General features: G+C 67.1%; 59 protein-coding genes, 1 rRNA gene and 1 riboswitch (1 of these 61 running past the window's edge). Of the genes, 25 read left to right on the top strand and 35 right to left on the bottom strand.

Annotation, left to right across the window (positions count from 1 at the left end; genetic code table 11):
- The 4 genes from NI1_RS06715 to NI1_RS06700 all read right to left on the bottom strand — a co-directional run.
- Positions 1-364, bottom strand: partial view of a molybdopterin-dependent oxidoreductase gene (locus NI1_RS06715; RefSeq protein ID WP_067815668.1) — the 5' end (the start) only. It extends 2285 nt beyond the left edge of the window; only the first 364 of its 2649 coding nucleotides appear in the window; it begins with the start codon at positions 362-364; the stop codon falls past the left edge of the window.
- Entirely contained in the window at positions 361-1179 is an 819-nt protein-coding gene (locus tag NI1_RS06710) for an FAD binding domain-containing protein (RefSeq protein ID WP_067815665.1), read from the bottom strand. Before NI1_RS06710 ends, NI1_RS06715 begins: the two co-directional genes overlap by 4 nt.
- A gap of 145 nt (positions 1180-1324) precedes the next feature.
- Positions 1325-1579, bottom strand: a complete 255-nt coding sequence (locus NI1_RS06705; protein ID WP_067815662.1) for a hypothetical protein — start codon at positions 1577-1579, stop codon at positions 1325-1327.
- Entirely contained in the window at positions 1579-1938 is a 360-nt protein-coding gene (locus tag NI1_RS06700; RefSeq protein ID WP_067815658.1) for a hypothetical protein, read from the bottom strand. The genes NI1_RS06705 and NI1_RS06700 overlap by 1 nt, the downstream gene beginning before the upstream one ends.
- Positions 1939-2393: 455 nt before the next feature.
- Between NI1_RS06700 and NI1_RS06695 the strand changes: the two genes are divergently transcribed.
- The 3 genes from NI1_RS06695 to NI1_RS06685 all read left to right on the top strand — a co-directional run bounded on the left by NI1_RS06695 (position 2394) and on the right by NI1_RS06685 (position 9526).
- Positions 2394-5075, top strand: coding sequence for an ATP-binding protein (locus NI1_RS06695; RefSeq protein ID WP_067815656.1), 2682 nt, complete (start codon positions 2394-2396; stop codon positions 5073-5075).
- A gap of 302 nt (positions 5076-5377) precedes the next feature.
- Positions 5378-6766 (top strand): alanine racemase, encoded by a 1389-nt coding sequence (locus tag NI1_RS06690; RefSeq protein WP_245663114.1) that lies wholly within the window; start codon positions 5378-5380, stop codon positions 6764-6766.
- A gap of 126 nt (positions 6767-6892) precedes the next feature.
- Positions 6893-9526, top strand: coding sequence for a tetratricopeptide repeat protein (locus NI1_RS06685; RefSeq protein WP_169815550.1), 2634 nt, complete (start codon positions 6893-6895; stop codon positions 9524-9526).
- Between the two features lie 51 nt (positions 9527-9577).
- Here NI1_RS06685 and uraH read toward each other — a convergent pair whose 3' ends face one another.
- Both uraH and uraD read right to left on the bottom strand, forming a co-directional pair.
- Positions 9578-9898 carry a hydroxyisourate hydrolase gene (gene uraH / locus NI1_RS06680; protein ID WP_067815647.1) on the bottom strand — a complete coding sequence of 107 codons (321 nt, stop codon included), beginning with the start codon at positions 9896-9898 and terminating at the stop codon, positions 9578-9580.
- Positions 9895-10398: a 2-oxo-4-hydroxy-4-carboxy-5-ureidoimidazoline decarboxylase gene (uraD, locus tag NI1_RS06675; RefSeq protein ID WP_067817796.1), complete on the bottom strand. Its 504-nt coding sequence runs from the start codon at positions 10396-10398 to the stop codon at positions 9895-9897. The genes uraH and uraD overlap by 4 nt, the downstream gene beginning before the upstream one ends.
- 154 nt (positions 10399-10552) lie before the next feature.
- Here uraD and NI1_RS06670 point away from each other — a divergent pair, with 154 nt between their 5' ends.
- Both NI1_RS06670 and NI1_RS06665 read left to right on the top strand, forming a co-directional pair.
- Complete coding sequence (locus NI1_RS06670; protein WP_067815644.1) at positions 10553-11350, top strand: nucleotidyltransferase family protein; 798 nt, start codon at positions 10553-10555, stop codon at positions 11348-11350.
- A 13-nt stretch (positions 11351-11363) separates the two neighbouring features.
- A complete protein-coding gene (locus tag NI1_RS06665) occupies positions 11364-12389 on the top strand; it encodes an XdhC family protein (protein ID WP_067815641.1) in 1026 nt (341 codons plus the stop codon).
- 26 nt (positions 12390-12415) lie between these two features.
- Here NI1_RS06665 and NI1_RS06660 read toward each other — a convergent pair whose 3' ends face one another.
- The 6 genes from NI1_RS06660 to NI1_RS06635 all read right to left on the bottom strand — a co-directional run bounded on the left by NI1_RS06660 (position 12416) and on the right by NI1_RS06635 (position 17684).
- Positions 12416-13516, bottom strand: a complete 1101-nt coding sequence (locus NI1_RS06660) for an ABC transporter substrate-binding protein (RefSeq protein WP_439957242.1) — start codon at positions 13514-13516, stop codon at positions 12416-12418.
- Positions 13517-13600: 84 nt separating this feature from the next.
- Positions 13601-14407, bottom strand: coding sequence for an ABC transporter permease (locus NI1_RS06655; RefSeq protein ID WP_067817793.1), 807 nt, complete (start codon positions 14405-14407; stop codon positions 13601-13603).
- Positions 14407-15174 carry an ABC transporter permease gene (locus NI1_RS06650; protein WP_067815635.1) on the bottom strand — a complete coding sequence of 256 codons (768 nt, stop codon included), beginning with the start codon at positions 15172-15174 and terminating at the stop codon, positions 14407-14409. The genes NI1_RS06655 and NI1_RS06650 overlap by 1 nt, the downstream gene beginning before the upstream one ends.
- On the bottom strand, positions 15171-15974 hold the full coding sequence (locus NI1_RS06645) for an ABC transporter ATP-binding protein (RefSeq protein WP_067815632.1): 804 nt from the start codon (positions 15972-15974) through the stop codon (positions 15171-15173). The genes NI1_RS06650 and NI1_RS06645 overlap by 4 nt, the downstream gene beginning before the upstream one ends.
- A 99-nt stretch (positions 15975-16073) precedes the next feature.
- Positions 16074-16424: a hypothetical protein gene (locus NI1_RS06640; protein WP_067815629.1), complete on the bottom strand. Its 351-nt coding sequence runs from the start codon at positions 16422-16424 to the stop codon at positions 16074-16076.
- Positions 16425-16727: 303 nt separating this feature from the next.
- On the bottom strand, positions 16728-17684 hold the full coding sequence (locus NI1_RS06635) for a hexose kinase (RefSeq protein ID WP_245663113.1): 957 nt from the start codon (positions 17682-17684) through the stop codon (positions 16728-16730).
- A 103-nt stretch (positions 17685-17787) separates the two neighbouring features.
- Between NI1_RS06635 and NI1_RS06630 the strand changes: the two genes are divergently transcribed.
- Entirely contained in the window at positions 17788-18231 is a 444-nt protein-coding gene (locus NI1_RS06630) for a DUF4254 domain-containing protein (RefSeq protein WP_067815625.1), read from the top strand.
- 255 nt (positions 18232-18486) lie between these two features.
- On the opposite strand, the gene NI1_RS06625 is transcribed toward NI1_RS06630, so the two are convergent.
- Positions 18487-20070, bottom strand: a complete 1584-nt coding sequence (locus NI1_RS06625; protein ID WP_067815622.1) for an ATP-dependent DNA ligase — start codon at positions 20068-20070, stop codon at positions 18487-18489.
- Positions 20071-20187: 117 nt separating this feature from the next.
- Between NI1_RS06625 and NI1_RS06620 the strand changes: the two genes are divergently transcribed.
- The 9 genes from NI1_RS06620 (at position 20188) to NI1_RS06580 (ending at position 28898) form a co-directional block, all read left to right on the top strand.
- Complete coding sequence (locus NI1_RS06620; RefSeq protein WP_067815619.1) at positions 20188-21072, top strand: LysR family transcriptional regulator; 885 nt, start codon at positions 20188-20190, stop codon at positions 21070-21072.
- 160 nt (positions 21073-21232) lie between these two features.
- The gene (dmpI, locus tag NI1_RS06615) at positions 21233-21418 is read left to right on the top strand and encodes a 4-oxalocrotonate tautomerase DmpI (protein WP_067815616.1); all 186 of its coding nucleotides are present in this window, start codon (positions 21233-21235) and stop codon (positions 21416-21418) included.
- 95 nt (positions 21419-21513) lie between these two features.
- A complete protein-coding gene (ramB, locus tag NI1_RS06610; protein WP_067815613.1) occupies positions 21514-22923 on the top strand; it encodes an acetate metabolism transcriptional regulator RamB in 1410 nt (469 codons plus the stop codon).
- Between the two features lie 269 nt (positions 22924-23192).
- Positions 23193-24428 carry an urea ABC transporter substrate-binding protein gene (gene urtA, locus NI1_RS06605; RefSeq protein ID WP_439957241.1) on the top strand — a complete coding sequence of 412 codons (1236 nt, stop codon included), beginning with the start codon at positions 23193-23195 and terminating at the stop codon, positions 24426-24428.
- A gap of 99 nt (positions 24429-24527) precedes the next feature.
- Complete coding sequence (urtB, locus tag NI1_RS06600; RefSeq protein WP_067815607.1) at positions 24528-25412, top strand: urea ABC transporter permease subunit UrtB; 885 nt, start codon at positions 24528-24530, stop codon at positions 25410-25412.
- A 70-nt stretch (positions 25413-25482) separates the two neighbouring features.
- Positions 25483-26658, top strand: a complete 1176-nt coding sequence (gene urtC, locus NI1_RS06595) for an urea ABC transporter permease subunit UrtC (protein ID WP_067815604.1) — start codon at positions 25483-25485, stop codon at positions 26656-26658.
- Positions 26655-27515, top strand: a complete 861-nt coding sequence (gene urtD / locus NI1_RS06590; RefSeq protein ID WP_067815601.1) for an urea ABC transporter ATP-binding protein UrtD — start codon at positions 26655-26657, stop codon at positions 27513-27515. Before urtC ends, urtD begins: the two co-directional genes overlap by 4 nt.
- The gene (gene urtE, locus NI1_RS06585; protein WP_067815598.1) at positions 27499-28191 is read left to right on the top strand and encodes an urea ABC transporter ATP-binding subunit UrtE; all 693 of its coding nucleotides are present in this window, start codon (positions 27499-27501) and stop codon (positions 28189-28191) included. The genes urtD and urtE overlap by 17 nt, the downstream gene beginning before the upstream one ends.
- 14 nt (positions 28192-28205) lie before the next feature.
- Positions 28206-28898, top strand: coding sequence for a GntR family transcriptional regulator (locus NI1_RS06580; RefSeq protein ID WP_067815595.1), 693 nt, complete (start codon positions 28206-28208; stop codon positions 28896-28898).
- A gap of 10 nt (positions 28899-28908) precedes the next feature.
- On the opposite strand, the gene NI1_RS06575 is transcribed toward NI1_RS06580, so the two are convergent.
- From NI1_RS06575 to NI1_RS06560, 4 genes are read right to left on the bottom strand one after another with little or no spacing between them, the layout of a single operon-like run.
- Positions 28909-29448: a carboxymuconolactone decarboxylase family protein gene (locus NI1_RS06575; protein WP_067815593.1), complete on the bottom strand. Its 540-nt coding sequence runs from the start codon at positions 29446-29448 to the stop codon at positions 28909-28911.
- A gap of 53 nt (positions 29449-29501) precedes the next feature.
- Positions 29502-30134 (bottom strand): GNAT family N-acetyltransferase, encoded by a 633-nt coding sequence (locus NI1_RS06570; protein ID WP_067815591.1) that lies wholly within the window; start codon positions 30132-30134, stop codon positions 29502-29504.
- Between the two features lie 59 nt (positions 30135-30193).
- On the bottom strand, positions 30194-30805 hold the full coding sequence (locus NI1_RS06565) for a hypothetical protein (protein ID WP_067815588.1): 612 nt from the start codon (positions 30803-30805) through the stop codon (positions 30194-30196).
- A 53-nt stretch (positions 30806-30858) separates the two neighbouring features.
- Positions 30859-31626 (bottom strand): TetR/AcrR family transcriptional regulator, encoded by a 768-nt coding sequence (locus NI1_RS06560; protein WP_067815585.1) that lies wholly within the window; start codon positions 31624-31626, stop codon positions 30859-30861.
- 118 nt (positions 31627-31744) lie between these two features.
- Here NI1_RS06560 and NI1_RS06555 point away from each other — a divergent pair, with 118 nt between their 5' ends.
- The 5 genes from NI1_RS06555 to NI1_RS06540 all read left to right on the top strand — a co-directional run bounded on the left by NI1_RS06555 (position 31745) and on the right by NI1_RS06540 (position 33644).
- Complete coding sequence (locus NI1_RS06555) at positions 31745-32122, top strand: VOC family protein (protein ID WP_067815582.1); 378 nt, start codon at positions 31745-31747, stop codon at positions 32120-32122.
- Between the two features lie 49 nt (positions 32123-32171).
- The gene (locus tag NI1_RS06550; RefSeq protein ID WP_067815579.1) at positions 32172-32372 is read left to right on the top strand and encodes a YciI family protein; all 201 of its coding nucleotides are present in this window, start codon (positions 32172-32174) and stop codon (positions 32370-32372) included.
- On the top strand, positions 32369-32503 hold the full coding sequence (locus NI1_RS39805; RefSeq protein ID WP_281179482.1) for a hypothetical protein: 135 nt from the start codon (positions 32369-32371) through the stop codon (positions 32501-32503). Before NI1_RS06550 ends, NI1_RS39805 begins: the two co-directional genes overlap by 4 nt.
- 29 nt (positions 32504-32532) lie before the next feature.
- Positions 32533-32904 carry an RNA polymerase sigma factor gene (locus NI1_RS06545; RefSeq protein WP_067815576.1) on the top strand — a complete coding sequence of 124 codons (372 nt, stop codon included), beginning with the start codon at positions 32533-32535 and terminating at the stop codon, positions 32902-32904.
- A 236-nt stretch (positions 32905-33140) separates the two neighbouring features.
- Positions 33141-33644, top strand: coding sequence for an aggregation-promoting factor C-terminal-like domain-containing protein (locus NI1_RS06540; RefSeq protein ID WP_067815572.1), 504 nt, complete (start codon positions 33141-33143; stop codon positions 33642-33644).
- A 1-nt stretch (position 33645) separates the two neighbouring features.
- On the opposite strand, the gene NI1_RS06535 is transcribed toward NI1_RS06540, so the two are convergent.
- Positions 33646-34500 (bottom strand): SDR family oxidoreductase, encoded by an 855-nt coding sequence (locus tag NI1_RS06535; protein ID WP_067815569.1) that lies wholly within the window; start codon positions 34498-34500, stop codon positions 33646-33648.
- Positions 34501-34610: 110 nt separating this feature from the next.
- Here NI1_RS06535 and NI1_RS06530 point away from each other — a divergent pair, with 110 nt between their 5' ends.
- From NI1_RS06530 to NI1_RS06520, 3 genes are read left to right on the top strand one after another with little or no spacing between them, the layout of a single operon-like run.
- Positions 34611-35009: a winged helix-turn-helix transcriptional regulator gene (locus tag NI1_RS06530; RefSeq protein WP_067815566.1), complete on the top strand. Its 399-nt coding sequence runs from the start codon at positions 34611-34613 to the stop codon at positions 35007-35009.
- Positions 35010-35069: 60 nt separating this feature from the next.
- On the top strand, positions 35070-35549 hold the full coding sequence (locus tag NI1_RS06525) for a nucleoside deaminase (RefSeq protein WP_067815562.1): 480 nt from the start codon (positions 35070-35072) through the stop codon (positions 35547-35549).
- A gap of 50 nt (positions 35550-35599) precedes the next feature.
- Entirely contained in the window at positions 35600-36136 is a 537-nt protein-coding gene (locus tag NI1_RS06520; protein WP_067815559.1) for a hypothetical protein, read from the top strand.
- 74 nt (positions 36137-36210) lie between these two features.
- On the opposite strand, the gene lpdA is transcribed toward NI1_RS06520, so the two are convergent.
- Positions 36211-37614 (bottom strand): dihydrolipoyl dehydrogenase, encoded by a 1404-nt coding sequence (gene lpdA, locus NI1_RS06515; protein WP_067815556.1) that lies wholly within the window; start codon positions 37612-37614, stop codon positions 36211-36213.
- A gap of 136 nt (positions 37615-37750) precedes the next feature.
- On the bottom strand, positions 37751-38740 hold the full coding sequence (locus tag NI1_RS06510) for a dipeptidase (RefSeq protein WP_067817787.1): 990 nt from the start codon (positions 38738-38740) through the stop codon (positions 37751-37753).
- A gap of 145 nt (positions 38741-38885) precedes the next feature.
- Here NI1_RS06510 and NI1_RS06505 point away from each other — a divergent pair, with 145 nt between their 5' ends.
- A complete protein-coding gene (locus NI1_RS06505) occupies positions 38886-40946 on the top strand; it encodes a prolyl oligopeptidase family serine peptidase (RefSeq protein ID WP_067817783.1) in 2061 nt (686 codons plus the stop codon).
- Positions 40947-40983: 37 nt separating this feature from the next.
- Here the strand turns inward: NI1_RS06505 and NI1_RS06500 are convergent, their stop codons facing one another.
- The 10 genes from NI1_RS06500 to NI1_RS06455 form a co-directional block, all read right to left on the bottom strand.
- Positions 40984-41838 (bottom strand): alpha/beta fold hydrolase, encoded by an 855-nt coding sequence (locus NI1_RS06500; protein ID WP_067815553.1) that lies wholly within the window; start codon positions 41836-41838, stop codon positions 40984-40986.
- A 98-nt stretch (positions 41839-41936) separates the two neighbouring features.
- Positions 41937-42569, bottom strand: a complete 633-nt coding sequence (locus NI1_RS06495; RefSeq protein WP_245663112.1) for a TetR/AcrR family transcriptional regulator — start codon at positions 42567-42569, stop codon at positions 41937-41939.
- Positions 42570-43138: 569 nt separating this feature from the next.
- On the bottom strand, positions 43139-43744 hold the full coding sequence (locus NI1_RS06490; RefSeq protein ID WP_067815547.1) for a peroxidase-related enzyme: 606 nt from the start codon (positions 43742-43744) through the stop codon (positions 43139-43141).
- Complete coding sequence (locus tag NI1_RS06485; RefSeq protein ID WP_084522743.1) at positions 43737-44267, bottom strand: hypothetical protein; 531 nt, start codon at positions 44265-44267, stop codon at positions 43737-43739. Before NI1_RS06485 ends, NI1_RS06490 begins: the two co-directional genes overlap by 8 nt.
- Positions 44264-45295: a putative FMN-dependent luciferase-like monooxygenase gene (locus NI1_RS06480; RefSeq protein ID WP_067815544.1), complete on the bottom strand. Its 1032-nt coding sequence runs from the start codon at positions 45293-45295 to the stop codon at positions 44264-44266. The genes NI1_RS06485 and NI1_RS06480 overlap by 4 nt, the downstream gene beginning before the upstream one ends.
- Positions 45292-46035, bottom strand: coding sequence for an ABC transporter ATP-binding protein (locus NI1_RS06475; protein WP_067815541.1), 744 nt, complete (start codon positions 46033-46035; stop codon positions 45292-45294). Before NI1_RS06475 ends, NI1_RS06480 begins: the two co-directional genes overlap by 4 nt.
- Positions 46028-47074: an ABC transporter ATP-binding protein gene (locus tag NI1_RS06470; RefSeq protein WP_084522741.1), complete on the bottom strand. Its 1047-nt coding sequence runs from the start codon at positions 47072-47074 to the stop codon at positions 46028-46030. The genes NI1_RS06475 and NI1_RS06470 overlap by 8 nt, the downstream gene beginning before the upstream one ends.
- Complete coding sequence (locus NI1_RS06465; protein WP_067815538.1) at positions 47055-48890, bottom strand: ABC transporter permease; 1836 nt, start codon at positions 48888-48890, stop codon at positions 47055-47057. The genes NI1_RS06470 and NI1_RS06465 overlap by 20 nt, the downstream gene beginning before the upstream one ends.
- Positions 48891-50045 (bottom strand): ABC transporter substrate-binding protein, encoded by a 1155-nt coding sequence (locus tag NI1_RS06460; protein ID WP_067815534.1) that lies wholly within the window; start codon positions 50043-50045, stop codon positions 48891-48893.
- A gap of 38 nt (positions 50046-50083) precedes the next feature.
- A riboswitch (SAM riboswitch) is annotated at positions 50084-50200 on the bottom strand.
- 104 nt (positions 50201-50304) lie between these two features.
- Entirely contained in the window at positions 50305-50931 is a 627-nt protein-coding gene (locus NI1_RS06455) for an HAD family hydrolase (RefSeq protein WP_245663111.1), read from the bottom strand.
- A gap of 87 nt (positions 50932-51018) precedes the next feature.
- Between NI1_RS06455 and NI1_RS06450 the strand changes: the two genes are divergently transcribed.
- A complete protein-coding gene (locus NI1_RS06450) occupies positions 51019-51846 on the top strand; it encodes a GNAT family N-acetyltransferase (protein WP_067817773.1) in 828 nt (275 codons plus the stop codon).
- Here the strand turns inward: NI1_RS06450 and NI1_RS06445 are convergent, their stop codons facing one another.
- The 5 genes from NI1_RS06445 to rrf form a co-directional block, all read right to left on the bottom strand.
- Entirely contained in the window at positions 51847-52296 is a 450-nt protein-coding gene (locus tag NI1_RS06445; RefSeq protein ID WP_157534987.1) for a MarR family winged helix-turn-helix transcriptional regulator, read from the bottom strand.
- Positions 52289-52711, bottom strand: coding sequence for an SRPBCC family protein (locus NI1_RS06440; protein ID WP_169815549.1), 423 nt, complete (start codon positions 52709-52711; stop codon positions 52289-52291). Before NI1_RS06440 ends, NI1_RS06445 begins: the two co-directional genes overlap by 8 nt.
- A gap of 153 nt (positions 52712-52864) precedes the next feature.
- Positions 52865-55132, bottom strand: a complete 2268-nt coding sequence (locus NI1_RS06435) for an elongation factor G (protein WP_067817770.1) — start codon at positions 55130-55132, stop codon at positions 52865-52867.
- Between the two features lie 276 nt (positions 55133-55408).
- Positions 55409-56089 (bottom strand): rhomboid-like protein, encoded by a 681-nt coding sequence (locus tag NI1_RS06430; protein WP_245663110.1) that lies wholly within the window; start codon positions 56087-56089, stop codon positions 55409-55411.
- Positions 56090-56207: 118 nt separating this feature from the next.
- Positions 56208-56324: ribosomal RNA gene (rrf, locus tag NI1_RS06425) — 5S ribosomal RNA — on the bottom strand.
- Between the last annotated feature and the right edge of the window lie 57 nt (positions 56325-56381).

The following is a 56381-nucleotide window of genomic DNA, read 5'->3' as shown; positions in this document are numbered from 1 at the left end:
CCGGCAGGGTCGCCGCGTTCAGCCGGCCCGCGCTGTCGAGATCGGTTGCGGTGACCAGCATTCCGGCGGTGCAGAAGCCACATTGAAATGCCGCGCGATCGACGAATTCGCGTTGCAGGCGACTCGGTGCGGCCGGTGTGCCGAGCCCGGTCGCGGTGGTGACGGCACGTCCTTCGACGCGATGGGCCGGATAGACGCAGGAGTGCACGGCCGCCCCGTCGACCAGCACCGTGCAGGCTCCGCAGTCCCCCGCATCGCACCCCTTCTTCGGTGCCAGCCGGCCGTTGTCACGCAGCAATGTGCGCAGGCACTGCCCCGGCCGCGGCTCGGTTTCCACGGTTACGCCGTCCACCCGAAATTTCACAACCGGCCCCCGTCCAGCTCGGCCACGACTTCGGCCGCCAGCAGACCGGTGACATGCCGCCGCCAGTCGGGAGCGCCGTGCGGATCGTCGAACCAGAGCGCCGGATCCAATCCCGCAATAGTTGCCGACAGTTCGCTCATCCCCGGCAACTCCGGAAACGACAGAACGACGGGCCGCGTGGTGGCGGCGCTGAGCGTGAGATGGCAACTGCCGTCCGAATCGTGCCGCCCCATCACCACCGCCCCCGAGCGCCCCAGCGAACTCAACGCGATCTTCCGAAACGCCGTGCGCGCCCGCAGATTCGCCTCCGGAACCCGAATCGACCGCACCACCTCCCCCGGTGTCAGCACGTGCCGCCCGGCCCCGACCACGAACCGCGACAGGGGAATTCGCCGATCCCCGCCCGGCCCCCAGACCTGAGCGGAACCCCCGAGCGCCACCAGCGCCGCCAGCACCGCCCCCGCCGGCAACGCCAAGCAGACATTCCCGCCCACCGTCGCCATCCGCCGAATCTTGTACGAGGCCACCAACGCCGAACACCCCTGCTCGAACAACGCGACCCCGCTCCACCGAGCCGGATAAACACCCCCGGCAAGCTCGGCGAGCGTGCAGGTCGCGGCGATCTCCAGCCCCGCATCATCGATACTCAGCGCGGTCCACCCCAGCCCCGTGATATCCACCAGCCGCTCCACCCCGGCCTGCGGCTCCGAGTACAGCCAGGTCCCACCCGCCAGCACCGCCGTACCCGCCCCGATCCGGCCCAGATCGGCCCGATCACGCGCCACCACCACTTCACGGACCGTATCCAGATCCATAACCGTCACCCGCTCTCACCCACGTTCCGCACCTCCCGGGCTTCGGGACCGACGCCCCGATAGCCCCGAGAGATGGGATGTTTCCAGCCTAGAAGGGCTGGGTTGCGCGGGGATTGCGGAAATCCCCGCACCTGTTTCAAACCCGTTACTCTTCCGAAGAAAGTAGCCGGGTCGGGGTCGTCCCGCAGAACGGGTAGCACTCCCCGGCTACCCGTGTCTGCGAGACGCCGCGCTGCTCGAGATCCGCGGTGCTGCCCCCTCCGCAACCCGTCGCCACGACCAGCAAGACCAGCACCCCGAATCCGAGCACCGCCGCGAACAATCCGAAGAACCAGGCGGCGCTCACCCGACGGAACGGCAGGACGAAAATGACAGGGCCGATATCGAAGAATTCGAACATCAGCTGCTCGCTTCTCCGACGTAAACGGTAGGCAGCAAAGCCGTCTCCTCGTCGTCGGTGTCGGCGACCCGGCAGCGCAGCGCGAGCAAACACATGACGTCGGTGAGCGACATGCCGAGGACTCCGGCGTGCAGCACCGCCATCTCGCTGTCGAATCCGCCTTCCGGCCCGAGCAATTCGAGCATGATGAGCTCGGCCAGCACCACGCCGGCCAAGGCCTGCTCCCGGGAGAGTCGTATGCCGGTCGGCAGATAGGACAGCACCCACCGACCCCGCTCCGGTTCGGGTACGTCGACGCGATACGCCGCCTCGCACGCTATGTCACTGGTTATCAACCATTCCGAGATTGTGATTGCCATCTGCTCGATCTTTCGTCTTCTCGTGAACCTGTCTCTGTACTAGGTGCACGAGTTATGAGGGTTTGCTTCGTTCGCGGCGCACCCGCTGTAGTCAATGAAACACGATTCTGCGGTCACGATTCTTCCTGCTGCACAAGCGATTTCTTGGCGCGTCACACCTGCCCTGACCTGCGAGTACATCCGACATGCGGCCGGTTTCTTAGCCCATTGGCGCAGGATCTACATGCCCGATCCAGGACGGACGACGAACCAGGTCACGGCACGGTCAACGCCGCACTGAATACCCTCTGGCCGCAGTCGTTCCCGGCAACGATTCGCTCCCGTTCCGGTCCCGGGTTCAAATCGGACAAGACACTTCGCGATCTGGCCTTGCGATCTCAAATTCCAGTGTCTACCAATGAGATACATGGTCCGGGGTCGAGGTCACGTATGGCGGGACGGAGCGGGAGGTCCCCATGCCAGAACGCGGCGTCCGGACGGAACTGGCCGGTTCCGGTGATGTCACCGCACGTGAGATCCGTCGACTCGAGGACTCGTTGCAGGCCCTCGGTCTCAACGACCAGGCATCGAAGTGGCCCTTGGCATTCGAGCTGATCCGTCGTGGCTGCCGGCCCCGTACGGCTTGGCGTAAGGCCTTCCGGCTGAGTCAGGTCGAGGCCGCCGAGCAATACAATTCTGCGCTCGACATGTTCGATTCGTCTGCGGTTCAGGGCAACCCGCGAATGAAAGGGCCACGGCTATCGGAGATCGAGACGTGGCCCGCGCGCACTGCGGGCGGCAAGTGCAATCCTGAGCCATCCGTCCGCGAGTGGCAGTTGCTCGCGCACATATACGGCACCACCTGGGATCATCTCGTCGATTTCGACGATCTACAACACATGTCGGCCCCGGTGCGGGACGCGTATCTCGCAGCGGCCGGCCGAGCCCGCACTCCTACTGTCATCACCGGACCGGTCGAGAACGTAGTGATCGGCGGGGCGCCCTTTGTCGGTCGACGTGAGGCGCTGGCGGCGGTCCGCCGGCATCTCGCGACCGCGTCGGGCGATGCCCCGCAAATCATTCTGATCAGTGGGCTAGCCGGAGTCGGCAAAACTACGTTGGCGCGCCGCCTGGTCCGGGACTTCGCCGACAACTTCGAGGGTGGCGTCATCTGGCAAGACCTGCACGGCCACGATCCCGACCGCGAGCCGAGCCATCCAGTCCAAGCCTTGGAAGAACTTCTAGTGCACCGAGGTCTGACACCACCTATTCCTGCGGATCAGGCGCGGTATTCCGAACGCTGGCGCAAGGAAACCGCTGACCGGCGGATGCTGATCGTTTTCGACAACGCTCTCGACAGCAAACAGGTGCGTCCCTTGCTTCCCGATACGTCGGGAAGCGTCGTGGTAGTCACCAGCCGCCATCGCCTGACGAATCTAGCGGGCCGGGTCGGTGTGAAGCCGCTGCATCTCGAGCCCCTGGACTACGACGAAGCCGAGGAATTGTTGCGCACCCTCGGCCGTCTGGGGCCGGACTCGGATCACGAAGCAGTGCAGCGGATCCTGCGGATCGCGGATGGCCTGCCGCTGCCGATACGCCTGCTGGCAGGCCAGCTGGCACATTACGGACCCCATATGCTGACTGCGATTTCGGCGGAATTCGCCGAGAAAATCGAGCAACTGGCGCGCCCGATCAGCGAGCTACCAGCCGGAGAGAGCACCGCCAACCTCATTCTCGACAGATTCTCATCGGAACACGAGACCGTTTGCGCCGCATTCGATCTGTCATATCAACGTCTGCCTAATGAGGATTCACGACGGATCCTAAGACTGGTGGGTTGGTTCCCAAGTCCGGTGATCACACTCGATGCGTTCGCCGCCATGGCGCAGCAGCCACCCAAAGTCGTCGCAGGGTTGATGCAGCAATTGCGGGACGCCGGTCTCCTGGACGAGGTAGACAGTCGTCCAGGCCAGCCCCAGCGTTATCGCATTCACGATCTGCCGCAGCTCTATGCACGTGGTCGTGCCGATGCCTCCAACACGGGTGAGCGCACCGCCGCAATCGATAGGCTCCGTCAGCACTACCTCACGGTGGCCCGGAAGATCGGAAAGCCCCGGCCGTTCGATACGCACCGTGACTCGCCAACCCAATCGCCGGTGAATCCGAATGCCGCCGTGTTTCGCATGCAGCATTGGTTCGACGAGGAACGCCACACTTTGTTGAGCTGTGTCAGCGTCGCAGATCAAGACTCCGACACGGCCGAACTGGCTGATCTGCTGGCCGCGCAGTTCTCGATGCTAGGCAAATGGACCGACGCACAGGACTTGGCGGAGCGTGCATGCCGGATCAACGCGGCTCTGGGTGATCGGGAAGCAGAGTGCGATGCCCTGCACTGCCTGGGCCATGTGTGGAAGCTGGTCCGCGAATACGATCGCGCCGCTGACTGTTTCGACCGCGCATACAAGGTCGCGGTCGCGTTGCGCGATCGAGCGCGAGCCGCCTCCGCGCTCCTCGGCAAAGCGGTGATCGCGCGCCATCAAGGCCAGTACGAGCTCTCACGCTCCGAGTCACAGGAAGTGCTCGACATCGCCCGCACCTTGGATCATCCACTGTGTCTGTGCGATACGCTGCGGGAACTCGGGCATCTGGATCGCATTACGCGGCAGTTCGACTCCAGCCGCGACCGCTATGCCGAGTCCTACTCGCTATCGCTACAGCTCCACGATCCGTACAGCCAGGGCTGGGCAATGTGGGGTCTGGCCGGCAATGCCCGTGGTCGCGGGGAATTCATTACCGCACAACGCAATCTCGAAGAAGCGCTGGGAATTGCGCGAGACATCTGCGACACCCTCCTGAACGTGGATGTGCTGCGTGGCTTCGGACATGTACGGCGAGACCTCTTGATGTTCGAGGAGGCCAGGCTTCGATACCTGGAGTCCCTCGGGCTGGCGGAGAAGACCTCCGATATCGAGGGTGAGGCCGACGCTTACCGTGCACTCGGCATGCTTGCAATCAGAGCTCGGGACAAATCTGGCGCATTGCTGTACCTGAATAGAGCTCTGGCGCTGCATGAAGGAGTGGACGCAGTATCTTACGACGCGATACGACGGATCTTGAACGAGCTGGATGTACGGCTCGCGGCGGGCCGGACTAGCTAGACAGATACCCAGAAATTCGAACTTAGGCAAGACTGGCATAACCTGCTACAACATGCCATACTCATGGTCGCCCGAAGCCGATTTGGGCACTAAATCGGTTGCGGTACAACACTTCTCAACGGATACGCGAGTTCGATCTTGGCCGGAAAGGCCTACCTGCAAGATCATTGAGCCGAAGTGACACGACATCGTCGATTGCCAGTTAGTCTTCGGCTACAAAATCTCGGCCTGTACGACGGACCACAAAAAGACAAATTCGGACAATTAACGCACGCGCAAGCGTGGAGAGGAATCCGCCCCCCGTGCAGTCACCGGTCGCTACCGCCAACCCTGTGGCAAAAACTCCCATCACCGCTCGACAGATGCGGGCTCTCCGCACCGACTGGGAAGACCAGCTACTGCGCGACAACGATCTATTGCGGGCTATCGCCGATAAGGTCGGCGGGCCATTCCACATCATGTTCCCGGAACAGATCGCCGACAATATTCGCGGGTTTCAGAAGGTGTTCGCAGACAAGGGCGTTACCGGTCTCATACGCTACGGAAAGAAGGCAAACAAGGCCGCGTGCGCGGTGACTGCCTGCGCGCAAACCGATGCGGGCGTCGACGTTTCCAGCGTAGGTGAGCTGAAGGCTGCTCTGGCAGGCGGTGTACTCGGCGAGAACCTCATGGTTACCGGACCCGCCAAGTCCCATGAGTTGCTCGAACTCGCCGCCCACCATGGCGCAGTGATCGCCATCGACCACCTCGACGAAATCTCGCACCTGGCCCAGCGCGAACGTGCGGATGACGCTTCGAGCCCAACGCGGATCGTGCTTCGTGTCCTCCCGCCGGAATCCAACAGCCGATTCGGAATGACCAACCATGAAATCGCAGTGGCACTCGAAAAAATCGATAACGAGTCGGTGCAGCTGAACGGGTTCAGCTTCCATCTTCCGGGTTACGACCCTGCGCCCCGAGCCGAACTGGCACACAACCTCATCGATCGCTGCCTGCGCGCACGTGAGCAGGGACATCCAGCCAGCGTCATCTCTATCGGCGGCGGCTTCAGTGTCGGCTACGTTTCCAAGGACGACTGGTCTGAGTTCTCGACGAACTACAGCCGGTTGTGGTTTCACGGCGACCGCGGACCTACGTTGGATTCCTACTACCCCTACCATTGCGAGACACCCGGCCCGGACATGCTGCGGGCCATCCTCGAACACAACGATCTCGAGCATCGACTCCGCATGGAACAGATCCACCTGGTGATCGAACCCGGCCGTGCCTTGCTGGCAGGCGCGGGTAGCACTGTGTTTCAGGTTCAGGGCAGGAAAACACGTCAGGCCCATGACTTTCCGTACGACATACTCACTGTGAACGGCACCAGCCTCAGCCTCTCCGAGCAGTGGTTCGAGAGTGAGTTCTTGCCTGATCCGGTCCTGTGGCCATTATCGATCGAATCTGCAGCTGCCGTGCCCACCTGCGTCGGTGGTGCGACCTGCCTGGAGTCCGACATGCTCAGCCGTCGGCGTATTCCGCTCGGCCGTCGTGCCGAAACGGGTGATCTCCTCATGTACCTGAACACGGCCGGCTACCAGATGGACAGCAATGAATCAGCCTTCCACGAACTCCAGACCCCACCGAAAGTGGTCGTGTGGCGGACCGAGGGCAACAAACTGACCTACCGCTTCGACGACAGCACTTCGTAAGGCGGCCTCCCACAGCTATATCACCCCCGAACCGCCTTGAACTGCTGAAACATGCGCGGTACCAAGGAAATATTCACATCGGGGGGCGACCGATTCCGTACGGCCGCCGGGCTCGGGAGGCGCACCGTGGCAGTGAATGGTGATTCCGACGTTCATGGCGCGGACGCACGCAAGGAGTTGCGGCGGATTCTGGTGGCGACGGGGCTGCGGGAGAACGAGTTGCTGGAGCCGTTGGCGACGGAGCTGCGGGCGCGGGGGTGCCGGCCGCGGAAGGCGTGGCGGCTGGCGAACGAGTTGACGCAGCAGGAGGTGGCGGATGAGTTCAATCGGCTGACCGGGAAACCGAGTGCGCCGATGAAGGCCAGCCGGATCTCGGAGTACGAGTCGTGGCCGGGGGTGCGGGGGGCGGCGCGGAATCGGCCGCGGCCGACGGTGGAGGTGCTGCGGTATCTGGCCACGATCTATCGGACCAGCTGGGATCAGTTGGTGGACACCATGGATCTGGTCGCGATGCCCAGCGGGGAGGTGCTGTCGTATCGGGATGCGGTGGCCGAGCGGTGCACGGCTTCGCCGCGGGGGCACGGGATGCCTTCCGCCGCCATGATTTTCATCGGGCGGCAACATGAGCTGGCGGTGCTGGGGCAGCGGGTGCGGGAACAGCTGGCGTCGAATCGGCCGGTGGTGCAGGTGGTGAACGGGCTGGCCGGGACGGGCAAGACCGCGCTGGTTCGCAGGTTGATCGAGGAGTTCGCGGGCGCGTATCCGGACGGGTGCATCTGGGAGGATCTGCGCGGGCATTCCGAGGGGCGCGCGCCCCGGACGCCGACGGGGGTGCTGGAGCAGTTGTTGCTGCGGCGCGGCGTGCACCCGGAGACCATCGAAGCCGATCTCACCCGGCGTGCGGAGCGCTGGCAGGAGGAGATGCGCGACAAGCGGATGCTGATCGTTTTCGACAATGTGCTGGAGAGCAAGCAGATTCGCGATCTGATCCCGAACGCGCCGGGCTGTTTCGTGCTGATCACCAGCCGGCACAAGCTGACCGGGCTCACCGGCGCCGCACCGCCGCTGCAATTGGATGCCATGCCGCGCGCCGAGGCGGAGGAGCTGCTGGTGACGCTGAGCCACCTGCCGCCGGATTACGACGTGCAGGCGGTGCGGCGGATTCTGGAGACGGCGGGGCGGCTGCCGCTGGCCTTGCGTTTGATCGCCGGTCAGCTCGCGCACGGTGGCGCGGATATGCTCGCGGCCGCCGACCAGGATTTCCAGGAGCTCTCCGATCGGCTGCGGCGGGCGTCGGCCGCGGAGGAATCACCGGCGGCGGATATTCTGGCGCGTTTCTCGGCCGAGGGCGAAACCCTGCGTGCCGCTTTCGAATTGTCGTATCAGCGGCTGCCGGACGCCGAGCTGCGCCGGGCGGTGCGGTTGCTGGGCTGGTTCCCCGGTTCGGAGATCAGCGCGGAAACCCTGGCCGCCATCGGCGATATGTCGGTGGCGAACGCGAATGTGCTGATCCGCCGCATCTTCGAGGTCGGACTGCTGGATCCGGCCGAATCCGGGCCGCGCGGGCCGCGCTATCGCATCCACGATGTGACGAGGCTGTTCGCGCGCACCCAGGCGGCGCTGGAGGATCTGCCCGGCGATCATGCCGCGGCGATCGGGCGACTGATTCGCTACAGCCTGCGAATAGCCGGAATGGTGGGCGCACCACGACCTTTCGACCTGGCCGGCACCTTCCCCAATCCATTGAACGCGGACGACGACGCCAAGCTGCGGGAGGCGCGCACCTGGCTCACCCGCGAGCGGGAGATGCTGCTCGGCTGCGTACGGGCCGCGGGTTCCGGAGCCGAAACCGGGAAGCTGGCAAGGCTTTTGGCCTCCCACCTGTCCGGGCTGGGGCACTGGACCGACGCCCGCTGGTTGTTCGTGCGCGCACTGGACATCACGCGCGGCACCGGCGACCGGGTCGAGCAGTGCGATGTGCTGTACGGCCTGGGCACGGTGCACCGCCTGGCCTGCGATTACGACATCGCCTCACGCTGTTTCAAGGAAGCGCACGCCATCGCCTCGGCCACCTCGGACCCACTGCGCATGGCCTCCGCGCTGTGGGGATACGCCGAAGTGACCCGGCACATCGGCGACTACCCGCACGCCCGCGACGCCTACGCCGATGTGCTCGCCATCGCCCGCCAATTGGAGAACCCGAAATTCGAGGGCGATGCCCTGCGCGGTCTCGGCCATCTGGAGCGGACCGGCGGCGACAAGGACACCGCGCGCATCTACTACGACGCGGCGCTGGCCATCGCACTAGAGATCGACGACTCCTACAGCCGCGGCTGGTCACTCTGGGGCATCGGCGACATCCACCGCAAACTGGCCGACTTCGACACGGCGCGTGCGCAATTCGATGAAGCGCTCGAAATCGCCCGGGAGATCCAGGACAGCCTGCTGCAAGCCGACGCGCTGCGCGGCATGGGGCATATCGAACGCGATCGCAAGGACCTGGACGCCGCCCAGGGCTTCTACTCCGAATCCCTGGCCGTCGCCCGCCGCTACGGTGACCCGCACGGTGAGGCCGATGCCTGGCGAGCGCTGGCGCACAACGCTCTGGCCTTCGGCCGCAAACACCATCCCCGGGCCCGCGATTTCCTGCAACGCGCCCTGACGCTCTACGAGGGCATGGGCGTCAAGGTCGCCGAGCAGGTCCGGAGGGAACTCGACGAACTCGATGCCGAGGGCGCGGCCACGAGTCCCACCGGGTAAGCCCCCCCGGCGCAGCCTTCGATAACCAGGGCGATGCCGTCGCCCATGGGATCAGCTGCCCCGGTAGGTGGAGTACGCGAAGGGGGACAACAGCAATGGCACGTGATAGTGCCGCTCCGAGCCCACCGTGAACGCGATGCTCACTTCCGGATAGAAGGCGTCTACGCCCTGTGCCGCGAAGTAGTCGGCGGTGCCGAAGACCAGCCGATGGATGCCCGGCGACAGGTCGGGTCCCAGTGCTCCGACGCGGCCGTCCGCGTCGGTGCTGCCGGAGGCCAATTCGTTTCCGCCCGAATCGAACAGCGTCACCGCGACCCCAGTCGCCGGTGCGCCCCGGACCGCGTCCAGCACGTGGGTGCTGAGCGAGCTCATGCGTCCGCGCCGATCATGCGGCCCAGCCGGATCCGGTTGATCTTCGCCAATTCCGTTCGCACGATTCGCCTTTCGTCAGCAGCGGTGTTCCCGAGCCGCTCGGTGAGAATTGCCAGCAGCCGTTCCGGGGTCAGCCCGGTGGCACACACCAGGTAGACATGCCCGAACTTGGCCTCGTACTCTCGATTCCCGTCCGCGATGGCCGCGCGCACCGCGTCCCCGGCGCTCGCCATCCCGGCCTGCTCACGAGCCGAGTTCGCATTGTCCGGCCGCTCGCCGATTCGGGGATGCCCGGCCATGGCCAGTTCGATCTGTGCCTCGTCCACCCCGGCCAGAGCCGCGTCGGCCGCTTCGAACAGTGCTTCCGCGGTTCCGTACGGACGTTTCGCCGCCACCGCCCGCGCCCAGTCCGGCGCTGCGCAGCAAGTGAGCAACTGTGCGACGGCCGCGGGTTCCGGCAGCGCGTCGAATTCCGATATCCCGATTCCTGTGTCAGCCATCCTCTCCAGCATCGGCCATGGCAACCGCCGCCGCCAGCCGACGCGACCGGATCGCCTCGGCGAACGCGCAGCATTTCGCGGCCGGAGCTGTGAGTCCGCACAGTCTCGGCGGGCTCGGTAAGCGAACTGTCCGGCACGGAGTTACCCTGCCCGCATGACCCCCCTACGCTGCGACGGAATCGTGCTCGCGGCCGGTGCGGGCACCCGCTACGGGATGCCGAAAGTGCTGGCCGAAGACGGCGCGTGGGTGGAGTCGGCGGTGCGTGCCCTACGCGACGGCGGCTGCGGACGGGTCTTCGTGGTGCTCGGCGCGACCGGCCCCGCCCAGCCCGCCGAAGCCGGGTCCGAACCACGCTGGGTGGTCTCCCGAAACCCGCGTATCGCGCTCCCGGACGGCGTGATTCCGGTCTGGGCGGCGGACTGGGCAACCGGCCTCAGCGCCTCGATGCGCGCGGGCCTCGCCGCCGTCGCCGCCGCGAATGCGGCCGCCACCGGGCGGAAGCCATCATTTGCGGCACGGAAAGACACCGAGCGGAATACTGACCCGGGGATTGCTGCCACGCGGAATGCTGCGGCCGGTAGTTCCAGTTCGCAACGCGAACAACTGTCATCGACCCCGCGGCTCGCAATACCGGAAGTGAACGATTCGGCCATCGCGGAGTTCGTGGCGATCATGCCGGTGGATACGCCGGACGTGGGCGGCGATGTGGTCGCGCGGGTGATCGCGGCCGCGCGGGAGGCCGAGAGCGGGCTGGCGCGAGCGGTCTTCGGGGGCATGCCGGGGCATCCGGTGGTACTCGGCCGGGGGCACTGGGCGGGGGTTTCGGCTGCGGCTCATGGAAATTCAGGGGCCGGTAGTTATTTGCGGCAACGAGCGGATATGGTGTGCGTCACGTGCGACGACCTCGCGACGGGGTTGGATCAGGACTATCCGCGCAGCGGCGCACGATGATCTGGAGCTGGTGATGCGGGAAATCGTCGACGACCTTTTGCGGATTTGGCACAGCGGGCGCACGGCCGGATTGGCCACGCTGGTGCGGACGCAAGGGTCGGCGCCCGTTCCGATCGGGGCCGCCATGGTGGTGGACGCCGACGGGCGGGCATTCGGTTCGGTGTCGGCGGGCTGCGCGGAGGCCGCGGCCTACGAGGCGGCGGTGGAGGCGGCGCGCACCGGCCGGCGCGGCTTGCAGCGCTTCGGTCCGGGCAGCGGGCTCGACGCGGGCATGGACTGCGGCGGCATGCTGGACGTGTTCGCGGAACCGTTCTCGCGGCGGCATTTCCCGGAATTCCCGAATGTGGCGGCCGATATCGCGGCACAGCGTCAGGTCACCGTTTTCACGGTGGTGTGGCATTCGGATCCGGAGGTGATCGGGCAGCATCTCGTCACCGATCGCAAGCACGGCACCGAATTGGTGTCACTGCCGGATTCGGATGTGTTCGTGGCGTCCTTCACCCGCCCGCCGCGGGTAATCCTGGTGGGCGCCAATGCTTTCGCGTCCGCGCTCGCCACCCAATTGCTGCTGCTGGGCTACCGGGTGACGGTCGTCGACGCCCGCCCCACCTTCGCCAATCCCGAGGCGTACCCGGGCTGCGAGGTGGTGGTCGACTGGCCGCACCGCTACCTGAACACTCTCGCCTCCGCCGGTGAGATCGGTTCCGACACTTCGCTGGTGGTGCTCTCGCACGACGCCAAGTTCGAGATACCGCTGCTCACCATCGCACTGCGACTACCCGAGCTGGGTTACCTGGCCGCCTTCGGCTCGGGCTCAGCGCATACGCATCGGCTGGAAGCCTTGCAGGCCGGCGGTTTCGACGCCGCCACCCTGTCCCGCCTGCACTCCCCCGCCGGTCTCGACCTGGGCGCCCGCACCCCGGCCGAGACCGCGCTCGCCATCGCGGCGGAACTGGTGGCGGTGCGCAATGACGCATCCGGCGTATCCCATTCGGCCGCAATGCATTCCGCTATCCGCCGCCCCACCCTCGTCCGCTAGGCGAGCCGCGGGCACCCCCGCCGTGACTATGCCGCGGGCTGTTTCAGCTCCGGATGCTCGGCGTACACCTCTTTCAGCACCGACAAATCGAACAACCGCTCGGCCTTGATATCGATCTTCGCTTTGGCCAGCGCCGAAATATTCGCGGCGACGAGTTCGTCGGTCATGGTGAACAACCCGTTGACAACGGTGTCCGGGGAAACCACCAGCCCGTTCTGCGCGGCGGCCTCCTTCTTCTGCTCCTCCAAGTCGAGCCGCTGATCCTTGCCGTAGACCTCCACCGCCAGCCGCGCCGCTTCCGCCGGATTCGCCACCGCGTCCCGCCAGCCCTTGATCTCGGCGGCCAGGAACGCCTTCAGCTTGTCCCGCTCCTTGTCGATGGTCTGCTGGCTCACCGTCATGGTCTCCGCCACCAGCGGCAGCCCGTAATCGGCGAACAGGAAATTGGTATTGGCGAATCCCTTGGCGCTCAAGGTGATCGGCTCATTGGTCAGATAGCTGACCCACCCGTCCACCTCACCGTTGGCCAGCGGCGTCGGATCGTACTGCGCGGGCACGATGGTGACGTCCTTCGGCGTCATATTGTTGGCCGCGAGCAGGGCATTGAAGATCAGCTGATTGGTGTCCTGCACGCCGATCTTGCGGCCCTTCATATCCGCCGGGCTGGTGATCGGCTTGCCCGCGGAGCTGACGATGCAGAACGGGTTCTTCTGATACGTGGTGCCGACGATCTTGGCGTTCAACCCCTCCAGCACGGCGGGCGCGGTGGTCTGCGGCGCGGACAGCCCGATCCAGATCTTGCCGGTGCCCAGCCCGGCCTCCACCGAGGTGCTGGCGGCACCGCCCGCGATGAGATTCACCGAGCCGAAGCCGGCTTCCTTGAAATATCCCCGGGCGTCGGCGAAGTACTCACCCGCGAATTCGATGTTCTTGAGCCAGGACAGCTGCACCGCGACGGTGCCGAACTTCGAACCGTCCTGGGTGGTGCCGTTGCCGGAACCCGAGGAATCCTTGCCGCAGGCGGCGAGCACCCCGGCCCCGCCGACCACCGCGCCGGTGAGCCCGGCGTAGCGGAGGAAGGATCGGCGATCCATGGAAAACTGCGTGGCCGGGCGCGGCCTGGACATACGACTCATGCGCCGAATCTAGGAGGTTTCCGTTTCGGATATTTTGCTTTCGCGGAGCGAATTGTGTGCGAGGCGTTAACTAATTCAGCGATCCCGGCCCCGTTCGGGTGCGAAGCGGGCCAGGACCAGGTTCTCCAGCACGCCGACTATCGCGTAGGCGAGCACGGATACCACGGTGACCAGCGCGATCGAGGCCCACAGCCGGTTGTATTGGAAAGTGGGGATGGCGCGGATGAGGCCGGCGCCCAATCCGGTGCCGCTGCCCAGCCATTCGCCGAGCAATGCGCCGATCAGCGCGCCGGGGACCGACACGCGGGCGGCGGCGAACACCGAGGGCAGGGCGGCGGGGACGGCGACCATGCGCAGGCCGGTCCAGCGCGAACCGCCGTACGCGGCAACCAGTTCCATGGCCTGCCGGGGTGCGGTCTGCAAACCGGTCATGATCATGACGAGGGCGGGGAAGAACACCACGATCGCCGCCATCACGGCCACGCCCAGGGTGCCGCGGCCGAAGACCAGCACGATGATCGGCGTCAGCACCACCAGCGGCACCGAGCGCAGCAGCGTGGCCACCGGCATGAAGGCCGCCGAGACCGCGGGTACGCCGACGAACAGGGCGGCGACCAGCAGCGCCGCACCCATACCCGCGCCGAAGCCGACGGTGGCGTCGCGCAGGGTGATTCGCATTTCGTCGAAGATGACCCGGCGCGCGCCGTCGGCATCGGGCCCCGTCACCAGATAGGTCCAGACCTCGCCGGGCGTCTTGCCCACCAATCCGACCTGGGGATACAGCTGGAGGAAGCCGTACCAGATGGCGACCAGCAGGATCAGCGAAATCGCAAGCGGCAAAAGGAATTTGCCGATGGGTCGCAATACGTCGAGGGTTCTCATCACGCCTCCGCCCGGGTCCACGGCACCGCGAACCGCGCCACCGCGGCCACCAGCGCGTACCCGAGCCCGGCGAGCGCGGCGGCGGCCAGGGCCATGCCCCAGGTGCGCGGCACGTTGTAGGCGGTCTGCGCGGCGGTCAGCGCGACGCCGATACCGCTGTCCACGCCGCCCAGATACTCGCCGATGATCGCGCCCAGCACCGCCGAGGGCGCGGCGATCTTCAACGCCGCCAAGGTATTCGGCAGCGCCGCGATCAACTGGACCCGGCGTAATTGCTGCCAGCGCCCGCCACCGTAGGCCCGGACCAGATCGAGGCTGGTGCCATCGGCCGAACGCAGTCCGGACACCACGCCGACCATGGTCGGGAAGAAGCAGTACATGGCGGCCAGGAACACGGTGGGCATGCGGCCGCCGAAGACCACCAGGATGATCGGGCCGAGCGCCAGCAGCGGGGTGCAGTAGCTGAGAATGGCCAGCTGGGTGACCAGCATTTCGATGGGCGGGATCAGCACCACCAGCAGCGCCAGCGCGATGGCCAGCGCATTCCCCCACAGAAAGCCTTGCAGCGCACCCCAGGCCGTGATCCGGAAGTTGGGGCCGTACAGCGCCCAGCCGTCGGTGTACATGGTGTGCAGTACCGTCCACGGGCCCGGCACGGTGCCGCCCGCGACATGCAGGGCGGCCAGTAGTTCCCAGACCGCCAGCAGGGCGAGAATTCCGGCCAGGCCGCCCAATCGTGGTAGCGAGAATTGCGCGCGCAGGTTCATTCCGCCGTCACCCCGCCCTGTCCGCTGCGGCCGAAGAGCAGCTCCGAGAGATAGTCGTGCAGTTTGTGGAATTCGCTGGTGCGCATCATTTCCGGGGTGCGCGGGCGGGGCAGATCGATATCGACCAGCTCCACCACCCGGCCGGGGCGCGGGCTCATGACGGCCACCACGTCGGAGAGGAAGACGGCCTCGGCGATGCCGTGCGTGACCATCAGGGTGGTGGCGGGTTTCTCGGTCCAGATGCGCAGCAGCTCGAGGTTGAGGCGCTGGCGGGTCATATCGTCGAGCGCGCCGAAGGGTTCGTCCAGCAGCAGCACCTTGGGCTTCACCACCAGGGCGCGGGCGATCGAAACCCGTTGCCGCATACCGCCGGAGAGCTGCGCGGGTTTGGCCTTCTCGAAACCCTCCAGGCCGACCAGCTCGATCAGATCGGCGATCAGCTTCGAGTCCACCGGCAGGCCCGCCACCTGCAATGGCAGTTTGATATTGGATTCCACACTGCGCCAGGGCAGCAGCGCCGAATCCTGGAAGGCGATGCCGAACTCGTGCCGGCGGCGCAGTTCCGCCGGGCTTTCGCCATTGATCGAGGCCGTGCCCGTGGTGGGGGTGTCCAATCCCGCGAGGATGCGCAGAATGGTGGATTTCCCGCAGCCGGAGGGACCCAGCAGCGAAAGGAACGCCCCCTCCTTGGTGTGCAGATCGACCGTGTCCAGTGCCTGCACCGTGCGCCGGCCGGAACGGAAGGTCTTGCTCAATCCGCTGATGTGAATGCCCGTGCCCGCCGCGACTTCCGAACTCATAGGGTCACGGTAAGCGCCCGGAATTGCACGCAGATTGCGAATCGGCAGACGAGGTTTCGCGTTCGTTACTTCGAGGGGACCGATCCGGCTACCGAATGCTCACCACGGGTCGGGTTCGAACCAGTCCCGCGCCTCGGGGCGGAACAGCAGGACGATCACGATCAGCGACACGATCGGCCCCAGCGGGCCGGGTGGATGCCCGTCGGTGATCGACGGCACGGTCCACAACATGTTCATGGCGGCCAGCAGAATCGCGCCGATCCGGATGGACTGCCCGACCGAGCCGAACGTCAGCGCCACCAGACCCAGCAACCACGCGGGCACGAACGGCACCGCCGTCCAGATCGCCGCCTCGGTCCCCAGCAGCCACCCCGAGGAACCCGTGCACACCACGCCCACCAGGGCCAACCCCACCGCGAAGAACTGTGCCGCGCGCACCGTGCGCGGCATCCGATAACTGTCGTCTACCCCCGACCCTGGATCGGGCGGCATCCGTAGCTCCGACATCTCCCCGACCATACGCGGGCGAACGGTCGGTTCGATGCCACCACGCCGCCGTCACAACACGGACATTTCAGGCACGCACCGTCCCGCCTACCACGCACGCCCGCTCCACCGGCAGCCGCAATGCCGTCATTCCGGCGTGCTTTCGGCCGGAATCTCACGGCTACCGGTGAGATCCCAGCCGAAAGCACGCCGGGATGACGAGGACCGAGCGCGGGCTGACGAGAGATGGACGGTGGCCGACCGGTCTCAGCCCAGGCCCGCCGGGCGGGCCGCGACCAACTCGAGTTCTCGCACTCGCACGGTCGGTGACAGGCGGTCACGCAGCACCCGGTCGATCTCGCCCGCGACCGGAATCACCACGGCCGCAGCGGAAGTCGCGACGGCATCGACCAGGAGGGCGGGCCAGTCCGGGACCGGCTCGACGGCCAGCGCCGCGATGATCGCCGCCACGGCGGCGTCGCCCGCACCGGTCGGATTGCCCGCCAGCGGTTGCGGCAATGCCGCCGACCAGGCTCGCGTCGGCGTCACCGCGATCATGCCCGCGCCGCCCCGGGTGACGATGACGGCCGCCACGCCCTCGGCGATGAGGGGTTCCACGGCCGCCAGGATCTCCGGGACGGTTTCCGTGGGACGACCGGTGAGCCGCTCCAGTTCCTCGTCGTTCGGGGTGAGCACGATGCCGGGCACCCGGGCCGCCAACTCCAGCGCGGGGCCGTCGAGATCGCAGATGGTCGGCACCCCGGCGGCAATCGCGGTGCGGGCCAGCTCGGCTGGAATGTCCGGTCCCACTCCGCCGGGCAGCGAGCCGGCGATGACCATGCCGCTCATGGCCGAGAGCATCCCGCGCACCCGCACCCGCAGCTGGTCGACGGCGTGCGGTTCACTGATCCGCGGGCCCGGCTCCCACAGCGCGGTCGCCGTCCCGTCATCGGATTCGCTGATCACCACGGTGCGCCGGACCCACGGCAGCGCGTGCACGAAATCCACCGGCATCTCGAGCTCCGCCGCGGCGGCGAAGGAGTGATCGGCGAAGCCGGTGGCGCGCGCGTACTTGCCCAGCTGGTTCAGCACCCGGGTCACATTGATGCCGCGCCCGCCCAGCCGCTGATCCACCGACCGCACCCGATGCGCCCGGCCGCGCTCGAAATGCTCGACCCGATAGGTCATGTCGTAGGCCGGGTTCATGGTCACGGTGAGGATCACCAGTACCACTCTGCACGGCGCGGCACCGGATGCAAGCCCCAGTTGCTCCGGCGGCCTCGAATAACGTTGCCGTTTAGATATATTGGCGTAGCAGGATGACCGCGTGCATCCGCTCCCACCGAAACACCTGCTGTTGCAGGCTTGCCGTGGCCTGCCCCCTGACGACCATCCGCTCTTGCGCAGAGCGGGACTACTCGCGGACCTGCACGAGCGCCGATTGACGGCGGTGAGCGGCGCCACCGGCCCCATCGACCACGATCGCGCCCGGCTGGTCCTGGATATCGACCGCTGGGTGGCGGCGGAGCTGCCGCGCGCCGATCGGGACGCGCATCTGCACACCGAAACCGTGGGCACCGTGGTGGATCGGCTCGCCCAGTTCTCGGCGCTGGCCTATCTGACCTTGGCCACCGCGCCCGACGACGCGGTAGACGAAGCGGCGCAGCGGCTCACCGAATTGGCGGTCGCCTACGAACATCTGGCCGGGGATCTGGCCAAGGGCCGGCGGCGGCTACCCAATCTGACCGGAAACCGCGAATACGAATACTGAATAGGGAAGGGTCGGCGGCACGCCCGGCGAGGGGGCGGGGCGTGCCGTCGACAGCACAGATGGACCATGCGCAGTCCACCGCCGACTTACCGGCCCCGCGACTCGGCGTCCGGGAAAATCCGCGTGTGGAGGCGGGGCAGTACCCGAACACCGTCACCTGACAACCGCTGGTTCCGATGCATCGACACTTGAATACTGCCCGGTAATACTCGAGGAGTGCGTCCGCTCAGCTGTGAGTCTGCTGTGAGTCTCGAGCTAGCTGTGCACAGTATCGGCCCCGAGTTGTATTGCGACGCCGCCCGGTAGCAGTTCCCGCACCCGATCGATGGTGTCGGCCTGCGCGGCTTCCTTGTCCGGCCGGTACCGCACCACGCGCGCGAACCGCAACGCCACGCCGCCCGGATAACGCGGGCTGACCTGCACGCCGTCGATGGCGATCTCCACCACCAGCTCGGGGCGCAGGTACACGGTATTGCCGTCCTGCCGGATCTCGTGGCGCGGGAATTCCACTGTCTGCCAATGCAGTAGCGCGTCGGTGAGGCCCTTGAAGGTCTTCCCGACCATCACCGGATCACCGCCCTCGGGGTCCCGGGCTCCCAGGTGCAGATTGGACAGGTACCCGGTGCGCCGCCCGTATCCCCACTCCGCGCCGAGCACCACCAGATCGAGGGTGTGCGTGGGTTTGATCTTCTGCCAGGCTCGCCCGCGCCGGCCGGCCGCATAGGGCGCGTCGAGGGACTTGATCATGATGCCCTCGTGCCCGGAAGCCAGTGCGCCGTCGAAGTATTCGGCCGCGATCTCCGGGTCGGGCGCGATGAGGGCCGGAATGCTGTGCGACCCAGCGACTCTGGTGAGCGCCACCCGCCGCTCCCGCAACGGTGCGTCGAGCAGATCCACGCCGTCCAGGTGCAGGCAATCGAAGAAGTACGGCCGCAGCAGCAGGTCCCGGGTGGAACTCGCGGCGGCCACCGTCTCCACCAGCGCCGGATCGGCCGCGAACCGGCTCATGGTCTCCTGGAACGGTCGCGGCCGCCCGGAATCGTCGAGCGCCAGGGTCTCCCCGTCCAGCACCACGCTGGTGCACTCCAATTGCCTGACCAGTTCCACCAATTCGGGTACGCCGGAGGTGATGTCGCGCAATGTGCGCGTGAAAACCCACACCCGGTCCCCGTCGCGATGCACCTGGATCCGAGCGCCGTCCATCTTGTGCTCGACGGTCACCTCGCCGTCGAACTCGGCCATCACCTCGTCCAAGGCACCGCCCGGCGAGGCCAGCATGGGCTGAATCGGCCGTCCGATCTCCAGCCGGAAAGCGGCCAGGGCAGCGACCCCGCCCGTGCGCGCGGCCAGGGCCGTCACCGGCAGCCGCCCGGACAACATGTGCGCCCGCCGCACCGTATCGATCGGCACCTCGAACGCCACCGCGACCGCTTCGGCCACGATCGCGGTCAGCGCCCCCTGCCGCATCTCCCCCGTGAGCAGCCGCAACAGAAAATCGTGCTCCGCATTGGTCGCCGCCCCGAGCAATCCGCCCAGCAGCTCCCGCCGCCGCTCGGCCGACCCCTTCCCACTCACCGCGGCGAGCTCGGTGAACACCCCGTCCACCGCATCCACGCTCAGCGTCTCCGTGGCGGCGGGCACCACGTCCATGTTCGTCAGCGTCCGCCACCCCGTACCGATCCGCCCCTGCGGTAGCTCCCCCGATATCCAAGCCACCACCTGCGCCAGCTCCCCCGGCGCGGCCCGCCCCAGCAGCTCGGCGAAAATCTGGATCTTGTTCTTCCGCGCGGAAGTCTCACGCACGGCCTGCGACGCTCGCACCACATCCGACAAGAGCACGCCTAAGACGGTAACCCCGCAGACCGACAAACCGGCGCCATCCGCACGGAAGCGACCGCCCGGCAGCCGATACGGTGAGCTGCGAGTCGCCTGTTCGCCGTACCGAGGAGCACCACCGTGGAGCTGCGCCAATTGCGCTATTTCGTCACGGTCGCCGAGGAATTGCACTTCGGGCGGGCGGCGGAGCGCTTGCATATCGCCCAGCCGGCCGTCAGTCAGCAGGTGCTCCGGCTCGAACGGGAACTGAAGGTCCGATTGCTGGACCGGACGCCGCGCCGGGTGCGGCTCACCGAGGCCGGATTGCGCTTCCTGCCCGCCGCGCGAAAGGTACTGGCGGCCACGGAGGAGGCGCGCGCGACCGTGGCCGAGCTGGCCGGGGAGCGGGCCGAGGTATTCCGGCTCGGCACCGTCACCGGCCTGGGTGAGCGCTTGGACGCGGTACTGGACGCGTTCGCCGAGCAGCTGCCACAGGTACAGGTCGAGTTGGTGGCCCTGCCGGTGCGGGAGCGCATGGCACGAGTCGGCGACGGGCGGCTCGACGCGGCCTTCGTGCGCGCGCCCGAACCCCAGGAGAGCCCGGACCTGGATTTCCTGCCCGCTTGGGAGGACCCACTGGTAGCAGCCCTCCCAGCCAAACATCCCCTGGCACAGCAGGATTCGGTCCAGCTCGCGGACCTGGCAGCAATACCGTTGCGATTGACCGAACGGCGGAACCATCCGGCCCTGGTCGACCTGGTGCTGTCGGCCTGCGTCCGGGCAGGATTCGAACCGGTCCCCGCACCGACATCGACGACCCTGCAAGACACCCTCGCGGCGGTCGGTTCGGGATCGCCCATGTGGACGGTGGTCTACGGCTCCAACGCCCTCCAGGTGAACAACCGGCGGGTGGCCTTCCGCCCCTTCGCCGACCCGGGCATGGCCTTACCGATCGCCCTGGCGGTTCGAGCGGATGCCGCCTCACCGACCCTGCGCCTGCTCGCCGCCCTACTCAGCGCCGCCTGACCGACGATAAGCATTCGTTATCGCTGCGAGCACAACCTGCCCATTGGCCACACCTCACATCTCCGGTGAACTGTTCTCAGGCCGCCGAACAACCCGGAACCGAACTCCGGATTGCTCGACAAGGCTTGTAACCCAACCACTTTCACCTCAGGAGAAGGCAATGCCCATCGTCACCGTCCAGCAGGGCCCCCGCACCATCGAACTCAAGCGGGAACTCGTCCGCCGCATCACCGACGCCTTCGTGGATGCCTACCAACTCCCCGCCGAAACCGTCCAGGTCTGGATCCACGAAACCCCCGCCGACAGCTGGGGCACCGCCGGCCGCCTGACCGCCGACGGCAAGTAATGAGCCGCCCCTTTCGCAGCCGTGTGACGCAAGACTCAGCAAGGGTTGCTAATTTTTCGTTGGCAGGGTTGCGAAAGGGCTCTTAAACTGGGCGAATGGCCAAGACATTTGTCGGCGCGCGGCTGCGGCAGTTGCGTACCGAGCGCGGGCTGAGTCAGGTGTCGCTGGCCAAGAAGCTGGAGATATCGGCCAGCTATTTGAATCAGATCGAGCATGACGTGCGCCCGCTCACCGTACCGGTGTTGCTGCGGATCAGCGAAGTGTTCGGGGTGGATACGGGGTTCTTCTCGTCGCAGGACGACACGCGGTTGATCGCGGAGCTGCAAGAGGTCGTGATGGACCAGGAGCTCGGGATCGAGGCGGATGCGCAGGAGATCGCCGAGATGGTTTCGGCGCATCCCGGTTTGGCGCGGGCGATGGTGAACATGCATCGGCGCTACCGGAATACGACGGCGCAGCTGGCGGCGGCGACCGAGGACCGGTTCTCCGACGGGAGCGGGTCGGGGGCTATTTCGAAGCCGCACGAAGAGGTTCGGGACTACTTCTATCAGCGGCAGAACTACATTCACGAATTGGATACCGCGGCCGAGGAACTCGCCAATCGAATGCGATTCCACGGCGGGGATTTGAAGCGGGAGATTCCGCGGCGGCTCACCGCGACGCACGGTGTGCAGATCGTGGAGCGCATCGATCTGGGTGACGGGTTGCTGCACCGATTCGATCCGGAGCAGATGCGCTTGGAGATCGCCCCGCATCTCTCGGGCGGGCAGCGGGTCTTCAAATTGGCCGCCGAGCTGGCCTATCTGGAGTGCGGTGAGCTGATCGAGAAGCTGGTCGCCGAGGGGAACTTCTCCTCGCCGGAGTCGCGCGTGCTGGCGAAACTCGGCCTGGCGAACTACTTCGCCGCCGCTACCGTATTGCCCTACACGCACTTTCACGAAGTGGCCGAGACCTTCCGCTACGACATCGAGCGGCTGTCGGCCTTCTTCGCGCAGAGCTACGAAACCATCTGCCACCGCCTGTCCACCCTGCAACGCACCGAACTGCGGGGCGTGCCGTTCTCCTTCGTCCGCGTGGACCGTGCCGGAAATATGTCGAAACGCCAGTCCGCCACGGGTTTTCACTTCTCCTCCAGCGGCGGCACCTGCCCGCTGTGGAACGTCTACGAGACCTTCGCCTACCCGGCCAAGATCATGACGCAGATCGCCCAGATGCCCGACGGCCGCAAGTACCTGTGGATCGCCCGCACCGTGGAACGCCGCGCCACCCGCTACGGCGAACCCTCCAAGATCTTCGCCATCGGCCTCGGCTGCGAACTGCGCCACGCCGGCCGCGTCGTCTACGCCGACGGCCTGGACCTCAACGACCCCAAGGCGACACCGATCGGCGCGGGCTGCCGGGTGTGCGAACGCTCCAACTGCCCGCAGCGCGCCTTCCCGCCCCTGGGCAAGTCGCTCGACATCAGCGAGCATCGAAGCTCCATCTCGCCCTATGTGATTCAGTAAATACGTTCTCACCTGCGCAGACACCGAGACCGATCAACTTCGGTCCCGGTGCGGTGAGCTGAAATTCACGTTGCGGCAACATACGAAATCGGACATTCATCGAGAGTCATTCCGGCGCAATACTTCCCGTTTACCGTTCTGCCCACGAATACAGGCGCTGTATACGCACCGGTATTCGCAAGCGACGCAGTGGCGTCGCGGGTAGACCGTGAGTGAGAAGGGCCCGCCCCATGCAAGATTCCCACCGCCGAGATCGCAATCGGCGTCTGATGAAGGCGATCACCATTCCGACCGCGCTGGCGCTATCCGCCGTGCTGGTCGCCGGTTGCGGTTCGCGTGACAGCGATACGGCCGGGGGATCGAACGCCAAGTCCTGCCTGGACACCTCCAAGGACACCATCAAGATCGGGTCGTTGCACTCGCTCACCGGCACCATGGCGATCTCGGAGGTGACCGTCGCCAACGCCACCAAGCTGGCGGTCGATCAGATCAACGCCGCGGGCGGCGTGAACGGCAAGAAGCTCGAAATCGTGCTGGAGGACGGCGCTTCCGACCCGAAGACGTTCGCGGAGAAGGCCGAGAAGCTGATCTCCTCGGACTGCGTCGCAGCGGTGTTCGGCGGCTGGACCTCCTCCTCGCGCAAGGCCATGAAGCCGAAGTTCGAATCGCTGAACTCGCTGCTCTACTACCCCGTTCAGTACGAGGGCCTGGAAGATTCCAAGAACATCTTCTACACGGGTGCGACCACCAACCAGCAGATCGTGCCGGCGCTGGACTACCTGAAGCAGAAGGGCGTCAAGTCCCTCTACCTGGTCGGTTCGGACTACGTCTTCCCGCAGACCGCCAACCGCGAGATCAAGGCGTACGCCGCCGCCAACGGCATCGAGATCAAGGGCGAGGACCTGGCTCCGCTGGGCTCCACCGATTTCTCCACAATCGTCAACAAGGTGCGTAATTCCAAGGCGGGCGCGGTCTTCAACACCCTGAACGGCGACTCCAACGTCGCGTTCTTCCGCGAGTACGCCAACGCGGGCCTGAAGGCCGCCGATATGCCGGTGGTCTCGGTCTCCATCGCCGAAGAGGAGGTCGGCGGCATCGGCGTGCAGAACATCACCGGCCAGCTGACCGCCTGGAACTACTACCAGACCGTCGATTCCCCGGCCAACAAGGCGTTCGTCGCCGCGTACAAGGCCGCCTTCGGCGCGGACAAGCCCACCTCCGACCCGATGGAGGCCGCCTACGCCTCGGTCTTCCTGTGGAAGAACACCGTCGAGAAGGCGAAGTCGTTCGCGGTGGCCGATATTCAGGCCGCGGCCGACGGCGTCAGCTTCGACGCGCCGGAGGGCACCGTCGTCGTCAACGGCGCGAACCACCACATCACCAAGACCGCGCGCATCGGTGAGATCCGGCCGGACGGACTCATCTACACCGTGTGGGATTCGGGCAAGCCGGTCAACCCGGACCCGTACCTGAACTCCTACGACTGGGCCAAGGGCCTGAAGTAAGTCGGTAACCGCCGAATGAGGGGCGGCCGGTGTGGGCAACCGCACCGGCCGCATCGGCAGTCATCCACCGACGCGAGAGAACTACAGAGGTAATTCACAATGGAAGTCGCAGTCGGACAGCTGTTCGCGGGCCTGAGTCTGGGTTCGATTCTGCTGCTCGCCGCGCTGGGCCTGGCCCTGACCTTCGGTCAGATGGGCGTCATCAATATGGCTCACGGCGAGTTCATCATGGCCGGTTGTTACACCACATTCGTTGTGCAGCAGCTTATTTCCGCGACGGGGGTGGCGCTGATCGTCTCCTTGTTCGCCGGGTTCATCGTCGGCGGACTGCTCGGCGCGGCATTGGAAGCCGGGCTGATCCGCTGGATGTACGACCGGCCGCTCGACACCCTGCTGGTCACCTTCGGCGTCGGCCTGGTGTTGCAGCAGGCCGCGCGCAATATCTTCGGCGCGCCCGCCAAGAACGTGGTCGCGCCGGAGTGGCTGACCGGCGGCATCAGCATTGCCGGGGCGGTGGTGCCCAAGACCCGCATCTTCATCATGGTGCTGGCCATCTCCGCGGTGATCGCGCTGGCCACCGCGCTCAAGGTCACCCCGCTGGGCCGCCGCATCCGCGCCGTGGTGCAGAACCGCAGCCTGGCCGAAACCTCCGGCGTCTCTTCGCGTCTCACCGATATCAGCACCTTCTTCATCGGCTCCGGATTGGCCGCGGTCGCCGGGGTGGCGCTCACCCTGATCGGCTCCACCTCACCCACCATCGGGCAGTCCTATCTCGTGGACGCCTTCCTGGTGGTGGTGATCGGCGGCCTCGGCCAGATCAAGGGCACCGTCATCGCGGCCTTCGCCATGGGGCTGCTGAACTCCTTCATCGAGTACTCGACCACGGCCTCGGTCGCCAAGGTGATCGTCTTCGTCGTGATCGTGATCTTCCTGCAAGTGCGCCCGCAGGGTCTGTTCACCGTTCGCACGAGGAGCCTCGCATGATCGGTCAAGCCCGGAGGCGGCAGCGCAGCGTAACCACGCAGGGCTCCGATCATGCGCGAAAGGACACAGCATGAGCCTCGTCCAGCGTCTCGACGCACACTCATCCTTGAAAGCCTTGGGCGGCTTCGCGTTCGGCGCGGTGCTGTTGTTCGCGGTCGCGCCCGCCATGCTCAGCGATTTCCGGCTCGGCCTGCTCGCCAAGTTCCTGTGCTTCGCCATCGTGGCGGTCGGCATCGGCCTGGCCTGGGGGCGCGGCGGCATGCTCACCCTCGGGCAGGGCGTGTTCTTCGGCATCGGCGCCTACATCATGGGCATGCATCTCCAGATGGCCGACGCCGCCAAACGGCACGAGGATGTGCCGGAGTTCATGACGATCTCCGGCATCAACGAATTGCCTTCGTACTGGCAGCCTTTCGCCTCCGCGCCGGTGGCGATCATCGGCATTCTGGTGTTGCCCGCCGCCATGGCCGCCGTGCTCGGCTTCGGGGTGTTCAAGCGCCGGGTCAAGGGCGCGTACTTCGCCATCCTGAGCCAGGCGCTCGCGGCCGCGCTCGCCATTCTGCTCATCGGGCAGCAATCCATCGGCGGCTTCACCGGGCTCTCGGATTTCAAGTCCTTCTTCGGTTTCCGGCTCTCGGATCCGGTGAACCGGCGCATGCTGTTCTTCATCGCGGCCGCCACCCTGCTCATCGTGATGGCCATCGCGCGGCAGCTGATGCATTCGCGGTACGGGGAACTCCTTGTCGCCGTGCGTGATCAGGAAGAGCGGGTGCGGTTCCTGGGTTACGACCCGGCCAATATCAAGATCGTCGCCTATGTGGTGGCGGCCTTCTTCGCCGGTATCGCCGGGGCGCTGTTCACGCCCATCGTCGGCATCATCTCGCCCGCGGATATCGGCGTGGTGCCCTCCATCGCCTTCCTGATCGGGGTGGCCATCGGCGGGCGCACCACGCTGCTGGGCCCGGCGCTCGGCGCGATCGGCGTGGCCTGGGCGCAGACCTCGTTCTCCGAGGAGTTCCCGTCCGGGTGGACGTACCTGCAAGGCGCGCTCTTCATCGTGGTGGTCGGATTCCTCCCCGCCGGCCTGGCCGGATTCGGGCCGCTGGCAAAGCAATTGCTGGAACGCGTCCGGCCCGCGAAATCCGCGAACCAGGCGCTCCCGGTCACCCCGGCGTCGGAGGCCATCGTCGCCTCGGTGCTGTCCACCGGAGCCCCGGCCGACGAAGACAAGGTGGAAGCGCGATGAGCAGCGAATACCTCGAAATCCGGGGCCTGTCGGTGAGTTTCGACGGCTTCAAGGCCGTCACCGACGTGGATCTCACCGTCCTGCAAGGGGATCTGCGCTTCTTGATCGGGCCCAACGGGGCGGGCAAGACCACGCTCATCGACGCCATCACCGGCCTGGCCGCCGCCACCGGCTCGGCCCAGAAGTCCGGCAGTGAACTGATCGGCAAGAAGGTGCATCAGATCGCCCGGCTGGGCGTCGGCCGCACCTTCCAGACCGCGAGCGTCTTCGAGCAGCTCACCGTCTTGCAGAACCTCGATATCGCCGCCGGCGCGGGGCGTTCCGCGCTCACCCTGCTGCGCAGGCGCAAATCGGTGCTGCCCGCCATCGAGGAGGCCCTGGAGACCATCGGCCTCACCGAGTTGCGCGACAAGCCCGCCGGAGTGCTCGCGCACGGCCAGAAGCAATGGCTGGAGATCGGCATGCTGCTGGTGCAGAACGCCTCGGTGCTGTTGCTCGACGAACCCGTCGCGGGCATGAGCGCCGAGGAGCGCGAGGAGACCGGAAACCTGTTGCGCCGCATCGGCGGCAACCGGGTCGTCATCGTGGTCGAACACGATATGGACTTCATGCGCGCCTTCGCCAACTCGGTGACGGTGCTGGCCGGTGGGCGGGTGCTCAGCGAGGGCAGCGTCGAAGAAGTCCAGGCCGACCCGAAGGTGCAGCAGGTCTACCTGGGCACCGCGGCGGCCGGTGACCTGCCGCCGGTCGAAACAGGCAGTACAGCAGCCGAACCCGATCAGCCGGTCGGCGAAACAGCCGGCGCTACCGGGGGATCCGACAAGAAGGAGGAGGCCGCCGATGCTGGAGCTCGTTGACCTGCACACGGCCTACGGCCGCACCCAGGTGATTCACGGTGTGTCCCTGACGGTTCCGGATGACGGCGTGGTCGCGGTCATGGGCCACAACGGGGCCGGGAAGACCTCGCTGCTGCGCGCCGCGGTGGGGCTGCTGCCCGCCAAATCCGGCAAGATCCGCTTCGACGGCGAGGACATCACCAAGCTGGCCCCGTCGCGGCGAGTCAAGCGCGGCATCGCCTATGTGCCGCAGGGACAGCAGTCGTTCCCGCAGCTGTCCGCCATGGAGAACCTCCAGGTGGTGGCGGACGGGCGCAAGCGCGGCAAGGAACTGATCGCCGAATCCCTGGATCTGTTCCCGGCATTGAAGGAACTGCTGACCCGCAAGGCCGGACTGCTCTCCGGCGGTCAACGCCAGCAGCTGGCCATCGCGCGGGCGCTCATCACCGAACCGAAGCTGCTGATCCTGGACGAGCCGACCGAGGGCATCCAGCCGTCGGTGGTGGCCGAGATCGAACGCACCATCATCGATCTCACCAATCGCGGTGGATTGAGCGTGCTGCTGGTCGAACAGCACATCGGCTTCGCGCTGCAAGCCGCCGGCCAGTACTACGTGCTGCAATCGGGCCGCGTCACCTCCTCGGGCGCGGGCGGGCGGGGCGCGGAATCCGCGGTACGCCTGGCGATGGCGATCTGAGCGGACGTTCCGTCATGGCGCGCAGGGGGCGAATCCCGTTGTCGGAGCGGGTGTACCGGGAACTACAGCGGGATCTCGCGACGGGGGTGCTGGTATCGACCGAGCGGCTGGGCGAGGAACGCCTGGCCGAGAATTACGGGGTATCGCGCACCCCCGTCCGCGAGGCGCTGGCCCGGCTCTACGCGGACGGGCTGCTGGAGCGGCATCCCGACGGGCTGTACCCGTACCGGCCGCGGGTCGAGGAGCTGGGTGACCTGTACGAACTGCGGATCGTGCTGGAATCCAGGGGGATTCAACGCCAAGCCGACCGCTCGCATCGGCACGATACGGCAGCGGTGGAGAAGGAGCTCGACAGCTGGCGGCTCCTGCGCGACGACCCGCCGGAGCCGGGAGCCGAACTGATCGCCGTCGACGAGCGATTCCATCTGACGCTGCTGACGGCGGCCGGGAACACCGCCCTCGCCGATGCGCTGGCGACCGTCTACGCCCGGGTCCGGCCGGTCCGTTCGCTGGATCTGCCGACCCCGGAACGCATCGCGGCCATGACCGAGGATCACATCGCCATCGCCGAACTGCTGCTGGCCGACGACCTCGACGCCGCGCTGCGCCTGCTGCTCGCCCACCTCACCAGCTCCCGCGCCCACGTCCTCACCCGCGCCCGGCGGGCATTGGAACTCACCAAACTCGGTCAAGCTGTGCGCGAATGACCCCCTGGGGTCAGTGGTCGGTTTGGATGCGCAGGGCGGTGATCGTGCTGGCCAGGCCCTCGTATTGGTTGGTGAGCAGGACGATTTCGATGAGGCGGCGCTCGTCGTAGTGGACGGCGAGTTCCCGCCAGGCGGCATCGTCGAGGTCCCGGGTGCCGACCAGTTGGTCCACGGCGGTGAGGAGCGCGCGCTCCTTGTCCGTCCAGCCCGGCGCGGCAGGCCCTTCCCGCAACCACTCCAGCACCTGCTGGTTCACGCCCGCCCGCTTGCCCAATCGGATGTGATGGTCCATCTCGTACGCACAGCCCCGCAGGTGGGCGACCCGGATGATCACCAGCTCGGTCTCGTAGCGCGGCAGCTTCCCGCCCGGCATCAACCGCCCCGAGAAGTGCAGCCAGCCCCGGAACAGCCCGCCCGTGCGCCCGAGCGTGCTGAACAGATGCGCGTCATCGGTCCCCGCGGCCCGGGAGAGCACCTGCCAGACAACCCAATTGACCGGTCCGAGCTCCCGCAAACGGCCGGGGGCGATACGTGGCTGCGTTGACACCATGTGGTCACGCTAACAAGCCCGGGTGTTCCGTGGGAGCCCCTAGCCGCGCCCCGTCAGCGGCGGAACACGCGGGCGGTGGGGATCTCACTCGTCGCGGCGTCCACCTCGTCGCCGTGCACGCGGGCGTGCAGATGCATGTCGTGCCAGCCGTCGGCATGCAGTCCGGCGCTGCGGTTCACCCCCTCCAACCCGAACCCGGCCTTCACCGCCACCCGGCAGGACGGCGAATTATGTACGGAATGCCGTAATTCCAGGCGATGGAATCCGGCGCCCTCGAACGCCCACCCGGTGAGCGCCTCCACCGCCCGCGGCGCCACCCCGCGCCCGCGCGCCTGCGGCACCACCCAGTACGCCACCGCCGCCATCCCCTGCGACAACACCATGTGCTGCAACGATGCCCGCCCCAGCACCCGCCCGGTCCCGCTGTCCGCCACCGCCCAATTCGCGTCCAGCCCGCGCTTCCAGGTGCGGGCCCAGGCATCCACCCACTCCTCGGCCTCGTCCTCGGAGTCGACGGTCCGCACATGCCAGCGGCTGATGGCCGGATCCTGGAAGGCCGCGTACACCTCGGGCGCGTCGCGGCGCAGCCACGGCCGCAGCACCAGGCCCTCGCCGGCGGGGATCACCGGCTGGGCTGCCTTGGTGAAGGTTTCGGCGGAGACGAGTGCCGAGGCGGATCGCGGCATAGCTGGAATTCTGCCCGCGCCCCCGGCCGGGGGTGAGCCGAATGGCACTATCGTCCCGGTCAGCGGCGGACGAAAGGCGCGATCGGCTTCAGGCGGATCTGTAGCCGCGCGGTGTCTTCCCACCAATTGAACACCACCCGAACCACCTCGAAGCGGCCGCTGTCGCCGACCGCCGGCCAATGTGCATGATCGCTGGGCAGGTGCTCCACATCCACGAACGCCTGCACGGGTATTCCGATATCGACGAACAGACCGGTCAGGCCGACGCCCCAGGGCAGGGCCTCCACCCGCCCCGACACATAGGCGCCCTGCGGTAGCGGACCGGACTCCTGCGGCGTGAAATTACGGTGCTGGACAGCGGCTTTCCAGCAGTGCTCGAACTCCTGCGCGGTGACCGGCTCCGCCGATTCGGGGACCGCCGCGATATCCGGTTCCCCGCGCACCGATTCGTAGAGCCACGCGCCGATATCGCCGTAGCGCGCCCGCACCCCCGCGAGCTCGGCGGACGAATAGGCCACCATGGCGGCCGCGAACTCGCCCTCGTGCAGCTCTTCGGGGACCGGATTCGGCCGGCCGGTATCGAATTCGACGCAGCGCGACAGGGTCCCGTCGTCCGCGAACTCCCGCCAGTGCTGGACCGCGCCCACCGAGAAACGAACCCGCCGCACCATGCCGTCACGCTACTACCCGAGCGCGGCGCGGGCAGTCCGTGCACGAATCCAGGTCAGTTCGAACGGGATTCGACGAGCGCGGCGAGGCCGTCGAGCAGGCGCGCCAAGCCGAAGTCGTAGGCGTGCTCCGCGCTGTAGGCACCGTCGTGCGCCTGACCGGCCGCCGCGCCCACCCGGGCCGCGAGCGGGAAACGTTCGGCGTCGAAGACCCGCTCCAGCAGCGGTGCGGCGCGCTCCCACCATTCGTGATCGCTCGCGGCGCTCTCCGTCGCCGCCCGCGCGGAGTCGATGGCGAGCTGCGCGACCGAGGTGACGAAGCCGAGCAGATAGGTGAGCGCGGCATCCATTTCGAGGTCGGTGAGGCCGAGGCCGTCGAAGGCGCGCAGTTCATGGTCGTATTTGGCGGCCACGCCGGGGCCCAGCGGCGGGCGGGTGGTGGGCAGGTAGGCGACCCAGGGGTGCGCGGCGAGCATGGCGCGATTCTCGGCGGCGATCGCGGAAACCCGCTCCCGCCAGGGCATTCCGGTCAGATCGTGGCGCTCCATGCGCTGATAGACGGTGTCCAGCATGAGATCCAGCAGTTCGGCCTTGCCCGGCACGTAGGTGTAGGTGGCCATGGGCGTGATGCCGAGTTTCGCCGCGACCGAGCGCATGGTCAGCGCCGCGAGCCCCGCGCTGTCCGCGATCTCCAGCGCGGCCGCGATCACGGCATCCAGGGTGGTGCGCTGCTTCGGCCCGCGCGCGGGCCCGCCGGTGCCGGGCACCCGCCAGAGCAATTCCAATGTGCGGACCGGATCTCCGGCACTGCTGCGTTCGGCCATCGGCTCACCTCCACGACGATCGTAGCGACGTGACGACCGTCACATGGCAGGCCATCGGAAATTTCCGTACAAAGTATAGCGTACATAGTACAGAGTTACTTGCCGACCAGGAGGACCCATGAAGATCACCGCTTCCGTCATCTCCCTGAACGTGCCCGACCCGACCGCCTCGGCGCGGTTCCTCATCGACCACTTCGGCTTCACCGAGCAGATGTCGGCCGACGGATTCATCTCGCTGGCCCGCGAGGACGCCGGCTTCAATATCGTCTACCTGCGCACCGGGCTGGGCAGCTTCAAACCGGAACGCATCGCCGGTGACGCCGGCCAGGGCCTGCTGGTGGCGTTCGTGGTCGAGGACATCGACGCCGAATACGAACGGGTACAGGGCGAAGGCGTGCCGATCGTGACACCCATCGAGACCGAGCCGTGGGGCGAACGCTACTTCCAGACCGTCGACCCCAACGGCATCGTGATCCAGCTCGTGCAGTGGGTTTGAAAATATTCGCCGCCGATGTCGATTCCGCGTCGTCCCGTTCGAGGAGTAGATGAAAAACCCGCAGGCCGACGGTAAGCAGACCGTGATCGACGGGCCGTACACCGAGGCCAGGGAGATCGTCGGCGGATACCTGATGTTGCAGACCCGATCCGATGACGAAGCGGCCGAATGGGCGCGGAGGTTCCTGCGCGTGCACGGGCCGAAGTGGGATATCGAGGTCGAAATGCGACGCCCCGACCATCAGGAATGAGCTCCGGCCGGTCACCCGAGCAGCGGGCCCGCCAGGCCGTGGAAGCGGCCTGGCGGATCGAGTGGCCGCGGCTGGTCGCCGGCCCGACCCGCATGGTCGGCGATATCGGGCTGGCCGAGGAGGTCGCGTAGGGCGGGCGTATCTCGTCGCGAAATCCACGGTGGCGCAGCGCATCGTGCGCGCCAAACGCACCATCGCCGCCGAGCGGGTGCCCTTCGAGGTGCCCGCCGGTCCGGAGCTGGCGGCCCGCCTGGGCTCGGTGCTGGAGGTCATCGCCGCCGTGCACGCTCTGGCCCCGACCGCCGCCGACACCGATTGGCGGCGCATCGCCGGACTGTATGCCGCACTGTCCCAGCGCTTTCCGTCGCCGATCGTGGAGCTCAATCGCGCAGTCGCCGTGAGCAAGTTGCACGGCCCCGCCGCCGGACTGGAACTGGCGGACAAAGTCTCCGGTGAGCTCGACGGCTACCACCTCCTGCGCGAACGCGCATACCGCGCCGCCGGGCCCGGCTCGGGGGCGCCTCGTGCCTGATCCATCGTGGCGGGGAGCCGGGGCAGTCGCGGCGATCAGCACACCGGACTGCGCGTGCGGCAGGTCCCGCGGGTCGCGGTGGCAGCGCCTTCACCTGCGCGAACAGTTCGGAAGTCGGTTTCGCGACACGCCGCGCGGGTCCCCGGTCCGCCGGTGCGGGCGGCGTAGGGTCGCGGGTTGTTCTGTTAGTCGTGATTGCCAACGGATCGAATAAGTCGAAGCGTCGGGCAATCCGGGTGGGAGTACTCGGACTGCTCCTGGCCGCGGCAATGCCGGTGGTTACCGGTGTCAGCCCCGCGGCGCAGGCGGCTCCCGAAACGGATGCCGCGCTGCTGATAGACCTCTCGTCCAAAATCGTCGACGCGACACTGTCCTCCGGACTGGTGGATCTGGCCTTGATACCGGGGCTGACCATCGCTTCGAGTGTCATCGAACCATCGATGGTGTATCCCAAACCGGCGCTGAAGACCATGGCGCTGACCGTCGTTCCGCTCGATCAGTTCCCGGCGTTCGACCAGATCATCAGCCATGAGAGCAGTTGGCGGGTGTTCGCGGTCAATCCGTCCTCGGGTGCGTACGGGCTGGCCCAGGCGCTGCCCGCGCACAAGATGAGTTCCGAAGGCGTGGACTGGCTGGTCAACCCGATGACGCAATTGCGCTGGGCGTACCGCTACATGGTGCAGCGGTACGGCAGCCCCAACGCGGCCTGGGAGTTCTGGCAGGCCAACCACTGGTATTGATTCAGCGCAGCGCCGCGCGGAACACCTCGACGGCCGGAGTGGACGGGCGGCCCAGCAGCTTCTGCAAGTGGCCGCTGCTCACATCGAGCAGGCCGCCCTTGGCGACGGCCGCGTCCGCGTCGGCCAGGGCCGCGGCGAACCCCTCGGGCAGGCCCGCACCGACGAGCGCGGCGGCGTACTCGGCCTCCGGCAGATCCCGGTAACGCACCGGCTTACCGGCGGCATCCGAAATCGCCTGCGCGACTTCGGCATAGGTGAGCAGTGCGTCGCCGCCCAGTTCGTAGACCTGCCCGTCGTGACCGTCGGTGGTCAGCACGTTCGCGGCGACCTCGGCGTAGTCGGCGCGCGCCGCGCCCGCCACCTTGCCCGACCCGGCCGCGCCCGCGAAAACGCCGCTCTCGACGGCGTGCGCCAGCCCGTTGGCGTAGTTCTCCCAGTACCAGCCGTTGCGCAGCAGCACATACGGCACGGTCGCCTCCGCCAGCACCGCCTCGGTGCCCGCGTGCTCCTGAGCCAGGATCATCGGATTGCGATCGGCGACCGGAATGCTGGTGTACGCCAGCAACTCCACGCCCGCCCGCTCGGCGGCGCGAATCACATTGGTGTGCTGGGCGACTCGCGCCCCGAATTCGTTGCCGGAGACCAGCAGCACCCGGTCCACCCCCGCCAGCGCGCGATCCAGCGCCTCCGGATCGTCATAGCTCGCCTGCCGCACGTCCACGCCCTTCGCGGCCAGATCCGCCGCCTTCGCGGGATCACGAACCAGCGCGACCACCGGCCCCGCGTTCTTCTCCAACAGCGCCTCGACCACGAGACGCCCCAGCTGACCTGTGGCTCCGGTTACGGCGACGGTCATGACTTCCTCCAAGACTCCAGGGAATGAACTACTCGATCGGACTGTACTAACTAATAGTAAGCACACTCTATTCCGGAACCGCTACCCCGAAGTTAGGTAATCTCGATCCCATGAGCACGCGGCCCGCCGACCCGGTCGACACCGACGACCCCACCCTGGAAGCCGACGTCTTCGCCCGGAACTGCCAATCCCGCCCGGTCCTGCAAGACGTCGCCAGCCGCTGGGGCGTACTGGCCCTCGTCGCCCTGCGCGCGGGCCCCCACCGCTTCAGCGCCCTGCGCCGCCGCGTCGACGGCATCAGCGAACGCATGCTCTCCCAGACCCTGCAAACCCTGGAACGCGACGGCATGATCAATCGCGAAGTCCAGCAATCCATCCCGCCGCACGTCGAATACACCCTCACCGACCTGGGCGCGAAAGTAGCCGACCATCTCGAAGCCCTGATCGTGGTCCTCGAGAGCAATATCGGAACCATCAAAGCGGCCCAGGACGCGTACCACCGCGACTGAGCGGGACAACTCTCGTACTCTCGGGGCTTCGCCCCGAAACCCCGAGAACGGAGACGCCGCATGTCCACCGAGACCGATATACGTCACTTGGAGCGATGCCTCGAACTCGCGGCCGCAGCTCTGGACGCGGGCGACGAGCCCTTCGGCTCGGTACTGGTGGCGGCCGACGGCACCGTCCTCGCCGAGGACCGCAATCGCGTCGCGGGCGGCGACCACACCCGTCATCCGGAATTCGAACTGGCCCGCTGGGCCGCCGAGAACCTGACCCCGGCCGAACGCGCGACCGCCACGGTCTACACCTCCGGCGAACACTGCCCGATGTGCTCGGCCGCCCATGCCTGGGTCGGTCTCGGCCCCATCGTCTACGCGGCATCGACCGCGCAACTTTCCGCCTGGCTCGCCGAATTCGGTGTCTCCCCCGGGCCGGTGAATCCGCTGCCCATCCAGGCCGTGGCCCCGAATATCGCTGTCTCGGGCCCCTTCCCGGCCCTGACCGAGCAGGTCTACGCCCTGCACCGCCGTTTGCATCAGCCGGCCTGACGCCCGGCGGGTCCGGCAGCGGTCACCGTCTCACCCCATAGGATCCGGGGGTGGCTGCCCAACTCTCGTACCGGAGCTGGAAATACACTTCTCGCGCGATCGCCGGCGCGACCGCGATCCTCTGTCTGACCGTCCTCTGGGTCGAGCTGTCGAGAGAATCGGCCGGATCGCTTCCGCTCACCCTGCTGATGCTCGGCCTCACCGGCCTGCTCTGGCTGATAACCGCGGCAATAGGTGTGATCCGCTACCGAGCCTGGCTCCCGAGCCTGCTCGCCCCGCTGGTGGTGCTGCTGACCCTGGCCGTGACATGGTCCGGATTCCCGGCCCACTTCGGATGGACGCTGTCGCGGGACGCACTCGAACGCACGGCCGTAACCTGTAGTCCCACAACGGGAACCCGTGTGGGCGTCTACCGCGTCACCGCGATCGAGAAACGCCGGGACGGCTGCTTGATCCAGATCAGCGGCGGCTTCCCGACCCTCTCGGGGTTCGCCTATTTTCCGGGTGCCGCACCGCCGGCCGACGACGACGGCATCTCCTACGTGCGGATCGAAGGTCCCTGGTACCGCTTCGACGAATCCTTCTGAATCGGTGAGTCACGAAAACAGCCCGGTGCCAGCGGGTTTCGCTGGCACCGGGCCGTGAGCTCCGGGCCGCCGGATCAGAAGTTGATCATGTGGCCGGCGAGGCCGTGGATGGCTTCCTGGAGGGCTTCGCTCAACGTCGGGTGGGTGTGGACGTTGCGGGCCAGTTCGTTGACCGTGAGGTCCCACTTCTGGGCCAGGGTCAGCTCGGGCAGCAGCTCCGAGACGTCGGGGCCGATCAGGTGGCCGCCGATGAGCTCGCCGTACTTGGCATCGGAGATGAGCTTGACGAAGCCCTGGGCGTCGCCGAGGCCGTGCGCCTTGCCGTTCGCGGTGAACGGGAAGGTGGCGACCTTGACGTCGTAACCCTCGGCCCGGGCCTGCTCTTCGGTGAGACCGAAGGAGGCGACCTGCGGCTGGCAGAAGGTCGCGCGCGGCATCATGCGGTAGTCGCCCAGCGGCATGGTCTCCGCGCCCGCGATAGTCTCCGCGGCCACCACGCCCTGCGCCTCCGCGACGTGGGCGAGCTGGAGCTTCGCGGTGACGTCGCCGATGGCGTAGATGTTCGGGACATTGGTGCGCATGAAGTCGTCGATGGCGATGGCGCCGCGATCGGTCAGCTGCACGCCGGTCTTGTCCAGGCCGTAGCCGTCGATGCGGGGCGCGAAGCCGACGGCCTGAAGCACCTTGTCGACGGTGACGGTCTCGATGGACCCGCTCTTGTTGTCCTTGATGGCGACGGTGACCTTGGAGCCGTCGTCGTCGATGGACTGCACGGCCGCACCGGTGGTGATGGTGATGCCGAGCTTCTTGTAAGCCTTGGTGATCTCCTTGGAGACGTCGGCGTCCTCGTTCGGCAGTGCGCGGTCGAGGAATTCGACGATGCGGACGTCCACGCCGTAGTTCTTGAGGACGTAACCGAACTCCATGCCGATGGCGCCGGCGCCGACGATCAGGATCGAGCCGGGCAGGTCACGGGTGAGGATCTGCTCCTCGTAGGTGACCACGTTGGCCGAGAGCGAGGTGCCGGGCAGCAGCTTGGTGACGGTGCCGGTCGCGATGATCACGTTGTCGAACGTGATGGTCTCGGACCCGCCCTTGCTCAGCGCCACGGAGATGGTGTTGGCATCGACGAAGGTGCCCGCACCGTCGAACTCGTCGATCTTGTTCTTCTTCATCAGGAAGTGGACGCCCTTGACGCGGCCGTCCGCCACCTTGCGGCTGCGGTCGAACGCCGCGCCGAAGTCGAAGCTCGCCTGGCCGGAAATGCCGAAGGTCTTGGCTTCCTTGGTGAAAATATGGGCCAGTTCGGCGTTACGCAGCAGTGCCTTGGAGGGAATGCAGCCCACGTTCAGGCACACGCCACCCCAGTATTTCTGCTCGACGATCGCTGTTCGCAGGCCGAGTTGAGCGGCACGGATCGCGGCGACGTAACCGCCGGGACCAGCGCCGAGAACGACGACATCGTAGTGGGAAGTCACGGCACCGAGCCTAGCGCTGTTCCCGCGCGCTCACTCAGCCATCCCCCGCCTCGGTGAGAGCGCGAACACAGCGGGACTCAGGCTTGCCCGGTCTCGAACCGACTGATCAGTCCGTCGAACAGCGTGAACTCGGCTCCTAGTGCCAGACCTTGCGGGCGACCCGTGCGAAATTGCCGCCGAAGACCGCCTCGCGATCGGCCGCGGAGAAGCCGCGCTCGGCCAGTACCTCGTTCAGGCCGGGGAAGCCGGACAGTCCGAGAAAGTCCTCCGGGGGTGTCCATTGCAGTTGGCCGTAGCGGGTGTACTCCTCGGAGAAATTCTCCGGTGAGTCGGCGAGCATGGCATTGAATTCGTCGGCGTCGAAGGAGTAGTCCGAGCCGAACCCGATGTGCTCGATGCCGACCAGGTCCGCACCGTAGGCGATGTGATCGGCCATGGCGCGCACCCGCTCGGCGCCTTGGTGAGGTGCGTTGAAGCCCAGGAAGATCCCGACGCCATTGATGCCGATCACACCGCCGGTCTCGGCGCAGGCCCGGGCCTGATCATCGGTGATATTGCGCGGATGGGCGTGCAGGGCAGCGAAATTGGAGTGACTGTAGATCATCGGCACGGTGCTGACGCGGGCGATGTCCAACCCGGTCCGCACCGAGCAGTGCGAGCCGTCGGCGAACACCCCGACCTCGTTGAGCACCCGGATCAGGTCCCGCCCGTACCCGGTCAGCCCGGTGTCCTCGGTATCGAGGCAACCGCAGCCCGCCGCATTGGCGGTGTTGTAGGTCGGCAGCAGGGAACGCAGCCCGAGCGCGTGGAAGGCGTCCACATTGTCGAGATCACCGTCGAGCGGATTGGAATCCTCGAGGTCGAAGGCCAGCACGCTGGTGTCGTCGGCATAGTCCGTTCCCGGCTCCGGACAGGCGTCCTCGACGGTGGTCACCATGCGGAATCGCCCGTCCGCCAGCGCGTCCCGGGTGAATTGATCGGCCAGGGCGCGCGCGTCGGCGGCGGTATGCGGGGCGTACCCGATATTGATCGACAGGTACGAACCGAGCGGATATCGAGCCAGATCGCGAATATCGGCGGTGGGCAACAGCGGCGGGCAGCAGTGCTGCTCCCACAGCCGGGGCATGACGACCTCCGGAAGCGACAACCCGGACCTCCTCGCGGAATGAGCTTCGAATCCGCAATCGTACTGACCGGTGCGCGAACCGGCGTTCGGCTCGGGTGCGGTGGGTTCGCGACCGGCGAACGGGGTGCTGGGCAAGAATGTGGGCATGACCGGTGTTGGAGAGAGCGTGGCAGATCCGTACCTGTGGCTGGAAGAAGTGACGAGCGACCGCGCGCTGGATTGGGCGCGGGCGCACAATGCCGTGGTCGTCGAGCGGTTCGCCTCGTCGGACCGGTTCGGCGGGCTGGAGTCCCGCATCCTCGCCATGCTCGATACCGACACCCGCATCGCCTACCCGGGCCGGCGCGGCCGGTGGCTCTACAACTTCTGGCGTGACGCCGCGCATCCCAAGGGCCTGTGGCGGCGCACCACCTTCGCCGAATACGCGAAGGCGGATCCGGCGTGGGAGGTGCTGATCGACCTCGACGCGCTCGCGCTGCAAGAGGACGAGAACTGGGTGTGGGGCGGGGCCGCGGTATTGCGGCCGGAGCAGCGCCGGGCTTTGATCAGCCTGTCGCGCGGCGGCGCCGATGCCAAGGTGGTGCGCGAATTCGATATCGAGGCAAAGGCTTTCATCGAACCGGCGGACAATGGCTTCTATCTCCCCGAGGCGAAATCCGAGATCCGCTGGATCGACGACGACAATGTCTATGTCGGAACGGATTTCGGTGACGGCTCGCTGACCGATTCCGGATATCCGCGCATCGCCAAGCGCTGGCGGCGCGGAACCCCTTTGGCGGCAGCGGAAACCGTTTTCGAGGGTGAGATCTCCGATGTGGCGGTATCGGCCGGATACGACCGCACCCCCGGTTACGAACGGCATTTCGTGGGCCGCGCCACCGACTTCTTCAACGAAGAGGTCTACCTGCTGGAAGCCGACGGTTCGCTGCGCCATATCGACGTGCCCACCGACGCCTCCGAATCCTGGTACAAGGATTGGTTCCTGGTGCGGTTGAAGTCGCCGTGGGAGGTCGGCGGCAGCAACTATCCGGCGGGCGCGCTGCTGGGTATGAACTTCGAGGAATTCCTCGCGGGCGGACGGGATTTCGAGGTCCTGTTCACCCCGGACGCGCACACCTCGCTGCACGGTTACGGGTGGACCGAGAACCACCTGCTGCTCATCACCCTGGCCGATGTGCAGACCGAACTGCACGTGCTCACCCCGGGACCGGACGGCTGGGTGCGCGAGCCGCTGGCGGACGCGCCGCCGATGGCCACCACCAGCGTGATGAACCTCGATCCGCTCGAGGGTGGCGACGAATTCATGCTCTCCACCAGTGGTTTCACCAGTCCGACCACGCTGATGTCGGCGTCGGTGGGCGGGGCCACGGCGGTGCTGAAGCGCGAGCCCGAGTTCTTCGATGCCGAGGGTGTGGAGACCGAGCAGTTCTTCGCGCGGTCGGACGACGGAACCATGGTGCCGTACTTCGTGATCCGGCATCGCGATCGCAAGGGCGCGCCCGGGCCGACCATCATGTCGGGTTACGGCGGGTTCGAGGTCTCGCGCACGCCCGCCTACTCCGGGGCCTCCGGCATGGGCTGGCTGGAGCGTGGCGGCACCTGGGTGATGACGAACATCCGCGGCGGCGGCGAGTACGGGCCGGAGTGGCATACCTCCGTGCTGAAAGCGAACCGTCACAAGGCTTACGAGGACTTCGCGGCGATCGCCCGGGACCTGGTCGAGCGCGGCATCACCACCCACGATCAGCTGGGCGCGGTCGGCGGCAGCAATGGCGGTCTGCTCATGGGCGTCATGCTCACCCGGTACCCGGAACTCTTCGGGGCCATCGTCTGCCAGGTGCCCCTGCTCGATATGAAGCGCTATCACCTGCTGCTGGCCGGTGCGTCCTGGATCGCCGAGTACGGCGACCCGGACAAGCCGGAGGAGTGGGAGTTCATCTCCAAGTACTCCCCGTACCAGAACACCGACCCCGAGGCGAAGTACCCGCCGATCCTGCTCACCACTTCGACTCGCGACGACCGGGTGCACCCCGGTCACGCCCGGAAGATGGCCGCGCTCTTGGAGTCTCAGGGCCATCCGATCTGGTACCACGAGAACATCGAGGGCGGTCACGGCGGCGCCGCGGACAACAAGCAGTCGGCCTTCCAAGCCGCGCTGATCTACGAATTCTTCACGCAGACGCTGATCGACCGAACCACCCCCTGAACGACAAGCGCCCGCACGGGCACGATCGGCCCGCGAATCAGCGGTCCCGCAGCCACTTTTCGACATAGTCGAGGGTCGACTCGGGATCGCTGATCCACCCGTTGTGCCCCAGCGGAGCCGGGTTGTGCCAGGTGGTGATCCGCGCGTTGGGCAGTTTTTCCAGCAGCTGCCGGGCCGAATTCGGCGGCGTCAGCTCGTCGCCGGTCAGCGTGATCGACAGGACGGGCAGTTTCAGCCTCCCGATGCGCTCCTCGTAGTCGATATCGGCTCCGGCGGGCTGGAACTTGCCCGTGCGCGCCAAACGCGCCCAGTCGGCGATCAGCTGCTTGGACTGCCGGCCGAATCCCCCGGCGGGCAGGGTGTTCCCGGGCCAGAACCCGGCCAGGCTCGCGGTCAGCGAGATGGCCGCGCTGCCCAGCCGCAGTCCCGGCGCGGCCAGCCCGCGATAGCCGCGGTGATACGGCGTCCCGGAGGCGATCAGGATCAGCCCGCCCAGCCGCCCGCGAATCCGCGAGGCGTACATGACCCCCAGCTGCCCGCCCATGCTGTGCCCCAGCAGATACGGGGTGCTGTCGGGGAACCGTTCCCGCACCACCTCGAACATGGCCGGGAAATCCACCGCCACCAGTTCCTGATACCCGTGGGCGGAGGTGAGTTCCGCACCGCCGCCCCCGTTCCCGCGCAGCTCGAGCAGCGCCACGTCGAACCCGCGTGCGGCCAAGGGCAATCCGAACAGCGAGTAGTACTCCCCCGGCACGCCCAGCCCCGGCACCATCACCACCACCGGGCGCGGGGCATCGGGCGTGATCGGATGCCGGTGCGCCCCTTTGGCCGGAATAAGCCGGACCTTCACCGCGGTCCCGTCCGGCATCTGGATCGGCACAGTCTCCATCCGCCGCACGCTACCCGCCGGAACTGGTTCGCACCCGTCCCCGGGCAGGGGAAACGGGTGCGAATTCGCTGTGGTGGATGCCGGATTCGGCGAGGTTTTCAGGCGCTGACCGCGCCCATGATGATGCGGCGCAGGACGGCGATGACCTCGTCCAGCGGGGGCCGGGGTTCGGAGCCGCTCCAGGCGTCGACCACGTAGTTGACCGCGCCGATGATGGCTAGCACGCGCATTTCGTAATCCCCGGGCGGGATTTCGCCGTGCATGGCGGCGTCCTCGGCGGCGGAGGCGAGCAGCGCGCCCCAGGCCCGGCGCAGTTCCAGCCGGAACTTCTCGACCTTGGGGCCCGCGCCGACGACTTCGACGAGGGCGACTCTGGCTTTGCGTGGGTCGCGGCCGATCGACTCGATGTAGGCGCGGACCGCGGCGTCGATGACGTCCACGGCGCTGGCCTCGGATTGCTCGGCGATGGTGGCCGCCACCGCTTCCCGCGATTCCCGGTCGATCTGTTCGTAGAGTTCCAGCAGCAGCGATTCGCGACCGGTGAACTCCTCGTAGAACTGCCGTGAGGAGAGACCGGCGTCCTTGCAAATCGCGCCGACGGAGCTGTTGGCGTAGCCGTCTCGCGCGAACACCGTCAGCCCGGACTCCAGAAAACGCGCACGACGCTGCCGCTGCCGGTCTTCTACGGGCTGCCCGGCGTACATTCTTCCCGCGTTCGTTTCCTGTGACATTGCGCCAGACAATACCGAAGGGCCCGATCCCCTCGTCATGGATCGGGCCCTTCGTTTGTTCCTCCGACATACCGCGCGTTTGCCGAAAGATGGCTCAATGACTTCGGGTCCCGCGACGTACCCGGGACAGCGGGTATAGGCAGGGGAACTGTCCCGGGTTCGGAACGCGGGTCCGGGGGGAGACACGCGGTCCGATGTCGCAAAGACCCGAAAGTCACTGATCGTTTGCCGTTCCACACGATACAGAGCGGACGAACTGGACGGAATACTTTTCTAGGATATTTTTAGAACTTATTCCGCGAGTCGCCGCGACGCGCGTGGCGACCAGCCCCGGAACCACTCCCGTCCCCCGGACATGACAAAGGGCCCGACCCCCGTATCGGGGCCGGGCCCATCGCCACCAACTCCACTCCCGCGCAGCGGCCGAAAGGTGGCATCGCCGTGGCTACTTCGCCCGCGGACTCGTGAATCCGGCCGCGATCAGCTCGTGGACAACCCTTGTTGCAGCACGGCGCTCCGGTACCGCGCGTGCGATACCGGAGCGCCGGAAAATGGCTGGAAAGGTGTTTTCAGTCCGCGGCGGGCCGCGGGACCTCCGGTTCTCCGAGGGTGAGCATGAGCCGATTCGCCCAGGAGAACGAGGCCGTGGAGAGCACCAGATCGTGAATTTCGGTGTCGCCGAATCCGAGTGCGCGCAGCCGTTCCAGATGCGCCTGTTCCGCACGCGGCGGATTGGCCGCCAGCGCGTCCACGAAATCGATTACCGCATCCCACTTCTCATCGATCCGCACCCCGTTGCCCTCATCCAGCAAACGCTGCACATCGGCGCCGCGCTTGGACAGCGCGGTGGTGAATCGGGAATGCACCGACGCACAGTATTCACAGCCGTTATGGCGAGATGTGATGGTGGCGGCGAGTTCTCGTTCCGCGCGCCCCAGCCCGGTCCGGCCGTAGAAGATCTCTTTGTCGTTGGCGCTGCGATGCCTCAGCACTTCGGCATTGCGCGCCAGCAAACGGAAGTACGGCCCGATGCCGCGGTCACCCTCCAGCAACGGCCGCTGCGCCTCATCGGCGTCCGCCAGCCGGATGGGTTCCACCCACGGCACCCAATCCAGCTGCTCCTGGGTGAACCCCGTTGGCCGCCGGTCGATTTCGACGCTGCGCACCTCACTCATGCGATGCTCCGATCAGGCTGAGGCCGGCCAGCAGCCGGACCTGGTAGTGCACGAATCCGATGAGCTGGGCGACGGTCACGATGTCGCTCTCGGAAAGTCCGGCGGCGGTCAGTGCGTCGATATCGGCGCGGGTGACGGCGGCCGGGGCGCTGGTGACGCGGGCGGCGTGCCGCAGGATGGCGGCCAGCACCGGATCACCCGCCACCGGGGTGGTGCCGAGACCGGCGTAGTGCGCGGCCAATTCGGGCGCGCCCGCCAGTTCCGCGACGGCCACGGCGGCCGCGATCAAGCGTTCCCGGCCGACGGCGGCCGCACCGGGACCGTCGAAGAGCGCGTCGTAGACACCCTGGGTGTGCTCGACCACGGCGGGGCGCGCCTGCCGCAGTTCGCGCACCGCGGCCGCGCGGTCGCCCAGCACCGCGTCGATCACATCGGCGGGCCGAGCGCCCACCGGCCGCGTGAATGCGGTGGTCCCGGCCGCGCCGGTGTCGCCGGCCGGCGCGACGGCAGTCGTCTCGCTCACTGCTGGTTCCTTTCGTCGGCTCGCCAACCCAGTTGCGGCGCAACCTTGGTGGCGATGAGTTCGATGGAGCGCAGGGTCGCCGCATGGCCGGGATCGACCGGGTGCACCTGCACGATGAAATCGGTCGAGCGCAGCAGCGCGGTGTCGGCGGAGAGCTGCTCGGCCACTTCGTCGGGGGTGCCGAAGTAGGAGTCCCGCAGCACCTCCTCGACCGTGGTCGCCAGGTCCGGAACGTGGTTGCGGCGCAACTGTTCCAGGAACCGCTCCGCGCCGCGCTCGGCGAACTCGGCAGCCGCGTCATGGTCGTCGGCCACGAAAACGCCTCGGGAAGCGCCGATTCGGGGCTCCGCGCCCGCCGGCAAGGCCGCCAGGTACGCCTCCACCAACGGCTGCTGGATCTCCCACAGCGTGGCCTCGGCGTTCGCCGGATCACGCGGCTGCGCCTTGGACAGCAGCAAGCCGTCACCGGCCCGTCCCGCCCGCTCCGCACCGTTCGCCGAGAAGGTGGCCTGCCACAGCCGATGCCGAAGCCCGCCGGCCGGTGGGTTCAGGACGCGTCCGTCGACCAGCGGTGCACCATCCAGTGCCGCGACGACTTTCGCGAGCTTGTCCGCATAGATGTGTTGCCGATCCGCATCGCCGAGCCCGAACAGTTCGAAGGCATGCTTGGAACCGCCTGCCCCGAAACCCAATTCGAGGCGACCGCCGCTGAGCACATCCAGCACCGCCGCGTCCTCGGCCACCCGGACCGGATCCTCCAGCGCCAGCGTCACAATGGCCGTCCCCAGCCGCAACCGCGGATTGCGCGCCGCCGCATGCGCCAGGAACACGAACGGCGACGGCAACCCGCCCTCCGCCGGATCCAGGTGGTGCTGCGCCACCCACGCGGTGTCGTACCCGAGCTGTTCCGCCAGGTCGAACTGTTCGAGCGCCTCCCGATACACCTGCGCCGAGTCCTCGCTCGCATCGGCGCGCACCAGCCGGGTGAAGAACCCCAGCCGCCGGATCTCGGTGCCCTGCACACTCATACCGTCACCTTCCCCAGATACGCGTCCCGCACCGCCGGATCACCCACCAATTCCGCTGCCGGACCGTGCAATACGATCTTCCCGGTCCGCAGCACGTTCGCCGTGTGCGCGATGCTCAAGGCCAACTCCGCCTGCTGCTCCACGATCAGGATCGCCAGCCCGAGTTCCTTGTTCAGCCGCGCGATCTCGTCGAGCACGCGATCCACGAACAACGGCGACAACCCCATGGTCGGCTCGTCCATGCAGATCAACCGCGGCTTGCTCATCAGCGCTCGAGCAAAGGCCAGCATCTGCTGCTCCCCGCCCGATAATGTGCCCGCCCGCTGCTTGCGCCGCTCCGCCAATCGCGGGAAATGCTCGAACATCTCCGCCGCGCGCGCCCCCAGCACGGCGCGGCGTTCCTTCCGGATATACCCGCCCACATAGAGGTTCTCCTCCACGGTCATGGCCGGAAACACCCTGCGCGCCTCCGGCACCGACGCCAGCCCCGCCGCGATCCGCGCCGACGGCGGCGTCCTGCTCACATCCACCCCGTCGATCCGCACCGCGCCAGAGGTCGGCTTCAACAGCCCCAGCGCCGTTTTCATGGTGGTCGACTTGCCGGACGCATTGCCACCGAGCAACGACACGATCTCACCCGGGTGGACCTTCAGAGACACTTCATCAAGCGCCTTCGACGGCCCGTAATGCACCACGACGCGCTCGAATTCGAGCAGCGGCGTGGCCTCGTTCTCAGGCATCCGCCGTCACCTTCCCTGCGCTGCGCGCCGCCGAAGCGCCGCCCGTCCCAGCCCGGCCCGGAACTCCGCCCGCGCCGACATCCGCCGAAGGCGCGGTGACCCGGTCAGTCGAGGAATCGGCAGACCCATCCGCTCCGGCCAGGTCGTCCCCTTCCTCGCCGGCCGCGGGAGATGCCTCCGGCGCGGTGTGCCCCGCACGGCTGCGACCCAGATACGCCTCGATGACGCGTGGGTCGTTGAGCACTTCGTCCGGGGTGCCCTCGGCGATGACGCGGCCTTCGTCCAGCACCAGGACACGGTCGGAGAGATCGTGGACGATGTCCATCTTGTGCTCGACCAGCAGGACGGTCTGGCCCTGGGCCTTCAGTTCGGCCAGCTGCCTGCCGATTTCGGCGGTCTCGGTCTGGTTCATGCCGGCCGCTGGCTCGTCCAGGAGCAACAGGTCGGGTTCCAGGGCAAGGGCGCGGGCGATCTCCGTGCGGCGCCGGTTGGCGTAGGAGAGCGTGTACGCGGGGTTCTCGGCGCGCGGGGTCAGGCGCTCTTCGAAACGGGCCAGCTGGGCGTCGATGCGCGCCTCCGTGGCCTGGCGTTCGGCGCGCGCGGCCGGGGTCGGCACCAGGGCGACCGCCAGTTCCGCCAGCAGCGAGACCCAGCGCAGCACCGGCAGATTCGCCAGGGAGCGCAGGGGGCGCGCGGCCGTGAGAGTGGTCTGGAGGCCGACATCGACATTCTCGCGGACGGTCAGGTTGCCGAAGACGCGACCGTTCTGGAAGGTGCGCGCCAGACCGGCGGCGGCCGCGGCTTCGGGCTTGCCGGGGCGAATCCGCTTGCCGTGCACCGATACTTCACCGGCATCCGGTTTCAGGACGCCGGAGATGAGATTGATGGTGGTCGATTTTCCGGAACCGTTCGGGCCGATGATCGCGACGAATTCGCCGGGCGCGACGGTCAGGTCGATGCCGTCCACGGCGTGCACGCCGCCGAACGAGCGCCGTAGCCCGGTCACCTTCAGGACGGGTTCAGGCGTTGACGGGGACACGTTCCCTCCTCACCAGGATGCCCTGCGGGCGGAATCGCACCACGAGCAGCAAGACCAAGCCGTACAACACGATTCGCAGCTCGGGGGCGAGACGCAGCGCCTCGGGCGCGCCGATCAGAATCACCGCGCCGAGCACCGCGCCGTACGGCGACGCGGTCCCGCCGAGCACCAGAATGGTCACCACGAGCAGCGACATGGGCAGGTTGAAGACGGTGGGATCGATGTACGAGTACTGGTGCGCGAGCAGCGCCCCGCCGATCCCGGAGAAGAACGCCGCGATCGCGAAGGCCAGCGCCTTGTAGTCGCGCACCGGCACGCCCGCCGACCGGGCCGCCACCTCATCCGCGCCGATCGACTTCAGCACGGTCCCCAGCCGGGACCGCTGCACGCCCACGATCACCGCCAGCACGATCGCCAGCACCACCAGTTCCAGCTGGAATATCTGTGTGTGCGTGGTGAATTCGTAGCCGAAGAGCGAGGGCGCGGGGATTCCGAAGATGCCGTAGCTGCCGCGAGTGACCGGCTCCCAGTTGCGAATCAACGCCACCGTCACGATGCCGATTCCGAGGGTCGCGATCGCCACATAGTGCCCGCCCAGCCGCCACAGCGGCGCGGCCAGCACCGAAGACAGCACGGCCGCGACGATTCCCGCGAGCACGACGGCGGGCAGGAACGACCAGCCGTGCGAGGTGGTCAGCACAGCGGAGGTGTACGCCCCGATCGCGATCGGCCCCGCCTGCCCGATGGCCAGCTGCCCGGCCGATCCGGCCACCAGCGTCATGGACACCGCGATGATCGCGTACGCCACGATCTGCGTCCCGACCGAGATCCCGTAATCGTTGGATACCGCCGGAATCACCAGTCCCGCAACACCGAACGCGATCAGCGCATGCCACCAGCGCACCCGCAATTGCCGCCCCGAACCCAGGAACGTCCCCGTCAACGGCTCCGATTCGATGGCCGGCGGCCGGGCCAGCAGCCCGCCCGGCCGCAGCACCAGGAACACCACCAGCAGCCCGAAGGTGATCAGGTCCCGGTATCCGTCGCCGAAGGTGTAGACGCCGAACGCCTCCACCAGCCCGAGCACGAAACCACCCACCACGGCCCCGGGAATCGACCCGAGCCCGCCGATGGTGGCCGCCACGAACCCGGTCATGCCGACCACCCCGCCGCTGGTCGGCGAGATATTCGAGTTGTAGAGCCCGACGAAGATACCCGCCAGCCCGCCCAGCCCGGACGCGATGGCGAAGGCCAGCGACTGCACCCGCCCCACCCCGATGCCCATCTGCGCGGCGGCATCGGGATCCTGTGCGGTGGCGCGAATGGCCAGCCCGTGCCGGCTGTAGCGCAGGAACGCCCACAGCCCGGCCATCACGGCGATGGTGATGGCGAACATGGCCACGTCGGAGGTGCCGAACCGCACCCCACCGACCTGGAAGTTATTGGTGGACAACACCTGCGGGAACGGCCGGGTGTCCGGCCCGAACACGATGGCCACCACGTTCTCGATGATCAGCCCGACCGCCACCGTCGCCAGCAACGCCGCGATGGCGGGCGCGCGCCGCAGCGGCCGCACCGCCAGCACGTCGATGGCCACCCCGACCAGCGCGGTCGCCCCCACCACCAGGATCAGCGCCGCCCACAGCGGCAATCCGTGCTCGGCGATCAGCCACCAGCCGAACACCGACCCGAACGCGAAGATCGCCCCGTGCGCGAAGTTGATGACATTGCTGACGCCGAAGATCAGCGTGATGCCCACGGCAATGAGCGCGTACGCATTGCCGTGGACCAGACCCGCGATGAGCGTGTCGAACATCTACTTGTTCCCGGTGGGCACGAACTGCCCGTTCTTCAGCACCAGCTCGATCGGCTTCACACCGCTCGGACGCCGCGTGGTCTGATCGAAAGCGAAAGTGCCCAAGCCGATTCCGTCGAAGTCCTTGATCTCCCGCAGGCCCTTCAGGACGCCTTCACGGCTTGCCCCGCCCTGCTTGGCGGCCTTCACCAGCACATTGAGCGCGTCGTAGGCGTAGACGTTGAAGTCGCCCGGATCGGTGCCGAACTTGGCCTTGAACTTGCCGACGAACGCCTGGATCTTCGGGTTGGTATCCGATGCGGAGAAGACGCCGTTGACGATGTCGCCCTCGGCCGCGGTGCCCGCCAGCGAAATGAACTGCGGCGTGTTCTGCCCGCCGAAGAACTGGCCGCTGAAGCCCACATCCCGCAGCTGCTTCACCACGAGTGCGCCATCGGGCCCATAACCCAAGTGCACGAACGCATCCGGGTTGGCATCGCGCCCCTTGATCAGCACCGGCCGGAAGTCCTGCGAGTCCGGCAGGATCGGCGAGGAGTAGGCGATCTCGATGCCCTTCTCCTTCGCGTACTGCTCGAAGAACTTGAAAGCCTGCTTACCCCAGTCGGTTTCGAGGTACACCACGGAAACCTTCTTGGCTTTCGCCGACACCCACTGCGCATTGCGCTCCTGGAACACATCCAGGGTGATCGACGGGCTCCACGAATAGTCGCCGCCCTTGGTGAAATCGGTCGAGGAGTTGGTGAAGCCGTACTGCACCAGCTTGCCTCGGTTGTACACCGGCGACGCCGCGATCGAAGCGGGCGAGGAGAAGTCACCCAACTCCGCGATGATCGAGGAGTCCCCCACGAACTTGGTGGCGATCGGCACCGTCTGCTTCGGGTCGGATTGCGAATCCTCCCACTTCAATTCGACCTTCTTGCCGTCGATCCCGCCCGCCGCGTTGATCTCGTCCAACGCCAGGTCGAACCCCTGCTGCCAGAGCCGCCCGTACTCCGCCGAAGCCCCCGTCTTCGGGCCCGACACCCCGAAGTACACCGTCCCCTTGTCGCCGGACGTGCCGTTCGAGCACGCCGCGACCAGTCCCGCCACCAATGCCGCCGACGCGACACCCACCACCAGCCGGAGCCGACGCGACCCGGACCACTGCTTGCTCATCTTGTCCCTCTGTGACTCACCCGCGCGACGGCAGGGCATGAAAGCGCTTGCGATGCCCGGTCGGACACCGCCTGGTCGTCACCCGGGGCACCCCACCGCCGCGCGAGGGTTGCCGATCAGCGAGCCGGGGCTCGAACATGCTGATACTCGTGACCGTGCGGCAGAGAGTAATGAGAGGTCGGCGACATCGACACCGTTCGAATCACCCTGACGCCAAAGCCGGGTGCCGCGGTGCCGAACGCGCTGTCGCGCCGGGCTTTCAGTCGTTCAGATGGCCGGCCAGCCAGGCCGGGAATTCGGTGAGATCCCGCAACACCACATCGGCGCCCGCGGCCGACAGCTCCTCGGCGGAGTACGGGCCGGTCGTCACGGCCACCGCGACCGCACCGGCCGCCTTCGCACCGCGCACATCGCCGAGATGGTCGCCGACGAAGATCCGCGCGCCGTGCTCGCGCAGCACCACGCCCTTCTCCTCCGCCCACACCCCGCCGACGAGATCATCCACATCCATCCCCAGGTGATCCACATGCAGCTGGGCCTGCGGCTGGTTCTTGGCGGTGATCACCAGCACCTTGCCGCCGGCCTTGTGCACGGCCGCGAGCGCATCGTCCGCCCCGGGCAGATGCCGGCTCGGTTCGATGGCCAGGCCGGGGTACAGCTCGCGATAACGCGCGACCACCGCCGGAACCTGGTCTTCGGGAAACCAGTGCGCGGCCTCGATCTGCAAGGGCGGGCCGAGGCGCGAGACCGCCAGCGCGGAATCGATCGGCACGCCGGTCTCGGCCGCCACCGCATCCCAGACGGCGGCGATGCCCGGCCGGGAATCGATCAGGGTCATGTCCAGGTCGAAGCCGACCACCAGCCCGGTCGAATGATCAACAGCCACGGCTCGACCCTACGGACCGGGCGGAAAACCGGAGGCGGCAGGGCTCGGGCGCGAACTAGGCTCGCAGCCATGACGGATCGGGGCACGCTGTTCTGCGGTATCGAGCTCGGCGCACGGATCGAACGCGTCGAGACGGATCTGGTCGCCAAGGGTGCGGCGGCCGCGCACCTGCGCCGGGGAGACGGCAGCGGGTTCCTGATTCCGGTCGCGGGCGGGATGGCCAGCTACGCCGAACCCGGGTCACCGTTGAACAAGGTGGCGGGGCTCGGATTCGACGGCGTACCGAGCGAATCCGAGCTCGATGAGATCGAAACCCAGTTCGCGAAACGGGATACGCCCGTTCAGGTCGAGCTGTCGCATCTGGCCGACCCCGCCATCGGTGAGCTGCTCACCGGGCGCGGATACCGGTTGCTCGGCTACGAGAACGTGCTCGGCCTGGCCCTCGCCGGGTTCAGTGCGACTTCTCTGCCGGCCGATGTAGTCGTATCCCGCAGTGGCGAAAGCGAATTCGACACCTGGCTGGGTCTGGTCGCGGACGGGTTCTCCCACCCCGACACCCAGGGCCTCGCGTCTCATGAGGAGTTCCCGGCCGAGATCATCGCCAACGCGGTGCGCGACCTTGCCGGCGCCGCTGGAGTCCTCCACTATCTGGCCCACCACGACGGTGTTCCGGCCGGCGGCGCGAGCCTGCGCCTTGCCGAAGGCGTGGCCCAATTGACCGGGGCCGCAACGATTCCCGCGCATCGACGGCGCGGCGTGCAATCGGCGCTGCTCACCACCCGCCTGGCCGATGCCGTCGCCGCCGGCTGCGATATCGCCACCCTCACCACCCAGCCCGCCTCGAAATCTCAGCAGAATGCCCAGGCCAAGGGGTTCGCGCTGCTCTATCCGCGCGCCATGCTGGTCAAGTCCTGATCACCACGGCAGGCGATGAGCGGCAATGGGGCGCAACTGTTCCCGCAGCTGCTCTCCTGCGGTCCCGAAGAGCTGCTCATCGGTGTCGACGGCGACCCTGATCGCCTTGCGGGCCAGAGCCTTTCCCGCATCGGTGACCTCGACCCGCAGTATCCGGGCGTTCCCCGGATCGGTATGCCGCAGCAGCAGTCCCCGCTCCTCGAGCGCGCGAATCACCTTGGACGCCATCATCCGATCGGCCCCCGACATATCGGCGATCTGCTGCTGGGTCGGCAATTCACCCTGCCGCCCCAGCCACCCCGCCGATGCCAGCAGATTGAACTGCGTCGGGGTGAGCCCGAGCGGCCGCAAATTACGTTCCAGCGTCGCCCGCCACTCCAATGCGGCGTGATGCAGCCAGAACCCCGGACTCATGAGCGGCCCGCGCGGAGTCGCCACTGATTCACCCACGCCGCAGCGCCTCCCGCTCCAGTGCCGCGAACGTCAGCGGCATGTCGGCCCGCATCCCCTTCTCCCAGATCAACCGGAACAGCGGCCCCATCGGCCCGTGCACCTCCACCTGCTCCGCCACCCGCACGGTGCCATCCCCCAGCGGCTCATAGGTCCGGTGCCCGCGCAGCTTCCCGAACGGCAACCCCGCCTCGCTGGTCCAGGATTCGCCCGGCACCACGGCGGTGATCGTGAACGGTCCTGCCGGGGCGCCCTTCGGCTTCACCCACCCCTTGGTTCCCGCCGCGAACTCACCGTCGATCCGCGACTTCTCCTCGTGCGGATCCCACTCCGCCCAGCGCGCCACATCCGTGGCCACCGCCCAGATCTTCTCGACATCGCCCTTGATCACGGCCTGCTCGGAGAACGAGTACATCATGGCTACCTGCCCGAATCGGAACGAAATGTTGTTGCAGCAACAGTAACCGTAGTCGCGACAACAATCAATCCCAACGGAAGGTGGGAACCGGCTGCGGTATCGGGCGAGAGGCCGCCACAGCCGGTTCCCACATTCAGTTTTCGCCGACGATCACGGGGCGGCGGCGTAGCCGAGCGGGCGCGTGGTGAAGGTGCCACGTCCCTGCGTGCGGCTGCGCAAACGGGTTGCGTAGCCGAACAATTCGGCCAGCGGCACGGCGGCCGTGACGACCACCGTGCCGGTACGGGTCGCCGAACCGGAGACCCGGCCGCGCCGGGCGGCCAGGTCACCCAGCACCGCGCCGACATACTCCTCCGGGACGGTGACGGTCAGTTCCACCACCGGCTCCAGCGTCGTCATCGCACTGGCGCGCAAGGCATCCCGGAGACCGAGCCGAGCCGCCGTGCGGAAGGCCAGCTCCGAGGAGTCCTTGCTGTGCGTCGCGCCGTCGACCAGCGTCACGCGCAGCCCGGTCACCGGATGACCCGCCAACGGACCCGCTGCCAGCGCATCGCGGCAACCGGCCTCCACGGCGCGCACGAACTCCGCCGGAACCCGGCCGCCGACGACCGTCGAGGCGAACTCGAAACCGACTGCGGCAGAGCCGTAGCCTCCACCCCCGGCACCCGCGGCTGCGGCTGCGGCTGCGGGGGTAGCTGCGGCTGCGGTGGTAGCTGCGGCTGCGGTGGTAGCTGCCGCTGCGGTGGTAGCTGCGGGTGCGGTGGTAGCTGCGGTGGCGGCTGCGGTGGTGGTGGTGGTGGCTGTGGTGGCGGTGCCGGTGCCGGTGCCGGTGGGCGCACCGTCGCGCCGCCCAGCACCAGACCCGTCGGCAACCTCCGCCCGCGACTCGACACCATCGAGCGGCCGCACATCGAGCACGATGTGCGCCCACTGCCCGGACCCGCCGTCCTGCTTGACGTGCCGGTAGGTGAACCCGGTGACGCCGCGCAGCACGGTCTCACGGTAGGCGACCTGCGGTTTGCCGACCGTCACCAGGAGTCCGCGCTCCAGGCGCAGCTTCTCCACCACCACCTCCAGGTGCAGCTCGCCCAGCCCGGCCAGCAGGGTCTGGCCCGTCTCGGGGTCCGTGCGAACCACCAAGGACGGGTCCTCTTCCACCAGCCGGGACAGCGCCACGGCCAGCTTCTCCGCGTCGGCATTGTTCCGTGCCTCGACCGCCACCGAAATCACCGGTTCCGTCGGGTTCGGCGGCTCCAGCAGTACCGGAGCGTCCGGCGCGCACAGCGTCGAACCGACGCGGGCCTGCTTCGGCCCGATCAGCGCGACGATATCGCCCGCCTGCGCCACCTCCAGTTCCTCGTGCCGATCCGCCTGCACGCGCAGGATGCGGCCGACCCGCTCGCGGCGGCCCGGGCCCGCGTCCAGCACGGCGTCGCCCTTGCGCAGTTCGCCCGCGTACAGGCGCACGAAGGTGAGCCGGCCGGTGGGCGCGACATGCACCTTGAACACCAGTGCCGCAAGCGATTCCGCGGCATCGGGCGTGCGGTCGGCTACCGGTGGACGATCCAGCGGCGAGGGCAGGTAGGTGGTGACGGCATCCAGCAGCGGTTCGATGCCGACATTGCGGTAGGCCGCACCGCACAGCACCACAACCGCTTCCCCCGAGAGGGTCAGCGCGCGCAATGCGGCGGCGAGCGTTTCCGCGGACAGCTCGGAACGTTCGCAGAACTCCTCGAACGCGACGGAGTCACGTTCGGCCACAGCCTCTTCCAGCTCATGACGACGCTGCCGGGCGAGTTCGGTGAGCGGCTCCGGAATAGGCAGCTCGGCCGGGCCGTCCTGCCCTGCCGCCCAGACCAGTGCACGCATGCCCACCAGATCCACCACCCCGGTGAACTCGCCTTCGCTGCCGATCGGCAACTGGGTGAGCAACGGAACCGGGTGCAACCGTTCGCGAATCGACGCCACGGCCGCGTCCAGATCCGCACCCGCGCGATCCATCTTGTTGACGAACGCGATGCGCGGCACGGCATACCGGTCCGCCCGGCGCCACACCGATTCGCTCTGCGGCTCCACGCCCGCGACGGCATCGAAAACCGCTACGGCACCGTCTAATACGCGCAGGGACCGTTCGACCTCGTCGGAGAAGTCGACGTGCCCCGGTGTATCGATGACGGTGAGCCGGTGGCCGTTCCATTCGCAGCTCACGGCCGCCGCGAAAATGGTGATGCCGCGATCGCGTTCCTGCGGATCGAAATCGGTGACGGTGGTGCCGTCGTGCACCTCGCCCCGCTTGTGGATCATGCCGGTGAGGTACAGCATCCGCTCGGTGACGGTGGTTTTGCCCGCGTCCACGTGCGCGAGGATGCCGAGATTACGAACGGCGGCAAGGGATTGTCGAGAATTGTTGGTACGCACGGTCATATGTCCTTCGTGCTGATCTTGGACAGAACAGCGCGATTCCCGGACCGGGAATTACGGGGTCGAACAGGTCCGGGTACTCAGTACCGGCCGCGCAGCCGGCACCGAGCCGGCGAAGACACCAGGATCACCTCGAAGCGAGGGCGAGCCACGACAGTAGCGTACGAACGCATGACCGGCTCCCTTCCTGAGGTCCCCAAGGTAGCAGTCGGGCCGGGATCAAGTCACCGGGATTTTCCGCGAAAGCACCCCGCGGGCAAGCGATCGCCTCGATCAGCCGATGAGGAGCGCACCCGACAGAAGTACCGCCATCACGAGAAGCGCACCTTCGACCCAAGTCAGGCGGCGATGCGGGGTGTCGGCGGCTTTCAGCATGCGATAGCCGAGCGCCAGGCCGATGGTGAGCGCCAGCAGGTGGCCGACATTGGTGAAGGTGCGGCCGGAGAGGACGGCGTCGACCGCCAGCGCGGACCAGCCTGCTGCCCAGAGGAATCGGAAATCGCTGGGGAGGGAGGCGACGAGTGCGCCGACCAAAGCCATAGCGCCGTAGCTGATTCCGACGTCCTCGGCGAGGGTGATGCTGTGCGGCAGCCAATCCTCGTGGACGCCGATCCAAAGGCCGGCGGCGACCAGCAGCGTGGCGCCGATGTGGCCGGCGAGAAAGACGGCGAGCAGCCTGCGACCGCCGAATCGCAACTCGGACAAGGCGAGCAGAGCGCCGAACATGAGCAGCACACCCCAGGCGACCGTGCCGCCGCCGATGATCAGCGCGCTGGAGAAGAGGGTGCCGAGGTGGCCGCGGAGCAGGTTGTGCAGGTTCGTGCTCGCGTGCAGAACGACTTTGGTTTCGGCGGAATCGCTCAGGACGGTGAGCAGGATCGTGGAGAGTGCGAGGAGCAGCAGGTAACCGAGCGTCACCCGCAACCTGGGCCGGGCCGTACCCGGCTCTCGCACAGCCGAATCCATGAACTGCACAACGGCGACGCGCGCACGGCTTGTTCCCTGCCACGCCGGTTTGTGCCCGGAAACGCAGAAACCCCCTGACCGAAGTCAGGGGGTTTCGCGAAGGATGTTCCGGCGGTGTCCTACTCTCCCACACCCTGTCGAGTGCAGTACCATCGGCGCAGGTGGCCTTAGCTTCCGGGTTCGGAATGGGACCGGGCGTTTCCCCACCGCTATAGCCGCCGTAACTCTATGAAACTAGACACAGAGAGCCAGATCGCTTGGGTGTAAACCCAATTGGTCT

It is taken from the genome of Nocardia inohanensis NBRC 100128, from assembly GCF_001612945.1.
GTDB classification, from domain to species: domain Bacteria; phylum Actinomycetota; class Actinomycetes; order Mycobacteriales; family Mycobacteriaceae; genus Nocardia; species Nocardia inohanensis.
The sequence above is the reverse complement of the archived record's forward strand: the minus strand, read 5'-3'. Positions and strand labels throughout refer to the sequence as shown.

Bases quoted from the DNA above. Each gene is read 5' to 3' on its own strand.
- NI1_RS06710 (WP_067815665.1), bottom strand. From the start codon at position 1,179: ATGGATCTGGATACGGTCCGTGAAGTGGTGGTGGCGCGTGATCGGGCC.
- NI1_RS06705 (WP_067815662.1), bottom strand. From the start codon at position 1,579: ATGTTCGAATTCTTCGATATCGGCCCTGTCATTTTCGTCCTGCCGTTC.
- NI1_RS06700 (WP_067815658.1), bottom strand. From the start codon at position 1,938: ATGGCAATCACAATCTCGGAATGGTTGATAACCAGTGACATAGCGTGC.
- NI1_RS06695 (WP_067815656.1), top strand. From the start codon at position 2,394: ATGCCAGAACGCGGCGTCCGGACGGAACTGGCCGGTTCCGGTGATGTC.
- uraH (WP_067815647.1), bottom strand. From the start codon at position 9,898: ATGAGCTCGCTCAGCACCCACGTGCTGGACGCGGTCCGGGGCGCACCG.
- uraD (WP_067817796.1), bottom strand. From the start codon at position 10,398: ATGGCTGACACAGGAATCGGGATATCGGAATTCGACGCGCTGCCGGAA.
- NI1_RS06670 (WP_067815644.1), top strand. From the start codon at position 10,553: ATGACCCCCCTACGCTGCGACGGAATCGTGCTCGCGGCCGGTGCGGGC.
- NI1_RS06665 (WP_067815641.1), top strand. From the start codon at position 11,364: ATGCGGGAAATCGTCGACGACCTTTTGCGGATTTGGCACAGCGGGCGC.
- NI1_RS06660 (WP_439957242.1), bottom strand. From the start codon at position 13,516: ATGTCCAGGCCGCGCCCGGCCACGCAGTTTTCCATGGATCGCCGATCC.
- NI1_RS06655 (WP_067817793.1), bottom strand. From the start codon at position 14,407: ATGAGAACCCTCGACGTATTGCGACCCATCGGCAAATTCCTTTTGCCG.
- NI1_RS06650 (WP_067815635.1), bottom strand. From the start codon at position 15,174: ATGAACCTGCGCGCGCAATTCTCGCTACCACGATTGGGCGGCCTGGCC.
- NI1_RS06645 (WP_067815632.1), bottom strand. From the start codon at position 15,974: ATGAGTTCGGAAGTCGCGGCGGGCACGGGCATTCACATCAGCGGATTG.
- NI1_RS06640 (WP_067815629.1), bottom strand. From the start codon at position 16,424: ATGCCGCGCACGGTGCGCGCGGCACAGTTCTTCGCGGTGGGGTTGGCC.
- dmpI (WP_067815616.1), top strand. From the start codon at position 21,233: ATGCCCATCGTCACCGTCCAGCAGGGCCCCCGCACCATCGAACTCAAG.
- ramB (WP_067815613.1), top strand. From the start codon at position 21,514: ATGGCCAAGACATTTGTCGGCGCGCGGCTGCGGCAGTTGCGTACCGAG.
- urtA (WP_439957241.1), top strand. From the start codon at position 23,193: ATGAAGGCGATCACCATTCCGACCGCGCTGGCGCTATCCGCCGTGCTG.
- urtB (WP_067815607.1), top strand. From the start codon at position 24,528: ATGGAAGTCGCAGTCGGACAGCTGTTCGCGGGCCTGAGTCTGGGTTCG.
- urtC (WP_067815604.1), top strand. From the start codon at position 25,483: ATGAGCCTCGTCCAGCGTCTCGACGCACACTCATCCTTGAAAGCCTTG.
- urtD (WP_067815601.1), top strand. From the start codon at position 26,655: ATGAGCAGCGAATACCTCGAAATCCGGGGCCTGTCGGTGAGTTTCGAC.
- urtE (WP_067815598.1), top strand. From the start codon at position 27,499: ATGCTGGAGCTCGTTGACCTGCACACGGCCTACGGCCGCACCCAGGTG.
- NI1_RS06580 (WP_067815595.1), top strand. From the start codon at position 28,206: ATGGCGCGCAGGGGGCGAATCCCGTTGTCGGAGCGGGTGTACCGGGAA.
- NI1_RS06575 (WP_067815593.1), bottom strand. From the start codon at position 29,448: ATGGTGTCAACGCAGCCACGTATCGCCCCCGGCCGTTTGCGGGAGCTC.
- NI1_RS06570 (WP_067815591.1), bottom strand. From the start codon at position 30,134: ATGCCGCGATCCGCCTCGGCACTCGTCTCCGCCGAAACCTTCACCAAG.
- NI1_RS06565 (WP_067815588.1), bottom strand. From the start codon at position 30,805: ATGGTGCGGCGGGTTCGTTTCTCGGTGGGCGCGGTCCAGCACTGGCGG.
- NI1_RS06560 (WP_067815585.1), bottom strand. From the start codon at position 31,626: ATGGCCGAACGCAGCAGTGCCGGAGATCCGGTCCGCACATTGGAATTG.
- NI1_RS06555 (WP_067815582.1), top strand. From the start codon at position 31,745: ATGAAGATCACCGCTTCCGTCATCTCCCTGAACGTGCCCGACCCGACC.
- NI1_RS06550 (WP_067815579.1), top strand. From the start codon at position 32,172: ATGAAAAACCCGCAGGCCGACGGTAAGCAGACCGTGATCGACGGGCCG.
- NI1_RS39805 (WP_281179482.1), top strand. From the start codon at position 32,369: ATGAGCTCCGGCCGGTCACCCGAGCAGCGGGCCCGCCAGGCCGTGGAA.
- NI1_RS06535 (WP_067815569.1), bottom strand. From the start codon at position 34,500: ATGACCGTCGCCGTAACCGGAGCCACAGGTCAGCTGGGGCGTCTCGTG.
- NI1_RS06530 (WP_067815566.1), top strand. From the start codon at position 34,611: ATGAGCACGCGGCCCGCCGACCCGGTCGACACCGACGACCCCACCCTG.
- NI1_RS06525 (WP_067815562.1), top strand. From the start codon at position 35,070: ATGTCCACCGAGACCGATATACGTCACTTGGAGCGATGCCTCGAACTC.
- NI1_RS06510 (WP_067817787.1), bottom strand. From the start codon at position 38,740: ATGCCCCGGCTGTGGGAGCAGCACTGCTGCCCGCCGCTGTTGCCCACC.
- NI1_RS06505 (WP_067817783.1), top strand. From the start codon at position 38,886: ATGACCGGTGTTGGAGAGAGCGTGGCAGATCCGTACCTGTGGCTGGAA.
- NI1_RS06500 (WP_067815553.1), bottom strand. From the start codon at position 41,838: ATGGAGACTGTGCCGATCCAGATGCCGGACGGGACCGCGGTGAAGGTC.
- NI1_RS06495 (WP_245663112.1), bottom strand. From the start codon at position 42,569: ATGTCACAGGAAACGAACGCGGGAAGAATGTACGCCGGGCAGCCCGTA.
- NI1_RS06490 (WP_067815547.1), bottom strand. From the start codon at position 43,744: ATGAGTGAGGTGCGCAGCGTCGAAATCGACCGGCGGCCAACGGGGTTC.
- NI1_RS06480 (WP_067815544.1), bottom strand. From the start codon at position 45,295: ATGAGTGTGCAGGGCACCGAGATCCGGCGGCTGGGGTTCTTCACCCGG.
- NI1_RS06475 (WP_067815541.1), bottom strand. From the start codon at position 46,035: ATGCCTGAGAACGAGGCCACGCCGCTGCTCGAATTCGAGCGCGTCGTG.
- NI1_RS06465 (WP_067815538.1), bottom strand. From the start codon at position 48,890: ATGTTCGACACGCTCATCGCGGGTCTGGTCCACGGCAATGCGTACGCG.
- NI1_RS06460 (WP_067815534.1), bottom strand. From the start codon at position 50,045: ATGAGCAAGCAGTGGTCCGGGTCGCGTCGGCTCCGGCTGGTGGTGGGT.
- NI1_RS06440 (WP_169815549.1), bottom strand. From the start codon at position 52,711: ATGTACTCGTTCTCCGAGCAGGCCGTGATCAAGGGCGATGTCGAGAAG.